Genomic DNA, 55,600 nt, shown 5'->3' on the forward strand with positions numbered 1-55,600 from the left:
TGCAGGGGGGACCCTGTGGGAGAGTAGGACGCCGCCGAACTCCTTTTGATAGTTAAGCCCCGTGCCCTTGTGGCACGGGGCTTTTCTGCGTTCCGACCGTTTAAGGTCGTGGCATGCGCTACGAACTGGTCATCTTCGACAACGACGGTGTGCTCGTGGACAGCGAGCCGATCTCCAACACCATCCTGGCCGGCTACCTCACCGAGCTCGGCCACCCCACCTCGTACGAGGAGTCCCTCCGGGACTACATGGGGTCCGCCGTGCACCGGGTGCACGACCTCATCGAGGAGCGGGGCGGGGAGAAGCTGCCCGCGGACTTCGACGACACGCTCCACGCGCGGATCTTCGCCGCGTTCGAGCGGGAGCTGGTGCCCGTTCCCGGCGTGGAGGAGGTGCTGGGAGAGCTCGTCGCCGACGGGATCCCGTACTGCGTGGCCTCCTCCAGCAGCCACGAGCGGATCCGGGTGAGCCACCGCAGCACAGGGCTCGACCAGTGGTTCGAGGAGGAATGGATCTTCTCGGCCGAGGACGTGGGCCGGGGCAAGCCGGCGCCGGACCTGTTCCTCCTCGCCGCCGAACGGATGGGGGTCGCTCCCGAACGGTGCGTCGTCATCGAGGACAGCCCGCTCGGCGTGGAGGCGGCCAGGGCCGCCGGCATGGACGTGTACGGGTTCACGTCGATGATGCCGGCGGACCGGCTGGCCGGGGTGACCGGGCATTTCTCCGACATGGGACAGCTGCGGGAATTGCTTGCCTGACGCGTCTACCCATGGGTAGAGAGTGGCTCTACGCTCGCGCCCATGACAGATGCACGTTTGCGGCACGGCAGAGCCTCCCTTGCGTTGAGTTTCTTCGTGCAGGGAGTCACCTTCGCTCTCCTCGTGACCCGGATCCCCGCCATTCAGGACCGGTACGGGATATCCGACGGCCTGCTGCCCGTGTTCCTGGCCGCCGTGCCGATCCTGGCCGGTGTGGGCAGCGTGGTGACCGAGAAGGTGGTCGCGCGGGTGCGCCCGAGGGTCGTCCTGCGGTGGGCACAGCCCGTCGTGCTGCTTGCGCTGCTCGGCGTCGGTGCCGGGAGCGAGGTGTGGGAAGCGGCCCTGGCGCTCGGAGTGTTCGGGCTGTCCGTGGGTGCGCTGGACGCCTCCATGAACATGATGGGGGTCAGTCTCCAGCGGGCGTACGGGCGTTCCATCATGCTCGGCTTCCACGCCGCGTACAGCCTGGGCGGGATCGCCGGGGCGTCCATGGCGTGGGCCGGAGCCCACTGGGACCTCTCGCTGCTGGTCTCGTACCTTCCCGTGGTCGTCGTGCTGCTGCCCGTCGCGTTCGTCGGGAGCCGGTGGTACGTCGAGGGCGGGCAGGAGGACGAGCAGCCGCAGGGTGCGGCGCGGGGTGCGGCCGGGTCGGTCTCGTTCAAGCTGCTGATGCCGCTCTGTCTGGTGATGTGTTTCGCGTACATCGGGGATTCGACGGTCTCGAACTGGAGCGCGAAGTATCTGCAGGATGTGCTGGGGAGTTCGGAGCAGCTGTCGACCGTCCCGTACAACGTGTACATGGTGACGACGCTGCTCGGGCGGGCCGTCGGGGACTTCGGGGTGCGGCGGTTCGGTGCGGTGGCCGTGGTGCGGTCGGGGAGTGTGCTGGCGGCGGCCGGGTTCGGGGTGGTGGCCGTGGCGGGCGGGGCCTGGGTCGGGATGCTGGGGTTCACGATGCTGGGGCTCGGGCTCTGTGTGATCGTGCCGCAGACGTTCGCGGCCGCGGGGCGGATGTTCCCCGGGGCGAGCGACACCGCGATCGCGCGGCTGAACATCTTCAACTACGTGGGGTTCCTCGTGGGCTCGCCCCTGGTGGGGGCGCTCGGGGACGCGTGGAGCTACCGGGGCGCGATGCTCGTGCCGATGGTGCTGGTGCTCGCGACGCTGGTGTACGCCAAGTCGTTCGGCGCGGAGCCCGCCCGATACGGTGGCGGGCATGAGCGGCCGCGCACAGTTGATGTGGGATGACGCAGTAACGGGATACGACTTCGGGGACAGTCATCCCATGGACCCGGTCAGGCTCGCCCTGACGATGGGTCTGGTACGGGCGTTCGGTCTGGACCGGGCGGTGGATGTCGTGGCGGCCAAGGCGGCCGGGGAGTCGACGCTGCGGCTGGTGCACCGGTCGGACTACGTGGCGGCCGTGCGGGCCGCGTCCGCCGATCCGCGGGCCGCTGACCAGAGCTACGGGATCGGGACGACGGACGATCCGGCGTTCGCCGGGATGCACGAGGTGTCGGCGCTGATCGCCGGGCAGTCGGTGGCGGCGGCCGAGGCCGTGTGGCGGGGCGAGACCGGGCACGCCGTGAACTTCTCCGGCGGCCTCCACCACGCGATGCCCGGCGGGGCCGCGGGTTTCTGCATCTACAACGATCCGGCGCTCGCCATCGCCCGGCTGCTGGAGCTGGGGGCGGAGCGGGTCGCGTACGTCGATGTGGACGTGCACCACGGTGACGGGGTGCAGGCGGCGTTCTGGGAGGACCCGAGGGTTCTGACCATCTCGCTGCACGAGCACCCGCGCACCCTTTTCCCGCAGACCGGGTGGCCGGAGGAGACCGGTGGCGGGGCGGGTGAGGGTGGTGCGGTCAATGTGGCGCTGCCGGCGGGTACGGGTGACGCGGGATGGCTGCGGGCGTTCCACGCGGTGGTGCCGGAGCTGCTGGCGGATTTCCGGCCGCAGGTCCTGGTGACGCAGCACGGGGCCGATACGCACTTCGAGGACCCGCTGGCCCATCTCGCGGTGTCGCTGGACGCGCAGCGGTCCGTGATGGCGGCCTGCCACGATCTGGCTCATGAGTACGCGGAGGGCGCGCGCTGGGTGGCGCTCGGCGGGGGCGGTTACGCGGTGGTGGACGTGGTTCCGCGGTCGTGGACGCATCTCGTCGGGATCGCCGCGCATGCGCCGGTGGATCCGGAGTCGGTGATCCCGTCGTCCTGGCGGGACGAGGTCTACGCCAGGACACGGCAGTTGGGGCCGGCCCGGATGACGGACGGGCGCACTCCGTCGTGGAAGGCGTGGGAGGACGGTTACGACCCCGCGGACCGGCTGGACCAGGCGGTGCTCGCGACCCGGCGTGCGGCGTTTCCGCTGCGGGGGCTGCTGACCTGACGGTCCGGGCTTGGCGCGTTCTGGTTGCGCCAACTGTGGGGCGTAATCCGGGTTTTGGCCCCTGGACGGCGGTGGTGGGGCAGCATCGGCAGGGTGTTGAGCACCGGAGCGCTGCGTGCGCATCTGCTGGCGGCCCGGCTGGCCGGGCCCGTGGCCACCTCGCGGGAGACGAGCCTGCGCAGTTATCGGCTGTTCGCGGCCAGGGATCCGCGGGTGACGCTCGGACTCGATCCCGGCCGGGTGTGGGGGGAGCGGGACCTGCTGCGGCTCATGGCCGACAGGTGCGGGGTCTCGGACGACCCGGCCCATGTGTCGGGTCCCGACGTGATCGATCCGGAGCGGACGATGGCGGGGCTGGACGCGTTTGCCGCGCGATTGTCGGACGCGGCGGTCCGGCGGGCGCCGGTGCTGTTCGGGACGGGGCATCCGCATCGGCTGATCGGCTTCTACGCAGCGCTGGCAGACGCGCTGTCGGCAGTCGGCTGTGCCGTACTCACTCCCGCGCAGGGGCGACGTATCGACATAACGACCCGGTTCGGGGTACGCACGTACCACCTCGACTACGTACGGGGAGTCGCGCTGGTGCGCGAACCCGGCGCGCAGGTGCCCGGCGGTGGTACCGGCGCACACACCCACTCACCGCTCCCGCTGAGGGTGGCCCTGGAGGCGGCCGTGGAGGCCCGCGGGCCGTTGCCGGAGCTGGTCGTGGGGGACCACGGCTGGGTCTGCGGGGCAGGTCAGCTGGGCATCGAGGCGATCGGGCTGGCGGATACGGACGATCCGGCGTTGTTCGTCGGGGAGGCGGAGGGCCGGGTGGCGGTCGCCGTTCCGCTCGATGACGGCGTGCGGTCCGCGTACTACCTGCCGCTGACGCGCTATGTGCTCAATCGGGCGTGTCTGTCACAGTAGGCGGCCGATCGTCTCTCCTCTTCCCCACTCGCATCACCCGCCCCTAATCTGGGGAGTGAGCGCACAACGACGAAGAGTCACCGGAGGGGAAGCCGGTGCGCGTCTCGTGCGGAAGGTACAGGTGGGTCATGGCTGCTGACAGCGAGAGGCCTCTCAACGAGGTCAAGTTTCTGACCGTGGCGGAAGTCGCCTCGGTCATGCGAGTGTCGAAGATGACCGTGTACCGCTTGGTGCACAGCGGTCATCTGCCGGCGATCCGGGTGGGCAGGTCCTTCCGGGTGCCGGAGCAAGCGGTTCACGAGTATCTCCGCGAGTCCTTCGTGGGGGTGGGGACGGCCTGACGTTCCCCTCGGATTACGTACCTCACGCGGTGGCGGGTAGGCTAGGCCGACGTAGGTCGTGTGGGCCCAGACGCCCCGCACCAGTGAAGAAGAAGTGAGCGAGGGTAGTCGTGGGCTCTGTTATCAAGAAGCGGCGTAAGCGGATGGCCAAGAAGAAGCACCGCAAGCTGCTCAAGCGCACGCGCGTTCAGCGTCGCAACAAGAAGTAAGCGAACGCAGTTCGTGAAATCCGCAGCCCTTTCGCCGATGAGGCGGGAGGGCTGCGGTGCTGTGCGGGCCCGGTACGCGGCGGTGCGGGCGGCGGGTGCGCACATTCGGGCCAAGACCGGCAGAACGCCGCCGCGCGGACGCCACAGGGCAACATCCACCCGCTACGGTGACGACCGGGGGAGTGCCTTTTCGCGGGCGCCCCTTCCACTCACCTCACGGGAGACCGAGGGAAGGCGCTGATCTTGGGGAAGGTCGTGCTCGTCACGGGAGCGGCCCGGCAGCTGGGCGGCAGGTTCGTGCGGCGCATCCAGCGTGAACCGGACGTGGACCGGGTGATCGCGGTCGACGCGGTCGAGCCCGGGCAGCGGCTGGGCGACGCCGTCTTCGTGCGCGCGGACATCCGCCAGCCCGCCATCGCCAGGGTCCTCGCCGAGCACATGGTCGACACGGTCGTGCACCTGGACGTCAGCGGCAAGGCGCTCGGGACCCAGGGGCGTACCGCGGTCAAGGAGACCAACGTCATCGGCACGATGCAGTTGCTCGGCGCCTGTCAGAAGGCGCCGTCGGTCCGGCGGATGGTGGTCAAGTCCAGTACGGGCGTGTACGGCTCCGCGCCCCGCGATCCGGCGGTCTTCCACGAGACGACCCCGCCCAAGTCGCTGCCCGGCGGCGGCTTCGCGAAGGACGCGGCGGAGGTCGAGGGGTACGTACGGGGCTTCGCGCGCCGCAGGCCGGACGTGGCCGTGTGCGTGCTGAGGTTCGCGAACATCCTGGGGCCCGACCCGGACTCGCCGCTCGCCGACTATCTGGCGCTGCCGGTCCTGCCGACGGTGTTCGGGTACGACCCGAGGCTCCAGTTCGTCCACGAGAACGACGTCCTCGACGTCCTCGGCATCGCCTCGGGCGAGCCGCGGCGCGGGACGCTGAACAGCGGCACGTTCAACATCGCGGGGGACGGGGTGCTGCTGCTCTCGCAGTGCGCGCGGCGGCTGGGCCGGCCGACGATGCCGCTGCTGCTGCCCGCGGTCACGTGGGTCGGGCAGGCCCTGCGTGCCGTCGGTATGGCGGACTTCTCGCCGGAACAGATCCGGCTGCTCACCCATGGCAGGGTGGTCTCCACGGTCCAGATGCGCGAGACGCTGGGCTTCCGGCCGAGGTTCTCCACGGCGGAGACCTTCGCCGAGTTCGCGCGCAGCCGGGGGCCGGGGCTGCTGCCGCCCGCGGCGGTGGGCCGGGCCGTCGACCGGCTGGCAGCGATGCCGTTCGCCGGGGGGACCGGCGGGGTCCCGGGAGGTACCGGGGCCGGCGGCGACACACATCCGACTCCGAGCGTCAGGTAGAGGAGCGCACCGACGATGGCGGATGCCAAGGTCATTCCGTTCGACGACGACCGTTCGCGGTCGGGGGGCATGTCGCGCGCCGCGCGCCGACGGCCCTCGGGACGCGGTACGGGGTCCGTCAGCGCCCTGCCCGGGCAGCCGGCGGCCGCGCTGCCGCCGGAAGGGCAGGAGGAGGCCGTGGGGGCCCCTGAGAGCGTGGCAGGCGGTGGCTGGGACCGGCGGATCGCGGGCGGGCTCGCGTTCCTGCGGCGGCGGGTCACGGGCGAGTACGACGTCGACGAGTTCGGCTACGACGAGGAGCTCACCGACCAGGTCCTGATGTCGATGCTGCGGCCGGTGTACGAGAAGTACTTCCGGGTCGAGGTGAAGGGCATCGAGAACATCCCGTCGGACGGCGGGGCGCTCATCGTGTCCAACCACTCGGGGACGCTGCCGCTGGACGGGCTGATGCTCCAGGTCGCGGTGCACGACAACCATCCGGCGGGGAGGCATCTGCGGCTGCTCGCGGCCGACCTCGTCTTCATGCTGCCCGTCGTGAACGAGCTCGCCCGCAAGGCGGGGCACACACTGGCCTGCGCGGAGGACGCGGAGCGGCTGCTGCGGCAGGGCGAGGTCGTCGGTGTGATGCCGGAGGGGTTCAAGGGCCTCGGGAAGCCGTTCGGCGAGCGGTACAAGCTGCAGCGCTTCGGGCGGGGCGGCTTCGTGTCCACGGCGTTGCGGGCCGGGGTGCCGATCGTGCCCTGCTCGATCGTGGGGGCGGAGGAGATCTACCCGATGATCGGCAACGCGAAGACGCTGGCGCGGCTGCTGGGCTTCCCGTACTTCCCGATCACTCCGACGTTTCCCTGGCTGGGACCGCTGGGGGCCCTGCCGTTGCCGACGAAGTGGACGATCCAGTTCGGTGAGCCGATTCCCACGGACGGGTATCCGATGGAGGCGGCGGAGGATCCGATGCTGATGTTCAATCTGACGGATCAGGTGCGGGAGCAGATTCAGCACTCGCTGTACAAGTTGCTGGTGCAGCGGCGGTCGGTGTTCTTCTGACGTTGCCCGCGGGGTGCCCGGGCGTGGGGCTTGTCCTCCATCGCCGGACGGGCTTGGGGCACCGGGGCGGACGTCTTGTCCTCAAGCGCCGGACGGGCTTGGTGGGGCCGGACGGGCTGTTGGGGTTGTGCTTGATGCCCGTGCTGATGCGGCCCGTCCGGCGGGCGGGTCAGTTCCTGTCGTCCTGCGCGTCGATTCCGAGGCCGCCGATCAGGCCGGGGATCAGGGGCGGCAGGGTGACGTCCGGTGACGGGGTCGTGCTCGGTGTGTCCTGTGACGGGGTGGTGGCTTCGGGGGACGGCGGGTCGAAGAGGCCGTCCGTGCCGCCGCCGATCAGGCCGTCCGCGGGGCTGCTGCCCGAGCCCGACGGACGGGGCGAGGAGCTCGTGCCCGTGCTGCTGTCCTGGGTGCCGGAGGGCGATGAGGGCGACGGGGCGTGCGAACGGTAGGACGGTGCCGAGCCGTTGCCGGCGGCGCCGGACTCCTTGGACCCGCTGTCCGTCTCCGGGGGGAGGGGGAGCAGGGACTGGAGTGGTTCGACCTCTTCGTCCATGGCCGCGAAGACCGAGCTCACCTGGTCGCCGATGTCCGTCAGCTGTACGGGGAGACGGTCGCGGAGGTTGACCCAGGTGTCGCGGTGGGATCGGGAGAAGGTGTCGAGTGCCTGGATGGGGCCGATCGCGCCGTCGCGTTCGTAGGCGGCGTGGAGCAGGCGGTGGCCCTCCGTGGCGTCGTGGGTCATGCCGTTGAGCGTGCGCCTGACCTCGCCGAGCTGCTCGTGGTCCAGGTCGCCGGAGCGGGCGCGTTCCATCAGCCTGCGGGCTTCGCTGAGCCGGGTCGAGGCCTGGTCCAGGTAGACCTCGCCGCGGTCGGCGTCGCCGTTGGCCAGGCCGAGGTGGATGTCCTCCATGCCGCGCTTCAGCCCGTAGAGGGAGTCACCGGGCAGGGCGTCGGAACTGGCAGCGGCCACTCCGCCGAAGGCTCCCGCTGCCACACCGACGGTGAGCCCGCCGGCCGCGAGGCCCTTCGTCCAGCGGGATCTGGGACGCAGTTTCCGGAGTGGCGAGGCCCGGTGGGCCCCCTTGCCCCGTTGTTCGGGCACCGTAGGGTCCGCGGACGCGCCGCCCTCGGCGAACATGGCCTCCATGGCGGCGACGAGCTGGGCTCGCTGCACCACTTTGACCTCGGGATCCAACTCCGGCTTCGGTAGCTCACCGAGGCCGTTCGCCAGGGCCAACAGCGTTCCGGGGGCGGCTTGTTCGGCCGGGTCCTCGGGCTGTACGGCCGCCGCACCGCGGAGCGACTGCTCCTCCAGGGCCTGGGCGAAGGCGTTCGCCCGCCGGTGTGCCGAAACATTTGCGATCACTGGCGGCACCTCCTCTCGTCATGACGGTCGACTCCCCTGTGGGTTCGGAAGGTTGCACACCTTGAGCACATCCACTCGATTGAGTGAGTGTCTGCGGACATGGGGTGACGACAGGGAGCCTGCAACCGGCACAACGAGCGGCGCGGCATTGGGGTTACGCACGAAAGATGATCGGACCAGTGCGTGATGAACATATCGCCGAGAGTGGCCCTGGGGTGGGTCAGCGGGCATCGTCCGGAAGGAGCCGGGCAAGGGTGCGGACGGCGCGGTACTGCAGGGTCTTGATCGCGCCCTCGTTCTTGCCCATCACCCGGGCGGTCTCGGCGACCGAGAGGCCTTGCAGGAAGCGCAGGGTCACGCATTCCTGCTGCTGGGGGTTGAGTCGCCGGACGGCCTGAAGCAGTGCGGCGTTGGAGAGGGACTCCAGGACGGAGTCCTCCGGGCTGCGCTCGACCTCGTTGGCGTCGAGCATCTCGCCCGTGGTCACCTCCAGCCGGAAGCGACTGGATTTGAAGTGGTCGGCGACCAGGTTGCGAGCGATGGTGACCAGCCAGGCGCCGAAATCGCGGCCCTGCCAGGTGAAGGTGGAGATGCGCCGCAGGGCCCGGAGGAAGGTCTCACTCGTGAGGTCCTCCGCCGTCGCCTTGCCGCCCACCCGGTAGTAGATGTAGCGGTACACGGTGTCGCTGTACTGGTCATAGAGGCGGCCGAAGGCGTCAGCCTCACCGGCCTGTGCGCGCTCGACGAGATCCATCATGCGCGCGCTGTCGCTGTCGGCGGTCGGCCGACGAACGGTGGACGTGGTCGTTGCGCCGCGGTTGCTGCGTCTTCCGACCGCCGCGCCGCGTTCGGCCAGGGCGTAGCAGGGGCCGGCAGGTGCAGGGGTGGCAAAGGCGGGTACGGCGTACGCGGTGGGGACGAAGCCGCGCAAGCGGTCGCCGACCGTTGCGCGCAGCGTAGCCAGGCCCGAGGCGTCAACCCCGACGTGTGGGTACACGGGACTCCCAGAGGCAGAGCTTCCATCACGTGCAGTGCGAAACCGTCACTCGTCGTAGTGAGTGATGGGTTCCGGAATGCGTCTGAGGAGAATAACGCTTCGTACAGGCAGTGCTACACCCAGTTGCTCAAATCATCGATTACGTCGCTTCTGTAGCGACTATGCGATGCATCAAGTAGCACATCGTGACCGGTTATTGATCGGATTACTTCGAGATCTGTCACAGGCCGCGACGGGTTGTGGCCGAGTCCGGGTAACCCGACTGGCCGGAGCGGTCGGTGGGTATGGGGTCCCGATTGGCGGCCGGGGCCGGGCGTGGCCCGGCCCCGGCAGGCCGCAGGTCAGCGGCGGCGGCAGTGGTGCGGGGCCGCGGGTCAGTGGCGGCGGCGGTGCAGGGCGACGGCCGCGGCCGTGCCGCCGGCGAGGGCGCCCACGCCGGCCGCGGCCGGGATGCCGACCTTGGCGGCCTTGCGGCCGGTCCGGTAGTCGCGCAGCCGCCAGTCCCGGGCGCGTGCGTGCTTGCGGAGCTTGGTGTCCGGGTTGATCGCGTACGGGTGCCCGACCAGGGACAGCATCGGGATGTCGTTGTGCGAGTCGCTGTACGCCGCGCAGCGGGCCAGGTCCAGGCCCTCGGCCGCGGCCAGGGCGCGTACCGCCTCGGCCTTCGCGGGGCCGTGCAGGGGTTCGCCGACCAGGCGTCCGGTGTAGACGCCGTCGACCGATTCGGCGACGGTGCCCAGCGCGCCGGTCAGGCCGAGCCGGCGGGCGATGATCGTGGCGGTCTCCACCGGGGCGGCGGTGACCAGCCAGACCTTCTGGCCGGCGTCGAGGTGGGCCTGGGCGAGCGCGCGGGTGCCGGGCCAGATGCGGTCGGCCATGTACTCGTCGTAGATCTCCTCGCCGATCGACATCAGCTCGGAGACGCGATGACCCTTGACGATGGACAGGGCGCTGTCGCGGGCGTCCTGCATGTGTTCGGGATCCTCGACGCCGGCCAGCCTGAACCAGGCCTGCTGCCAGGCGAACCGGGTGAGCTCGCGGCGCTCGAAGAACTTCCGCTTGTAGAGGCCGCGGCCGAAGTGGAAGATCGCGGCGCCCTGCATCACGGTGTTGTCGAGGTCGAAGAAGGCGGCGGCCCGGTCGTCGCCGACGACGGGGAATTCGGGTTCCCCGTCCGGCGTGGCGTCGTCCTCGGCGCCGGCGGACTGCTCGGCGGCGAGCGAGGACTTCCGTGCTGCCTCCGCCGCCGCTTCGCCTGCCAGCACGCTGCGTGCTGTCGCGGAACGCCTACGCGGTGTGAGCCATCCAAGAGCGGCCATGCCGTGAGCATAACCAGTCACCCCGCCCCTTCCCGACCTGCCGGGATGCGGCGGCGTGAACTCTCGGAGACCGACGCGTTAAACGGGCGATTCCCGGGCGTACCGGTTCACGGGCGGAAGGGGCCCGGGGGCGGCGCAGAATGAGAGGTATGAGTGCCCTGCTGCGTCGTACGAAGAAGAAGCCCGCCGACCGCGTGGTGACCCTGGTCGGGAAGCCGGGGTGTCACCTCTGTGACGACGCCAGGGAGGTGGTGCGCGCGGTCTGCGAGGAGACCGGCGCGTCCTGGGAGGAGAAGGACATCACCCGGGACGAGGAGCTCTACAAGGAGTACTGGGAGCAGATTCCCGTGGTGCTCGTAGATAACGAACAGCACACGTTCTGGCGGGTGGACCCGGTAAGACTGCGCAGCGCGCTGCTTTCCTGAGCGAAACCTGGTTACCATCATGGGCGTTTTGAGTGGTCTCGGGGGCGTGGCTGTGAGGAGTGTGTTCCGCTTTGCCCCCTTCGGGCCTGCAACGGGCTGATGCGATCCGTGGTTCCTGGATCGCGCGACGAGTGCGCGTGACCCCGGTCACTTTGACCGGACAAAACGGACACTATCTTTGTGCACGCGTTCACAAAGACATAGCCTGCATTCGACGGGGCGGTCTTGGGACATACGGCCGCCTGCAGCCCCGCTCATCCCGCAGGAGCACCGTGGCAACTGGCCGAAATCACCGACCGGCGACCCGTAGCCGAGGAATTCCCGAGGCCACCGTCGCCCGACTTCCGCTGTATCTCCGTGCGCTGACCGCGCTCTCCGAGCGCTCGGTCCCCACGGTCTCCTCCGAGGAGCTCGCCGCGGCGGCGGGGGTCAACTCCGCGAAGCTGCGCAAGGACTTCAGCTACCTCGGTTCGTACGGGACCCGCGGCGTCGGCTACGACGTCGAGTACCTCGTCTACCAGATCTCGCGCGAGCTCGGCCTCACCCAGGACTGGCCGGTCGCCATCGTCGGCATCGGCAACCTCGGCGCGGCCCTCGCCAACTACGGCGGCTTCGCCTCCCGGGGCTTCCGGGTCGCCGCGCTGATCGACGCCGATCCCGCGATGGCCGGAACGCCGGTCGCCGGGATCCCCGTCCAGCACGCCGACGACCTGGACCGCATCATCAGCGAGAACGGCGTCTCGATCGGCGTCATCACGACCCCGCCCGGCGCCGCCCAGCAGGTCTGCGACCGGCTCGTCGCCGCGGGCGTCACCTCCATCCTGAACTTCGCCCCGACCGTGCTCTCGGTGCCCGACGGCGTCGACGTGCGCAAGGTCGACCTCTCCATCGAGCTGCAGATCCTCGCCTTCCACGAGCAGCGCAAGGCCGGCGAGGAGGCCGCTTCCGCCGACAGCGGACCCGACCCGGCCGCGCCGCCCGTGCGCGCCGCGACCAGCAGCCGGAAGGGACCCGACGGGGACATGCCCGCCGTGATGCCGGCATGAGTCTCCTTGTCGTAGGGCTGAGCCACCGCAGCGCCCCCGTCTCCGTGCTGGAGCGGGCCTCGCTGTCCGCCGACAGCCAGGCCAAGCTGCTGCAGGACACCCTCGCCGCGGAGCCCGCGGCCGAGGCCGCCGTCCTCGCCACCTGCAACCGCATCGAGCTGTACGCCGACGTGGACAAGTTCCACGCGGGCGTCGCCGAGCTGTCCACGCTGCTCGCCCAGCACAGCGGCGTCGGCCTGGACGAACTCACTCCGTATCTCTATGTGCACTACGAGGACCGGGCCGTCCACCACCTGCTCTCGGTGGCCTGCGGACTGGACTCGATGGTCGTGGGCGAGGGCCAGATCCTCGGCCAGATCAAGGACGCGCTGGCGCTGGGACAGGAGCTCCACACCGCCGGCCGGCTGCTGAACGACCTCTTCCAGCAGGCCCTGCGGGTCGGCAAGCGGGCCCACAGCGAGACCGGGATCGACCGGGCCGGGCAGTCGCTCGTCACCTTCGGCCTGGAACAGCTCGCCGACGGCCGCGATCCGGCGGCCTGGGCGAAGGGCAAGCGCGCCCTGGTGATCGGCGCGGGCTCGATGTCCTCGCTGGCCGCCGCGACCCTGGCCCGAGCCGGTGTCGCCGAGATCGTCGTCGCCAACCGCACCCGCGCCCGCGCCGACCGCCTGGTCGAGATCCTGGGCCAGGCCGACGGGACCGGCGTGGCCGCCCACGCCGTGGACATGGCCGCCGTCTCCGACGAACTGACACGTGCCGACGTCGTCGTCTCCTGCACCGGCGCCACCGGGCTCGTCCTGAGCGCCGAGGCCGTCGCCGGAGCGCTCGGGCTGGACCCGGCCCCCGCGCACGAGGCGCCCGCCGCGTCCGCGCCCGTCGAGCCGGACGCGCAGCACGCCGCGTGGGTGGAGAACGGCTCCGCCACCGCGACCGCGCAGGCCCGCGCCGTCCGCCGGATCCCGGCCCAGTCCACCGGCCCCGTCCGGCTCGCCCTGCTGGACCTCGCCATGCCGCGCGACATCGACGGCGGCGCCGCCCGCCTCGACGGTGTGCGCCTCGTCGACATCGAGTCGCTCGCGGAGGCGTCCGCGGACGCCCCGATGGCCGTCGATGTGGACCAGGTGCGCAGCATCGTCGCCGACGAGGTCGCCGCCTTCGGCGCCGCCCAGCGCGCCGCCCATGTCGCTCCCACCGTCGTCGCCCTGCGCACGATGGCAGCCGGAGTGGTCGCGGGCGAGATCGCACGCCTGGAGGGCCGCCTCCCCGACCTGGACGAGAAGCAGCGCGCCGAGATCTCGCAGACCGTGCGCCGCGTCGTCGACAAGCTCCTGCACGCGCCCACCGTGCGGGTCAAGCAGCTCGCCAGCGAGCCCGGCGGCGCCGGGTACGCCGATGCGCTGCGGGAACTCTTCGACCTCGACCCGCAGACGGTCGCCGCCGTCTCCCGGGCAGACCTGAACGACCCGAATCGAGGGCGGTCATGACCGACAACTCACCCCTGGGCGCGGGGTCAACCCAGCCGCTGCGGCTGGGGACCCGGCGCAGCAAGCTCGCCATGGCGCAGTCCGGCCTGGTGGCCGACGCGGTCAGCGAGGTGACCGGGCGCGCCGTCGAACTCGTCGAGATCACCACGTACGGGGACACCTCCCGCGAGCACCTCGCGCAGATCGGCGGCACCGGCGTCTTCGTCGCCGCGCTGCGCGACGCGCTCCTGCGCGGCGAGGTGGACTTCGCCGTCCACTCGCTCAAGGACCTGCCGACCGCACAGCCCGAGGGCCTCGTACTGGCCGCCGTGCCGGTGCGCGAGGACCCGCGTGACGCCCTGGTGGCGCGCGACGGGCTGACCTTCGAGCAGCTGCCTTCCGGCGCCCGCGTCGGCACCGGCTCGCCGCGCCGCATGGCGCAGCTCAACGCGTACGCCCGCAGTCACGGCCTCGACATCGAGACCGTGCCGATCCGCGGCAACGTCGATACGCGTATCGGATTCGTACGAAGCGGTGAACTCGACGCGGTGGTACTCGCCGCGGCCGGGCTCAGCCGCCTCGGACGGAGCGGTGAGGTGACCGACTTCCTGTCGGTCGACACCGTTCTGCCCGCTCCCGGCCAGGGAGCACTGGCGATCGAGTGCGCTGCCGGCAGCGCCGACCTCGCCGCCGCGCTCGCCGAGCTCGACGACCCGTACACCCGGGCCGCCGTGACCGCCGAGCGTTCCCTGCTCGCCGCCCTGGAGGCCGGCTGCTCCGCACCTGTGGGTGCGCTGGCCGACCTCCTGGCCGACGGCCAGGCTGTCAACGAACTGCGCCTGCGCGGTGTCGTCGGTTCCACCGACGGTTCCTCGCTGGTACAGATGTCCACCACCGGTCCCGTCCCCACGTCGCATGACGACGCGGCGGCCCTCGGTCGCGAACTCGCGGCCGAGATGCTCGCCAAGGGTGCGGCCGGTCTTATGGGGGAGCGAGCACTTTGAGCCCCACCGGCCACGCCGCATCCGATTTCCCGGTCCTGTCCGCAGGGCACGTCACCTTCCTCGGCGCCGGTCCCGGCGACCCGGGACTGCTGACTCTGCGCGCCGTCGAGGCGCTTGCGAGCGCGGACGTTCTTGTCGCCGAGCCAGACGTTCTCGGCGTCGTCCGCTGCCATGCGCGGGCAGGCGTAAGCACGCCTGAGCTGACGGTTGTTGACGCGCAGTCAACAGCCGCCGGTGTTCCCGTTCTCAGGGATGCGGTCAATCTTGTCATGGAGGCCGCGAAGGGCGGCAGGCGGGTCGTCCGTGCCGTTTCGGGCGACCCCGGTCTCGACGGCAGCGCGGGCGGCGAGATGCTGGCCTGCGCCGCCGCGGGCATTCCGTTCGAGGTCGTGCCGGGCGTCGCCAACGCCGTGGGCGTGCCCGCGTACGCCGGGGTGCCGCTGCGCGACGCGCAGGGCGCGGACGTCCGCTTCATCGACGCCCGTACCGCCTCGGACCGCTGCTGGAGCGAGGTCGGCGCGAGCGACTCCACGTGTGTGATCTCGACGCAGCTCGACGCGGTGGCCGCGGCCGCCGGCGAGCTGGTCTCGGCGGGCCGCAAGCCCGACACCCCGCTGACCGTGACGGTCGCCGGCACGACGACGCGCCAGCGCACCTGGACGGCGACGCTCGGCACGATCGCCCAGGTCTTCAAGCAGGGCAAGATCCTGCCGTCGCCGGACGGGCACCAGCCCGTCATAGCCGTGGTCGGGGAGCGCAGCTCCGCCGCCCAGCGCGACCAGCTCGCGTGGTTCGAGTCCAAGCCGATGTTCGGCTGGAAGGTGCTCGTGCCGCGCACGAAGGAGCAGGCGGCGTCGCTCTCCGACCAGCTGCGTTCCTACGGTGCCGTGCCGCACGAGGTCCCGACGATCGCCGTCGAGCCGCCGCGGACGCCGCAGCAGATGGAGCGGGCGGTCAAGGGCCTGGTCACGGGCCGCTACGAGTGGATCGCGTTCACCTCGGTCAACGCCGTGAAGGCGGTCCGGGAGAAGTTCGAGGAGTACGGGCTCGACGCCCGTGCCTTCGCCGGGATCAAGGTCGCGGCCGTCGGCGAGCAGACCGCCGCCGCGCTCGTGGACTTCGGTGTGAAGCCGGACCTGGTGCCTTCGGGCGAGCAGTCCGCCGCGGGTCTGCTGGAGGACTGGCCGCCGTACGACCCGGTCTTCGACCCGATCGACCGTGTCTTCCTGCCGCGTGCCGACATCGCCACCGAGACGCTGGTGGCCGGTCTCATCGAGCTCGGCTGGGAGGTCGACGACGTCACCGCGTACCGCACGGTCCGCGCCTCGCCGCCGCCCGCCGACACGCGTGAGGCCATCAAGGGCGGCGGGTTCGACGCGGTGCTGTTCACCTCGTCCTCGACGGTGCGCAACCTCGTCGGCATCGCGGGCAAGCCGCACAACGTGACGATCATCGCGTGTATCGGCCCGGCCACGGCGAAGACCGCCGAGGAGCACGGCCTGCGCGTCGACGTCCTCTCCCCGGAGCCCTCGGTGCACAAGCTGGCCGAGGCCCTCGCCGAGTTCGGTGCCCAGCGCCGGGACGCGGCGAAGGAGGCCGGTGACCCGGTGACGCGGCCGAGCGAGCGCCGTCCGGGTGCGCGTCGGAGGCGTACGACGACCTGACCGGGCATGACGTGTGCGGGGCCCGGCTGCTTCTTCCCGAAGCGGCCGGGCCCCGGCCGTTTTCCCGGCACGGGTGTCGGTAAGAGCGTGATGTGTACGGGTCTAGTCTCGAAGGATGACTGTGTACGGAAACTTCCCCGGCTCTCGCCCCCGACGGCTGCGGACGACCCCCGTGATGCGGCGGATGGTCGCCGAGACACGGCTCGATGCGGCGAACCTGATCCTGCCCGCGTTCGTGCGCGAGGGCATCGACGCCCCGGTCGCCATCTCGGCCATGCCCGGCGTGCAGCAGCACACCCTGGACACCCTGCGGAAGGCCGCGGTCGACGCGGTCGCGGCGGGCGTCTCCGGGATCATGCTGTTCGGCGTGCCGCTGGACGAGAAGAAGGACGCCCGCGGCACGGCCGGCACCGACCCGGACGGCATCCTCCAGCTCGGTCTGCGCGCGGTGCGCGAGGAGGTCGGTGACGACCTCGTCGTCATGTCCGACCTCTGCCTGGACGAGACCACCGACCACGGCCACTGCGGTGTGCTGACCGAGGACGGCCGCGTCGACAACGACGCGACGCTGGAGCGGTACGCGGAGATGGCCCAGGTCCAGGCCGACGCGGGCGCCCATGTGGTCGGCCCCAGCGGCATGATGGACGGCCAGGTCGGCGTGATCCGCGACGCGCTGGACCAGACCGGGTACGAGGACGTGTCGATCCTCGCGTACACGGCGAAGTACTCCTCCGCCTTCTACGGCCCCTTCCGCGAGGCCGTCGGCTCCTCGCTCAAGGGCGACCGCAAGACGTACCAGCAGGACCCGGCCAACCTCCGCGAGTCGATGCGCGAGCTGGCGCTCGACCTCGCCGAAGGCGCGGACATGGTCATGGTCAAGCCGGCCGGACCGTACCTCGACGTCCTGGCGAAGGTCGCCGACTCGGTGGACGTGCCGGTCGCCGCGTACCAGATCAGTGGCGAGTACGCGATGATCGAGGCCGCCGCGGAGAAGGGCTGGATCGACCGGGACGCGGCGATCATGGAGAGCCTGACCGGCATTCGCCGGGCGGGCGCGCAGATGATCCTGACGTACTGGGCGACGGAGGTCGCGCAGAAGCTGCGCCGTTCCTGACGGGTTCGTCGGGGCCCGGCGGGGGGCGCTCAGGAACCGATGTGCGCGGCGAAGGCCGTCCAGGTGGCGGGGGCGAGGGTGAGCGTGGGGCCCTCGGGGTTCTTGGAGTCGCGGACGTGGACGGCGGCGGGGTGGGCGGCGATCTCGACGCAGGCGCCGCCCTGCTCGCTGCTGTAGCTTGACTTCCGCCAGTCGTAGGCGACTTCGAGGCACTCCCCGCCGTCGCTGCCGCTGTAGCTGGACTTGAACCACTCACGTGCGGTGCTCATAACTCTCCTAGCAGCCGGTCCAACAGGCCTTTTGTGTCCTCGATGTTGAGGGCCTGCGTTCGCAGCATCGCATACCGCTGCGCAAGGATGCTGATCTCATCGGGATCGGCAATGAGCTGGCTGCCACGTTGGCTTTCCGTATAGGCGATGCGTTGATAGTCCGGTGTTTCCAGCAGGATGAACGGGCCGTCGAGAGCAGCGTGAGTGGTCCGGGCCAGGGGCATGACCTGGAGTGTGATGCCTGGCGTGCCGGCGTAGACCCGCAGGTGCTGCAGCGTCTCGCGATACGACTCGTTTCCGCCGAGGCGGTCTCTGACGATGGCCTCGGAGATGACGAAACTGGTGGTGGGCGGCACGTCGCGGTGCAGGATTTCCTGCCGGTCCAGACGCTTGGCGACATGGGCGTCGATTTCCGCCCTGCTGAATGTGGGCACTCGGCTGCCGAACACGGCCCGTGCGTAGCGCTCGGTCTGGAGCAGACCCGGCAGGACCTGATTGGCGAAGAAGCAAAGGGCGAGCGCCTCCCGCTCCAGGTCCATGTACTCCTCCGCCCACGCCGGGATCAGGTCCACCTCCGGCATGTTCTCCACCGCCGTCGCCAGCGCCCCCTTCGTCTCCAGCAGGGTGTCCATGCGGCGGGCCAGCGGCAGTTGGAGGGCGCGTCTGCCCTGCTCGATGGAGGCGATGGTCTCCGGCTGGGTGCACGTCCGCTCGGCCAGTTGACGCTGGGTCATCCCGGCGGCGGTGCGGAACCGGGCGACCAGCGCGCCCACGAGCCTCATCGCCGACGCGTTCTTGCGCTGCCGCTTCCTGGGTTGCATACGGTCCCCACTTCCCGCCCGCGTCCGTACTTCACGCGCGCGCGACCCGTACAAGAAATCTGTACGGGCGCGCGCACTGCGACAGCCTAGTCACCGAGTGTGACGCTCGTTCCATGAACGAGACGATGCAACTCCCGCTGCTGCGCCAGCGGTTCTTCCGGCGGGAGCGCCGGTCGGTCCGGGAGGCCCGGGAGTTCGTACGGAGTGCCCTGGCCGACTGGGGGCTGGGCGAGGAGCGGGCGGACGAGGTGCTGGTGTGTGTGAGCGAGCTGGCCACCAACGCGCTGGTGCACGGGGTGCCGCCCGGGCGTGGGTACAAGCTGATGCTGTGGCTGCGGGACGAGGGCCGGGTCCGGGTCGAGGTGCACGACAGCGGCGACGGGGAGCCCGGGGTGCGGGAGCCCGACGGGGAGTCGGGGCGGGGGCTGGTGATCGTGGCGGCGCTGGCGGACCGGTGGGGAGTGGGCGAGCGGTCACCGGGGAAGATCGTGTGGTGCGAATTCGGCTGAGCGATCGGGCGGCGGCGCAGGCGCTTCGCTCCGTACGATCGACGCCATGAGAGCTTCCGGAACCTTCACCGTCACCTCCTTCGTCCCGGCCGACCTGAAGCCCGAACCCGAGGTGGCCACCGCACTCCCCGTCGGCGTCGCGACCATCGTGAAGAGCTTCGAGGGCGGGATCACGGGGCGTTCGACGACCCTGTTCACCGCCGCCTTCGACCAGGCCGCCGGAGCCGGTACCTACGTGGCGATGGAGTCCTTCGAAGGCGCGGTCGACGGCCGCGAGGGCACGTTCAACTTCGTGCATTCGGCCTCGACCAGCGGCGACGACCGCAGCAACGAGTTCTTCGCGATCGCCCCGTCCAGCGGAACCGGCGCGCTGGCCGGGATCCGCGGGGGCGGCGGGCTGGCCGTCGACGGGGACGGCACCCATCGGATCTGGTTCGACTTCGACTTCGACGCCGGCCCCGCAGCAGACGCTCAGTAGGTGAGCGCGTCCGCCATCTCGGTCTGCCAGTAGGTGACGAAGCCGTTGTCGTCCCAGGAGGTGCCGGACGGGAGCGTCAGGCTGACCGGGGTGCCCGTCGAGCCCTCGCCGCTCCTGGCGGAGAAGTAGACCTGAAGGCGCGTGGCTTCGCGCGGGGCCGGGCCGGCGCCGGGCTCTCCGGTCAGACCGATGGCGGCGTACGCGGACCCGCCCGGGTCGAGCGTCACGACGGCCTGGGGCTTGCTGTCGTCCAGGACCGGGAAGGCGGCCTGCGCGTCGTCGAAGCGGAGCGCCGGCGCGTAGTACGCGTAGCAGGGGCGGTCACCGGTGTTGGTGAGCGTCAGCAGCAGGTGGTTGAGGGGGCGGCTCACCGTGGTGACGGTGGTCCGGGTGTTCCCGCCGGTGCAGGTGGTGGGGGTGCGGTCGGGCTTCGTGGTGCTGCCGCTGCCTGTCCGCTTCGTGGAGCCGGTGGTGTTCTTCGCGTCGCTCCGGGCGGGAGGAGCGGCGGTGTCCTTCGAAGTGCCGCCCGTGTCGGGGGACTTCTGCTCCGGAGCGGCGGGCGCTGCCGGGGGCGGGGACTGCTTGGCGGCCTGGTGGGCGGCCGGAGCGGCCGATCCCGCCTCGGCGCTTTCGCTGCTGCCGTTCTCACTGCCGCACGCGGTGAGGGAGAGGGCGGCCAGGAGGGCGGTAGCGGCCAGGACGGTGGTGCGGATGCGGTTGCTGCGCATGGTGGTGCTCCCCGTGAAGTCGTGTGGTCGTGACGTGCGGTGATGGTGGATCAGTAGGTGAGGGCGTCGTCCATGCTCATCTGCCAGTAGGAGACGGTCAGGCTGCTGTCCACGTGGACGCTCTTGGAGAGCGGCACGCTGACCGAGGAGCCGGTGTTGTCGGAGTTGCCGTCGCGGTTCTGGAAGCTGACGCTCAGGTCCTTGGTCGAGTAGCCGTTCGAGCCGCTGCCGTCGGCCGCCGAGGTCATGACGCCGGCGTACGCGGACTCGCCCGGGTTGATGGTCACCACGGCCTGCGGCTTGCTGTCCTCGAAGGTGTTCGGCACGGACTGGGCCTCGCCGAACTTCAGGTACGGGTAGTAGTAGGCGTTGCAGGCCTTCGAACCGGTGTTGGTCATCGTGAGCAGCATGTGGTTGACGGGGCGGCTGATCTCGGTGATCGACAGCTTGGTGTTTCCTCCGGTGCAGGTCACCGTGGCCGCGTTGCCGTCGCCGCTCCCGCCGTTGCCGCTCCCGCCGTCGCCGTTGCCGTCCTTCGGCTTCGTGGTGGACGTGCCGCCGCCGGAGCCCGAACCGGTGGCGTCCTTGCCCTGGTCGGCGTCCGGGGCCGCCGTGTCCTGGTCGCCGGAGGCGCCGGAGTCCTTCGCCGGGGTCCGGGCGGACGAGCTCGGCGAAGCGGAAGCGAGGGCGTCGTACGGCTCGGGGTCGTCGCTCTGGCAGGCCGTCAGGGACAGGGAGGCGATCAGTGCGGCGGCGCCGAGGGCGGAGGTGCGGGCGGCGCGGCGGAAGGTGAGGGTACGCATGAGATGTATTCCGTTCGTCGAGTGGTGCGGAGTGTGGGGCGCCGCTTTGGCGCGCCGGGGCCTGGCCGGTGTACTGGACAATGACGTGCGGTCAGAGGTGCCACAGGAGTGCGATGACGGTCGCGACCGAGGCGATCAGAACTCCTGTGGCCACTGCGTCGGTCAGGCTGAGTTGAGGACGAGTACGCACGGCGGCTCCCGGAGACGGGCAGGTGGGTGGGTGTTACGAGTCGCGCTGCTCGCCCTTGCCGGGGTGCCGCTGCGGTGTGTTCCACCATCGTGTCCGGCCCGCGGATCCGGTGGCAACGGATCCCGGCCGGTACGGGACGCTGGAACGGAAACATGGCCTCTGACCTGCGACGACATCACCTGCCTGGGACGCCGTTCCGGGAGGGAATCAGAGGGGAACGGTCAGGGTGGGCACGGAGATCCAGGACTTCGCGGCATTGCTCAGGGGGCTGAAGGAGCGCTCGGGGCTGAGCTATGGAGCGCTGGCCCAGAAGCTGCACATGAGCACCTCCACGATTCATCGGTACTGCAACGGCGAGGCGGTCCCGCACGACTACGCGCCGGTCGAGCGCTTCGCGCGCGTGTGCCGTGCGACGGCGGACGAGTTGGTGGCGCTGCATCGGCAGTGGATCCTCGCCGACGAGGCGAAGCGGCGGGGATCCGCCCGGAAGACGGAGGCCGCCGGGGCGGCCGGGCCGGTGGCGGTGACGGGCCCGGACCTCGCGGCCCTGCCGCCGGAGCCGATGAGTCGTAAGGAGCCGGAGCCGGAGCCGGCGAACCGGCCCGAGCGGGAGCCGGAACCGGAACCTGTGCCGGAGACGGCCGCCGAGGACGTGACGCCGGATGCGCGCCCCGCCGCCCGTGCCGGGCGTCCCGGTCCGGGCCGGTTCGCCTCCAAGCGGCTGCGGGTCCTCCTCGCGACCACCGCGGTCGTGGCGCTCACCGTGCCCACGGCTCTGGCGATCAACCACTACTCGGGCGAGCGCACCCGCGAGGAGGGCATGGACACGCCCCGCAGCAGCGCACCGGTCACGCCGAGCCGTAGCGGCAGCCCGTCTCCGTCGCCGAGTCCTTCGAAGCCCTCGCCCTCCGCGACCAGCGGCTCCGCGTCACCCTCCGCCACGGCCGCGAAGTCCGCCACCCCCCGGGGCGCGGACGGGGACAAGGGGAAGGGGACCGGGTTCCAGGGGGTGCCGGTGACCGCCACTCTCAGTGCGTACAACTGGGACTGGCCGTGTGGTCAGTACTTCCTGCTCGACCGCGACCCCAAGGGCATGCCGCCGGTGCCCGACGCGGCGGACAGGGCCAGGCGCAACTGGGCGGCGCAGCTGGGCGGGGTGGACGCGGGGAAGATGCTGATCGAGCTGACCCTGCAGGGAGCGTCGCAGCAGGCGGTCGTCCTGAAGGCGCTCCATGTCCGGGTGGTGAAGCAGGAGGCCGCGACCGACTGGCCCGCGTACTCGATGGGGGAGGGCTGCGGGAGCGGTATCGCGCCGCAGACGTTCAACATCGACCTGGACGACGGCCAGCCCGTGTCGCGACCGGTCGCCGGCGAGGACGCGGGCAAGGTCGTTCCGGCGAAGAACTTCCCGTACCGGGTGAGCTCCACCGACGTGGAGGTGTTCCACCTTGACGCGCACACCGAGGACCACGATGTGACCTGGTACCTGGAGCTGGAGTGGTCCAGCGGGGACCGGAGCGGGATGGTGCGCATCGACGACAACGGCAAGCCGTTCCGTACGGCCGGTATGAGGAACCGGCCCGTGTACGAGTACCGGTCGGATACGGCCGAGTGGGAGGACATCTCGGATTCGCTGGAGGGGCAGGGCGGCTGACGGCGGCGGGACGCCGTCGGCTGCCCTGCGGAATGTACGGGACCTGCTGACCGGTCAGGGCGTCACGATGGCGAAGGCGGGGTCGGTCGGGTCCAGTACGTCCATCAGCCGGTGCAGGACCGTGAGGTCGCCGTCGTGCTCGATGTCCTCGGCCCGGCCCCCGGCGAGCAGGGCCATCAGCCGGTCCTTGGTCAGGGTCAGGCTCAGGTCCGGGCGCGTCGTGCGGCCGTCCGTCACGGCGTGCGTCAGGACGCCGTTGTGCAGGGCCACCCGGTAGGTGCGGTCCAGGTCGGTGAAGTGCCACAGCGTGGTGAAGTCCTCGTCCCACGCCTTGGGGCCGTTGACCCGGATGGCCAGGGAGTCGAATACCTGGTCGACGGAGAGCGCGCCCGCCATGCTTCCGGCGCTGATCGGCGTGGCCGAGACGCCTCCGCGCAGTTCCTGGGCGCCCATCAGGTAGTTGTTGCGCCAGGTACCGCACTCGGCGCCGTGGCCGAGGCGCTCGAAGGTCTGCGCGAGGAGTTCCTTCGCGTCCGCGCTGTCCGGCGAGGCGAACACCGCGTGCTTGAGGATCTGCGCGGCGAAGCGCAGGTCGCCCTCGTCCATGTACTGGCGCGCCTTGGCCAGGACGGCGTCCGGGCCGCCCATGCAGTCCACGTACCGTCGGGCGCTCGCCGTGGGCGGGTGTTCCCAGAGCGAGGAGGGGTGGCCGTCGTACCAGCCCATGTACCGCTGGTAGATCGCCTTCACGTTGTGGCTCACCGAGCCGTAGTAGCCGCGCGCGTGCCAGGCCCGGGCCAGGGCGGGCGGCAGTTCGATCGTCTCGGCGATCTCGATGCCGGTGTGTCCCTGGTTGGCCAGCCGCAGCGTCTGGTCGTGCAGGTAGCCGTACAGGTCGCGTTGTTCGGACAGGAAGCGGGTCAGTCGTTCGGTGCCCCAGGTCGGCCAGTGGTGCGAGGCGAACAGGACGTCCGACTCGCCTGCGTACACGTCGATGGCCTCGGTGAGGTAGCGCGACCAGATCCGGGCGTCGCGCACCACCGCGCCGCGCAGGGTCAGGATGTTGTGCAGGGTGTGGGTGGCGTTCTCCGCCATGCACAGGGCCCGGCGCTCGGGGAGGTGGAAGTTCATCTCCGAGGGCGCCTCGGTGTCCGGCGTCAGCTGGAACCGGAACAGCACCCCGTCCAGCGTCTCCTCCTGACCGGTCCGGCTCACCTCCACCGTGGCGGGCCGCAGGCTCGGTGTGCCCTTCGACGCGGTGAAGCCCAGGCCGACGCCGATGAGCCCCGCCGGGCCCGGTTCCAGCTCGGCGCCCGTGTGGTAGATGCCGCGTCGCAGCATCGCGGTGCCCGCATAGACGTTCTCCGCGACCGAGTGCTCCATGAACTCCGCGGGCGCCACGACCGGGACGTCCGACCCCGGCTCGGTGACGCCCAGGATGCCGCCGAAGTGGTCGATGTGGGAGTGCGTGAAGATGACGCCGGTCACCGGGCGTTCGCCGCGCTGCGAGCGGTAGAGCGCCAGCCCCGCGGCCGCGCATTCGGCGGACACCAGCGGGTCCACCACGATCACGCCGGTGGCGCCCTCGATCAGGGTCATGTTGGAGAGGTCGAAGCCGCGGATCTGGTACACCGCGTCGGTGACCTCGAACAGGCCGGCCCGTGCGCAGAGCCGGGACTGCCGCCACAGGCTCCGGTTGGCGGTGTCCGGGCAGTCGCCGTCCAGGAAGTCCGTGGCGCCGAAGTCCCACACCACCCGGCCGTCCGCCGCTGTCACGGTGGAGGTGGCCGGTGGCGCGACCAGGCCCCGGTCCGCATCCTCGAAGTCCGTGGTGTCCGTGAAGTCGAGCGCGTCGAGGCTGTCGGAACGGGTCATCGGCGGTCTCCCCAGCATCCGGGCGAACCCCACCGGCCGGGGCCCGCGACCGTTACCCAACCTGCCGCAGAACCCGAACGGCGGCACGGCGGACTCGGCCGAACAAGGGCCTGCTCCGCACCGGGCCGAGCCGGTTCTCAGGCCGCAGGTGCCGGTGCGGCCGCCGGTGCGAGGGTGACCTCGGCGCCGTCGACGCGGGTGCCCCAGCCGGTCCGCATGCAGGTCAGCAGGCCGTAGAAGCGCACGGCGCGCAGCACGGTCCAGGACCACAGGAGGGCGAGCGGGGTCAGCGCCCAGGTGGCCAGCTGGGAGCGCAGGCTCTGGTCCGAGCGGGCCAGGGTGAGATAGCGGAGCGTCTGGGCGGAGACGATGACGAGGGGGACGAAGTAGAGGCCGGCGGGCGGGTGCGTACCGGTGCGGAAGTGGTGCACGCTCAGCGAGACCAGGAGCGCCGTGGACGTCACCTGCTGGAACCACCGCAGGAGCTGCGCGAGGTAGGCGGGGTGGACCGGCGGGAGGTAGCGCATGCGCCACAGCGCGCGGATGGTCGATCCGCGCATCCACCGCAGGTACTGGCGCAGGTGGTGGCTGACGGTCTCCGGCATGGCGCTGAAGACCACGGCGGTGGGCTGCTGCACGACCTTCCCGCGCATCAGGCCGTAGAGGGTGAGCAAGGAGTCGTCGGAGAAGGTGACGGGTCGGCCGAGGAACGTTTCGCCGAGGTAGGAGGAGACGTTGTCGCGCAGGAGCTCCGCCCGGTACGCCGCCAGGGAGCCGGAGGCCACCATGACGCCGCCGAGCGGTGAGAGCGCGGACCGGTCGACGAGCTGCGAGGTCACGTACCAGAGGTCCGTCATCCTGCTGAGCAGCCCGTTGCGGTTGTTGTGGGCGACGACGACACCGGCCACGACCTGCACCCGGGGGTCCTCCAGCGGCTGGAGGACCTCGCGGACGGCGTCCGGTGCGAGGTGGGCGTCGGAGTCGATGGTGAGGAAGATGTCGGCTCCGGGACACTGTGCGGCCGCCCTGACCTGGGCGTGCCGCTTGCCCGCGTGGGGGACGCGCTGCCAGGTGGTGGTGATGCCCGCCTCGCGCGCGGCGTCGCACCACCACGTTCTCGTACGGTCGTAGTCGACGTCGGAACCGTCGTCGGCGATGTGGACGGAGTCGGGCCGCCGGTCCTGGGCCAGCAGGGACCGCAGGGCGGAGCGCAGATATCCGTCGTCCTCGTTGTAGACCGGCATGAGCACGGCCACGTGCAGAGCGTCCAGCGTCTTCTGGGCGTCGGCGGAGGCGCGGTAGGGGCGTTCGAGGCAGTAGAGGGTGGTCTGGGTGGCCAGGATCAGTGCGACGGGGGCCCAGGCCCACTCGGCGTGCGGCACGATGAAGCCGTTGACGTGGGCGTACGCCCGCATGCCGTACGCGGTCAGCCCGACGGCGAGTACCGCCAGCGCCGCAACCGCCGCGAGGACCTGAACCGTGCGACGGCGGCGCGCGACAAGAGGTGCCGGAGCATCAGGTGTCACGCCCCTTCACCGCGCCGGAACGCCACTCGCACGCACAGCGCCCCGGCGACGACCGCGACCAGGGCCAGGGCCGCGATCCACCAGCCGGCCATGGTGAGGCCGCCGATGACGAGGAATCCGGTGCCGGTCTGCGCCAGCTGGTTGCTGTACATGTGCGGGGAGCTCCTTCGGGGAGTGGAGGACGGACGGGCTTGCCGCCTCACCGTCACATGGGGCGGGATGGGGCGCACTCGGTGTGATCTGCGTGGGGGACGGGCAGTGGCGGCCGGGCTTCGAGGCCCGAGCGTCGAGATCCGAGCTTCGAGGCCCGGGCTTCGAGATCCGAGCGTCGAGATCCGAGCGTCGAGATCCGAGCTTCGAGATCCGAGGGTCGAGCTACGGGAGGGGCTGTTCACTCGTTCGAGGGATCGCGGGGGAGGCTCGGCCCGGAGCTTGAGACCCGAGACGCGAGCGTCGAGATGCGAGCCGCGAGATTCGAGCGCCTTCTTTTAACCGGCCACTGAAAACAGGGGGGTTGGTCAAACCTCCCCTACCGCCCTGACCCGTAACGGCGAGCAAGTATGACTAATGGTGACGGCTTGCGACGGAGCGTGGCGAGTGTTTACGGTGCGAGAACGCATCGACCCCGACCGGTGTAATCAGCACCGAGCCGGGGTCTGACCCCAAGATCGGAAAAGGCGATCCCGTGGCTGCCCAGAATTTTAGTCCCGCCCTGCCCGCGCCCGCAGTGGCGGCCCCGTACCCGATGGCCCAGCCCGGCTACGGCAAGCGTTCCGCCTCCGGCCAACTTCCCGCGCGGCCCGACGACTTCGCTCTGCTGCCTCTGCGCGAGCGGTACATCGCCGGGTTCATCGAGCATCTGCCGGAGGGCGCGTCGATGAGCGTGAAGTGCCTCGCCAAGCAGATCCCGCTCTACGGCCAGCAGGCCATCGCCTCCGCCCTGACCGCCCTGTCCGTCGCCGGGCACCTGCGGCGCGTCCGCTGCGCGATCGGCGTCGGCGACGAGGTCCGGTGGGTGTTCCGCACCTACTGGTCCCGCACCGCCCGCGACAGCGAGTGGTGGGCGAACTGCCTCACACCGGGAGTGCCCCAGTCGGTGCGGGCGCCCATGCCTGTGCCCGTGCCCGTGCCCATGCCTGTGCCTGTGCCCGTGCCGGCCTCGGCTCCCGTTCCTGTCCCCGCCCCCGTTCCTGCCGCCGCGCCGTGTGTCGTGCCCCCGCAGCGCCCGGCGGCGCCGCCCGCACCGAAGGGCTCGTCGCGCGCCTACCGGGTCCTCGCCGAACTCGGACGCATCGACACACGCCTCCCGCTCTCCGCCGAGGACTGCTCGGTCCTGGAGGACCTGGCCGAGCAGTGGTTCGCCCGCGGAGTGAACGCCGACTACCTGACCGGCGCGCTCACCGCAGGCCTGCCCGCCCAGGTCGACTCGCCCGTCGGCTTCGTCCGCCGCCGTCTGCTCGACAAACTCCCGCCCGCGATGCCCTCCGCACCCACCCCGCCCCCGGCCGGAACCCCCGCCCCGCGCGTGATGATGGAATGCACCGACTGCGGCGCCCCCGGCCCCGCCGCGGCCCTCCCCGACGGCCTCTGCCGCGACTGCCGTCAGCAGGCCGCGCCCGCCGCGCCCGCGCCCGAACCGCCCGCCGAACGCGACGTCACCGCACTCGTCGCCGGACTCCGCGACCTCCTCAAAGCGCCGTGAGGGCCCGTCGGACGCCGGCGGGGCTCAGTCCCACCAGAAGGACCACGTCCGCTGGTTGAGCACGGCCTTCTCCGCGTAGGTGTCCAGGCTGTTCAGCGTGGACTGCTGGATGTTGTCCGGGCAGAACGCGAAGTGTTCGGCGGCCAGTGCCTCGGACTCGGCGATGGTGGTCGGGGGGCGGCTCACCGAGACGATCATCGTGTCGAAGCCGAGCACCACGACCCGCGCTCCGAACCGGTCCTCCCAGGAACGCAGCACCGCGCAGAGCCGTGCCACGTCGTTCTCGTGGTTGAGCGGACCCGACCAGCCGATCGCCGCGGCTATGTCCGCGCTGCGGCGCGCGGGCACGAGGGCCGCCCGCAGTCCGGTCATCGGGCTGCCCGAGTCGGTCAGGAAGTCCGCGAGGCCCGCCGCCGACGTGTCGGGGTCCTCGGTCGCCGCCTCGGCCGGTACGGGGGCGAGGCCCGGCCAGTCGGCCGACGACTCGTCGAGGGCCAACTCCTCGGTGGCGTACGCCTCCCAGGCCTCGCTCAGGACCTCCTCGGCGTCGTGGTCGCCGGGATACGAGGTCCTGACCGGGCCGAGATCCCAGGCCTCGGGCCAGGCGTCGCGCATGCCGCCGTCGATCAGTACGGGCAGCAGGCCGACGGGCCTCCCGGTGGTCCGCAGCGCGGCCCAACTGCCGGGGGACGCGGGCGCGTCCGCGTACCAGAGCAGGGGCTCGTGCCACACCTCGTCGATCGTGGCGTCCACGAAGGTGCCGGGCGGCAGGTGAAGTCCTGCGTCGGCCGGGGAGCTGAGTGGGTTCGGGAGCGTCGCCATGAGGGAACTCTAGGCGCCGTCTCTGACAGTCGGCTCCGTCCTTACGGGAGCGGGGGCAAAGGCTTCCGTCGCCCCGGACGTGTCCTCGTGGAGGATCGCGTCCCGCGTCGTGCGCGCGGTCTCGGCGGCGGTGTCGTGGTCCAGCCCGGGCTTGTTCATGACGACGGCCCCGAGGCTGCCCCGGTCGGCCCAACTGCACGCCGTGTGAGCGCCCGCGTCCTCCAGGTCGGTGGCGTACGAGACGCAACGCAGCCGTCCGCCGCGGGCTCCGGGGGGCGCGTCCCAGATGGCGTCGATGGTCGATTCGGACTCGGCAAGCCCCTGTTCGTAGCCCTTGACCAGGTCCGACGGTGCGTCGCGCAGATCGCCGAGTCCTCCGTAGACGAACGCGAAGGGCTGGTCGTCGTTGTCCGCCAGCTGCTGGGCGGTTCCGTAGGCGTACGAGAACGAGCCGCCGAAGGCCTCCGTCCACAGCGCGAGCGTGCCCTCATCGATGCCGTCCACGGCGGTGAGCAGAGGGGCGCCGAGGAGCGTGGGCGGTGGAGCGGCCGTGTAGCGCGGGTAGTCGGTGTTCTCCGGGGCCGACGGCCAGAGCAGTGGGGAGGCGGCCGCGCAGACGATGACGGTGAGGACCCCCAGGCTCACGGCGACTTGACGGGAGCCGAAGGCGGGTGGCGGCGGCAGGGGGCTCTCCGGCGGGTTCGCCGCATCCGGGGGCGCCAGGAGACGGTCCACGCCGCGTGTGTGGGCACCACGCTCCAGGGAGCGCAGGGCCATGCCCGGTACGTAGAGCAGGAAGGCGACCACGCTCATCCAGCTCGACAGGTGGAACGCGGCCCTGGTGATCGTGAGCGTCGCCGCGATCGCCGTCACGGTGAGCAGGGTCGCGAGCGGTGCCCGTACGTGGGCCAGGAACAGCCGGCGGCCCGGGCGGGCGAGGGCCGTCAGCGTTTCCGCGCGGACCGCCAGGCGCTCGTCGTACGGGTACTCCGCGGCCTGTTCCTCGGCGAGCCGGGCCGCTTCGGCGAGGTCCGGGGTGTCGGCGAGGGCGGCGCGGACGTCATGGCGCTGGATGTGTGCGGCGGTCGACTTCGGCAGGGCGCCGGAGCCCGGCAGCACCATGGTCTCGCCCCGGGCGTGCCGGTCCACGTGCGCGGCCTGCGGTGAGCCGGGGGCCAGTTCGGTGATCCGGGCCGCCAGCACGGGGCCGCGGGCGTGGCGGCCGGGGCGGTCGAGTGCGTCGGATGCCAGGCAGAGCTCGGCGTAGGCCGTGAGCAGGTCCAGGTCGTCCGGGAAGGCGTCCAGGCCCCGGCGGTAGACGCGTTCGGCCTCGTCGTCGTGGTCGTCCTCGTTCTCCGCGACGTGGGCCCGGCCCAGCAGGGTGTAGAGCGCCGGGTCGGGGCCGTACCGCTCCAGTGCGGCGGTCGCCCGCGCACGGGCGTCGGCGGGTCTCCCGGCGCCTAGGGCGGCCCGGATCGCCTCCGCGGCGGCTGCCGTCTCCGCTTCCGCGGCAGCTGCCGGTGGCGCTTCGGGCGACTTGTCGTGTTCGGTTTCCTGCATGAGATCCCCACCCCTGGTGACGCGGCCGACGTGCGGTCGGCCGCGTCACTATCGCCCGGCGGGGGAACGCCGGTCAATGAGGGTTTTCAGCGTTGCCTCTCCAGGTCGGAGAGGTCCCGGCGATGAGCCGGAAACGGCGGGGAGGCATACGGCGGAAGGAGAGAATGAGGCCATGACGATGTGTGAGAAGTGCGGTACGCGCAAGCGCGGCCTGCCCCGTTCCTGCTCCCGGTGCCGTTCCAGGCCGGACCGGACAGAAGCTGTTGCGGACGCCGCCGACATAGCCGTGGCGGGAGGGCTGCTCAACTGGATCTGGCGCGGAATCACGGCACTTGTGCGGCTGGTGCTGCGTACGGTCAACTGACCGGACCCGGCGGAGGCCGTGTCGCGGCGGGGCGCACGTTCCCGGACAGGGAACAGCGTCTGATGGCGGTGCATCCGGCATCCGGTATCGGGCATCCGGTATCGGGCATCGGGCATCCGGACAGGCTTGTCGGAGTCCTAGCGGTCCGGGCGGCCGCCGCGGCGCAGTGCGCGGGTGCACCAGCCGATGATCGCGGCGTTGACCGCTGCCCCGACGGCGATGGCGGTGAAGTACCCGAAGCCGTTGGCCGGCAGCATGAGGAACGCGAGGCTGGCGGGTGCGGTGGCGAGGAACGGGATGACGCCGGCCATGGACGCGTCCGTGGTTTCGCCGGCGTCCACCACCAGGGCCCACACGAGCAGGGCGGCGCAGACGCCGAGGTAGACGAGGGCGGCGACGCCGACGTGGTCGAGCAGTCGGCGGGGGACGGATCGGCGGGAAGAGGAAGCGGAACCGGCGCCGGTCATGGGATGGGACTCCGTGGGTGCGTGCGGATGGTCGGCCGCGGTGGTCAGAGGCGGGTGGCGGGCGGGTTCGGGCGGGCGAGGCCCAGGTCGTACGCGAGGATCGTCGCCTGTACGCGGTCGCGCAGGCCGAGCTTGCGGAGCAGCGCGTTCACGTGGGACTTCACGGTGCCCACGGTGATGCCGAGGTGCTCGGCGATCTCCGAGTTGGTGAGTCCGGCCGCGACCAGGGTGAGGACGCCCCGCTGGCTGCTGGTCAGGCTGTCCAGTTCGGGGGCGCTCCCGGCTGCGGCCGCGGCGGGTGGTCCGGAGGCGTAGTGGCCGATGAGGCGGCGGGTCGCGGACGGGGCGAGTACGCTCTCGCCGGCCGCCACCTCACGGATTCCCTGCAGCAGTTGGGAGGGGTGTACGTCCTTGAGGAGGAAGCCCGAGGCGCCGGCGCGCAGTGCTTCGAAGACGTACGCGTCGAGGTCGAAGGTGGTCAGGACGAGGACCCGGGGCGCGCCTTGGCGGCCGGTGATGATGCGGGTGGCGGCGATTCCGTCGAGCACCGGCATGCGTACGTCCATGACGACCACGTCGGGAGCCAGTTCCTCGGCGAGGCGCACCGCGGCGGCGCCGTCGGCGGCCTCGCCGACGACCGTCATGTCCTCCTCGTCATCGATCACGGCGGCGAACCCCGCCCGTACGATGCCCTGGTCGTCGACGACCAGCACGTTGAGGCTCATCGATGTCTCTCCTCGTCGTCCTGCGCGGCGGCGAGTGGCAGCCGGAGGCTGATTGTCCCCTGCGGGCCGGTGGTCAGGGTGCCGCCGAGCGCCACGACCCGCGTGGTCAGCCGTCGGCGTACGGCGGAGTCGGCGGCGCGCGGCACCCCGGTGGCGGTGAGCGTCAACGCAGCTCCGTCCGCGTCGAATTCGAGCATCGCGGGCTCCTCGCCGCCGGCCGTGAGTACCGTCTCGGCGGCGTGGTAGGCGGCCAGGTCGACGGCGGTGGGCAGCCGTTCCGGTACGCGGCCGGTCAGCCGTATCTCGATGTCGCGGCCGTTGACCCGGAGTTGGCGGGCGAGCAGGTCGAGCGCCTGGAGGGTGGGCTGCGGCCGTAGTTCGTGCTCCGCCTGGCCCTCCCGGACGGTGTCGAGCAGGGCGCGCATCGCGGCCAGGGCCTCGCGGGCGCGGCTCGCTGCCGCGTCGAGCCGGCCTGCCTCCGCCTCGGTGACCAGGTCGGCGGTGCGGGCCAGAACCGTCGTTTCGAGGCCGGCGGCAATGCGGCGGCGCTCGGTCCAGGCGTCGCGGACGGCCTCCTCGGTCCAGGTGGCGAGGCGTTCGTCGTGGGCGCGGAGGCCGGCTTGCCGGCGCCGGGTGCGCAGGCGTCCGGTCAGGTGGGCCGCGGTGGCTGCCAGGGCCGCGCCGGCCGTGGTCGCGGCGATGACCGTCCAGAGGGGAGCGGCCGTGCCTCGGTCCAGAACCGCGGTGGTGGCGGTCGCGGCGTGCACCAGCACGGTGAGGAGAACGGCCGTGACGTGGCCGCCGGGCGCTGAGGGCTGGTCGCAGGCACGGTCATGGGGGACCCCCGTCGCGGCGGGGCCGCCTTTCGCTACGGCTCCGCGTCCCTTTCGGGGCGTCGCCGTCGGGGCCGGTTCCCTCGCGAGGGCCGCGCACGTGGCCAACAGGCTCAGCGCGGGCGGGAGGAGGACCGGGCCGCTGTAGTTCCCGGCGTCCATCGCCACCGGCCACAGCAGTGCGAGCCCCAGCAGCATCCCGTACGCCGTCCGCGGCGCCCTGCGCAGCCACAGCAGGGCCACCGCCTGGCCCGCGGCCAGCAGGGCGAAGAGCGCGCCCGCGGACACCTGCGACGCGCTCGACGTGTCCTCGGCCCTGACGGCCAGCGCCGGGAGCAGCGGTTGCAGGACCAGGCCCGTCGCCGCCACCACCTGCGCCACGCGGTAGGCCCTCGGTACCGACGGTTCCACCGCGGTGGCCGTCCCGCCCGCCAGTACCGCCCGGACCTCCCAACCACCCTGCGCCGTCGGGCCGCTGTGGACCGTGCCGCCCGCCTCCCGTGCCCGGGAGCGCAGGAAGCCCTGCCCGCGGCCGCCGCCCAGGCCCGCGCCGTGCGCCACCGCACCGGCCTGCGGGGGCGTGCTCGTGACCACGACGTCGGTGCGGGTGTCGCCGTACCGGCACAGCACCCTCGTATGCGCGCCGGGGGCATACCGTGCCACGTTGGTCAGCGCCTCACGCACGATGCCGTACGCCGCCTCCGCGACGGCGCCGTCCGGCAGGGGGTCGATCTCGCAGTCCACCCGGTGGTCCAGGCGCCGGAACCCGGCGACCAGGTCGAGCAGCCGCTCCTCCGGTGGCGGCTCATCCTCGCGGGAGGGCGCCGGCGCCCGTACCGCGCCGAGCGCGCGGGTGACCTCGCGGCCGGTCTCGACCGCGAACTCAAGTGCCTGGGCGGCCAGTTCCGGGCGGCGTTCGCGCAACCCGAGGGCCGCGCCCGCCGTGACCACCACGGCCGTCAGATGGTGGGCGCTGACGTCGTGCAGCTCCCGTTCCATCCGGCGCCGTTCGACCGCCGGGAGCCGGTGGCGCTCGGCCTCGGCCCGCTTCAGCCTGTGCTCGGCCGCCCGTCGGGCACGACGGGTCCGCCGTACGAGCAGGCCGGTGCCGCACACGGCGGCGTACAGCACGGCGGTCAGGACGAGGTCGAGCCCGTCGCGGTCGCTGAGCCCGTGCAGCCTGTTGCCCAGCAGAAGCTGGTAGACGGCGAGCGCCACCCCGCACAGCACGGCGGTGAAGGCGTCGCGTTCGCTCGCCACGGTGAACAGGGCCAGTGCGACGCCCGCGGTCCCCAGCACCGCCAGCGCTTCGGCGGGCAGCGGCCCGGAACCCAGCATGCACGCGGCGGTGACCACGACGAGGACGACCACCGGGCGGGTGCGGCGCAGAGCGAGCGCGGCCGTCACCACCGCGGCGACCAGGGCCGCCAGGAGGAGGGAGGCCGTGGTGGGGGCCGGTACGGCCCCGCGCGCCAGTGGCGCCCCGGGCCACACCAGGGCCTGGGCGCAGAGCAGCAGGACCGGGAACAGCCGGTCGTCGGTTCGATTCATGGCGGATCAAGGCTATGGCCCCAGGTGAGCGGCCCGGCTCCGACTGGAGGCGGATCCGGGTCTCTTACCTGGGGTGCAGAGCCTCTACCTGTGGTTCGACGCGCCAATCGTCCCGCAGCGTGAGGACGGAGCCGTGCCGCCGGCCATAGTCTCGATCACATCGAGGAAGCGGTCGGCCACCGCTGCTCGACCACTTCCAAGTCCGGCTTCACCAGCGGGTCTTCCACGGCCGGCCGCGGTCTTCCGCGTATCCGGACCGGCATTGCGAACTCCAACGAACAACGAACTCAAGGGGATCACCCATGTCCAAGCGCATTCTCCTCCCGTCGCTCATCGGCGCCGTCGTCCTCGGTGCGGTGGCCGCCGGCGGCCTCGCCCTGGCCGCGGGCCCCACGGAGCCGACCCTGGAGCACGGTTCGGCCCGCTACACGGCTCCGTCCGACGCCGGTGCGGGCTCGCTCGCCTTCACCGTGGACGTGAGCGACGACTCCGGCATCCGGGGCCTCAAGGTCCTTGCCTGGCCCGCGAGTTCGAAGCTCGACCCGACCGAGGCGGAGCTTCGCGCGGCGGAAGGCGTCAAATGCCGGAGCACCTCGGACGAGACCAGCCGCTGCACCTACACACTGAAGGTCACCAAGCGGGATGCGGCCGACCTGGTCAAGGGCACCTGGTACATCTCGGCGCTGGCGACGGCCAAGGACGGGGAGACGGCGTTCGTGTCCCGCGCCGCCACGTTCCACGTCACAGGCTGACGCGCCGGCCGGACGGTCGTCGAGCCGGGCGATCCGCCGCAGGCGCGGCTCCTGGGGGACAGCTGGTCTCCGCCGGGAGCCGGGCCCTCCTCACCTGGAGCGGCGATGCCGCAATGGCTCGACGACTCCCGGGAGGAGGGCCCGCGGGCCGGGCCGGTGGCGTCAGCCGCCGACGTACCAGCTGAACCCGCCGGAGGCGGCCGCGATCACCAGTACGACGACGATCAGCAGGTCGATGACGCCGAGCACCAGCCCGGCCTTGGCCATGCCCGTGCCGCCCTTCGCGGACAGCTGGCGCAGGCCCACGGCACCGAGCACGATGGCCACCGGTCCGAGGACGACGCCGAAGAAGAGCAGGCCGATGATGCCGCAGATCAGGCTGGCCACCGCGAAGCCGTTCGTTCCGGACCGGGCAGCGGGGGCGGAGTACGAACTGTTGTCAGGCGTCATTGCACTCTCCCGTTGAATGGTCGGTTCGGTGCTGGAGTTCCCTTGTTCCCCTGATGATGCGGCGCATGCCGCGGAGGGATATCCGTGCGGTAATTCAGACGCGGTCAGCGCGCCATTACGGCAAGAATGATCTTTCCTTCGCGGCCGAGCGGGCGGATGGTCACCCGATGGGCGAGCCGCAGGATCATCGGCCAGCCGAAGCCGCCCGTCCGGCCGGTCATGTCAGGGACGCGGGACTGCGGATGTGCGGGGCTCGGGTCGGCGACCCGGACGTGCAGCGTTCCGCTGTCGGCCTTGAAGGACAGGGCTGTGACGGCTCCGGCGTGCTGGATCGCGTTCGTGACCAGCTCCGACGAGAGCAGCAGCAGATTCTGGACGGTGCGGGCCGACGGCGCGGGATGCAGCTGCGCGGCGAACTCGGCGGCTGCCGCGCGTGCTTCCGCCGCTCGGTGAGGTGGCGCCGGACACCGCGTGATCTCCCTCCCGGCGGAGGAGAGCCCGGTGGGGGAAAGAGGGGTCGTGCATTGCTCCGTCATTGTTCTCACCCCGTGATTCATGCGTGAAGGCGGGTTCTCGCTGCGTGTACCCCGCGATAGTGCGGTGTACCCCCGGAATTCTCCGTGCGAGGTGGGCGGGGGAGGGTGCGGATGCGTGTTCTGCGGATTTCCGGGCAGGACTTCCTGACACATCTGATCCGCTGCGAAGGGAATGCATCATGAACGAGTCCGCCGAACGCGCGCCGGGCTCGACCGCGGTCGTCGTCGAGCCCGTGCCCGACCTCCAGCTCCAGCTGCTGATCCAGCTCCTCGACCGGGAGATGCGGTCCGGCCTGCCGCTCACGCTCACGCTTCCGGCCGGTGTGCTGCACGGTGATGTGATCGGCCACGAGGCGTGGAAGGCCGAATGGGCCAGAAGTCTGCGCCAGGTCGAGGGTGAGGGCGCCAACCTCATCGCGGAGTTCCCCGAGACGGTGGATCAGGGGATCAACGAGCTGCGGTCCGACGAGGACGTGCGGCAGCTGCCCCGCTGGATCCATCTGCGGGACGCGACGCTCGTCCTCGGAGGTTCGGCCCCGATCGGGCTGCCGTTGTGGCGCGGCCGGCTGGCGGATGTGTCCGGGTGGGCGCTGGGGCGGCCCGAGTAGCCGGGGACGGACGGAGAAGCCGACGGGGCCCGGCACACCGAAGTGTGCCGGGCCCCGTCTTCGCCGGTGCTCAGAGCCGCTCGGGGGTCCTGATGCCGAGCAGCGCCATGCCCTTGTGCAGGGTGCGGGCGGTGAGGTCGCAGAGGAAGAGGCGGTTCTCCACGACCTCGGACGGGTTCTCGTCGCTCAGGACGTGGCACTGGTCGTAGAACGTCGTGTAGAGCGAGGCGAGCTGGTAGAGGTACGCGGCCAGCTTGTGCGGCTCGTAGCCCGCCGCCACCTCGGACAGCACCTCGCCGAACTGGTCCAGGTGCAGGCCGAGCGCCCGCTCGGCCGGGGCCAGTTCCAGCTCCGGGTGCGCGACCGGCTTCGCGTCGCCGGCCTTGCGCAGGATCGACCGGATCCGGGCGTAGGCGTACTGGAGGTACACCGACGTGTCGCCGTGCAGCGACACCATCTGGTCCAGGTCGAACTTGTAGTCCCGTACGGCGGAGGTCGACAGGTCCGCGTACTTCACGGCGCCGATGCCGACGTAGCGGCCGTTCTCGACGATCTCCTCCTCGGAGAGGCCGATCTTCCCGGCCTTCTCCCGGACGACGGCCGTCGCCCGCTCGACCGCCTCGTCGAGCAGGTCCTCCAGCCGGACCGTGACGCCCTCACGGGTCTTGAACGGCTTGCCGTCCTTGCCGAGCACGGTGCCGAAGGCCAGCTGGTGCGTCGTGACGCCGTCCTTCAGCCAGCCGGCCCGGCGGGCCGTCTCGAAGACCATCCGGAAGTGCAGGGACTGCCGCACGTCCACCACGTACAGCAGGGTGGTCGCGTCGAGGTTCTGCACCCGGTCGCGGACCGCGGAGAGGTCGGTGGCCGCGTAGCCGTAGCCGCCGTTCGTCTTCTTGACGATCAGCGGGGTCGGGTTGCCGTCCGGGCCCTTCACGTCGTCGAAGAAGACGCAGAGCGCACCCTCGGAGCGGACGGCGACGCCCGTCTCCTCCAGGATGCGGCAGGTCTCCTCCAGCATGTCGTTGTAACCGGACTCGCCGACGATGTCGGGGTCGTTGATCTTCATGTCGAGCTTGTCGAAGACCGAGTAGAAGTAGACCTTCGACTCGTCGACGAACCGCTGCCACAGGGCGAGGGTCTCCGGCTCGCCGGCCTGGAGCGCGACCACCCGGTCCCGTGAGCGGTTCTTGAACTCCTCGTCGGAGTCGAAGAGGGCCCTCGACGCCTTGTAGAGCCGGTTCAGCGACGACATGGCGGCCTCGCCGTCGGCCTTCTTGTCGTCCTCGTGGTCCAGCTCGTCGGGGTGCTCGATCAGGTACTGGATGAGCATGCCGAACTGGGTGCCCCAGTCGCCGATGTGGTGCCGCGGGACGACGGACTCGCCGGTGAACTCCAGGATCTGCACCATCGCGTCGCCGATCACGGCGGACCGCAGGTGGCCGACGTGCATCTCCTTGGCCACGTTCGGCTGGGCGTAGTCGATGACCGTGGTGCCGGCGGAGGCGTTGTACGGCACGCCGAGCCGGCCCTCGTCGTCCGCGGCCCGGGCGGCGAGGGTCTCGGTGATCGCCTTGTCCGAGAGCGTGATGTTCAGGAAGCCGGGTCCGGAGACCTCGATGTCCTTGATCAGGTCGCTCGCCGGGAGGGCGCCGGTGACCTGGGCGGCCAGCTCGCGCGGGTTGCCCTTGAGCTTCTTGGCGAGCGCCAGGATGCCGTTGGCCTGGAAGTCGGCCCGGTCGCTTCGGCGCAGCAGCGGGTCCGCGGTACCGGCATCCGGCAGGGCTGCCGTCAGGGCGTCCGCCAGCTGCTGCTGGAGCGTGGAAGCGAGGGAATTGACCGAGGCCATGAGCTGGCTGCCGTTTCCGTAGGGGTACAAGGGATGGGCCCAAGTATCCCACGGGCCGCAAACGGGTTTTTCGCGTCCGGCCGCGCGGCTCGTAAAGCCGTTTTCGCGCTGTGGGCGGTACCTGGGAGAATGGTCCACGCCCCTATGAGTCCTACAAGAGAGAAGGACGTGCCGACCGTGGCTCAGAGTCAGAGCAGCACCGAGACCGACTGGGTCTCCCGCTTCGCGGACGAGGTCATCGCCGAATCGGAGCGTCGTGCGCCTGGCAAACCGGTCGTCGTCGCGTCCGGCCTCTCCCCGTCGGGCCCGATCCACCTGGGCAACCTGCGTGAGGTCATGACCCCGCACCTGGTCGCCGACGAGATCCGCCGTCGCGGGTACACCGTCCGGCACCTGATCTCGTGGGACGACTACGACCGCTACCGCAAGGTGCCGAACGGGGTCGAGGGTGTCGACGCGTCCTGGGCCGAGCACATCGGCAAGCCGCTGACCTCGGTGCCCGCCCCGGCCGGTTCCGCGTATCCGAACTGGGCCGAGCACTTCAAGGCCGCCATGGCGGGGGCCCTGGACGAGCTGGGTGTCGAGTACGACGGGATCAGCCAGACGGAGCAGTACCTGGCGGGGACGTACCGCGAGCAGATCCTGCACGCGATGCGCCACCGCGCGGACATCGACGCCGTCCTGGACCGCTACCGGACCAAGAAGGACCCGGCGGCCGGTGGTGCCAAGGGCGGGAAGAAGCCGCAGCAGCAGAAGAAGGTCGACGAGGCCGAGCTGGAGGCCGAGGCGGGTTCCGGCGCGGCGAGCGAGGACGACGGCAGCGGCGGCTCGGCCGGCTACTTCCCGTACAAGCCCTACTGCGGCAACTGCGAGAAGGACCTGACGGCGGTCACGTCGTACGACGACGAGAGCACCGAGCTGAACTACACCTGCACGGCCTGCGGCTTCGCCGAGACGGTGCGGCTCAAGGAGTTCAACCGCGGCAAGCTGGTCTGGAAGGTCGACTGGCCGATGCGCTGGGCGTTCGAGGGCGTGATCTTCGAGCCGAGCGGGGTGGACCACTCCTCGCCCGGGTCCTCGTTCGTCGTCGGCGGCCAGATCGTCCGCGAGATCTTCGACGGGGTGCAGCCGATCGGACCGATGTACGCGTTCGTCGGCATCTCCGGCATGGCGAAGATGTCCTCCTCCAAGGGCGGTGTGCCGGTCCCGGCCGACGCGCTGAAGATCATGGAGGCGCCGCTGCTGCGCTGGCTGTACGCGCGCCGCAGGCCCAACCAGTCCTTCAAGATCGCCTTCGACCAGGAGATCCAGCGGCTCTACGACGAGTGGGACTCGCTGGGGCGCAAGGTCGCCGACGGCTCCGTGCTCCCGGCGGACGCCGCCGCGTACGCCCGGGCCATCGGGACGGCCGCCGGTGAGCTGCCGAGCACGCCGCGTCCGCTGCCGTACCGGACCCTCGCCTCGGTCGCCGACATCACGGCCGGTGCCGAGGACCAGACGCTGCGCATCCTCAGCGAGCTGGACCCCGAGAACCCGCTGACGTCGCTGGACGAGGCCAGGCCGCGGCTCGACCGGGCCGAGAACTGGATCACCACCCAGGTCCCGGCCGAGGCCCGCACCGTCGTCCGCGGTGAGCCGGACAAGGAACTGCTCGGTTCGCTGGACGAGCAGGGACGCGAGTCGCTGCGGCTGCTCCTGGAGGGGCTGGACTCGCACTGGTCGCTGGACGGGCTGACCACGCTCGTCTACGGCGTGCCGAAGGTGATGGAGGGGCTGGAGGCCGATGCCAAGCCGACGCCGGAGCTGAAGGCGGCGCAGCGGTCGTTCTTCGCGCTGCTGTACCGGCTGCTGGTCAGCCGGGACACCGGCCCGCGACTGCCCACGCTGCTGCTCGCCGTGGGGGCGGACCGGGTGCGGACGCTGCTCGGCGCGTAGCACGTCCGGCACGCACAGGGCGAAGGGCCGTCACCCGGGGATCCGGGTGACGGCCCTTCGTTTTCCCCCGCGCGGGGGAGGTCGCGGGGGGTGCGCCTCACGGGGGTGAGGCACGTGTGGGGGTGTTTCGTGGGGCGGTGCGGCGGGGTTCGGGGGTGCGTCGGCGCGGTGGCGGCGGTTCGTGGGGCGCGGCGGCGCGGTGGCGGGTTCGTGGGGCGCGGTGGCGGGTTCAGCCCGTGGGGGCCAGGGCGGTCTGCGGGTCGGAGAACGTGTCGCGCGGGATCCGGGGGACGGTGGCCTTGGCGAGGCCCGTCAGGGTCCGGCCGGGGCCGATCTCCATCAGGCGGTCGCAGGCCAGGTCCGTGGTGAGGGTGTGCAGCGTGTCCGCCCAGCGGACCGGCGCCGTGAGCTGGTGGCGGAGCAGTTCGGCCCAGTGCGGCCCGCCGCGGCGGGCGCGGGCGTCCACGTTGGAGACGACCGCGGAGTGGCCCGGCATGAACCGTGCCGTGGCCAGGGCCGCGGCGAAGGGCTCGACCGCTTCGGCCATCAGCGGGGTGTGGAAGGCGCCGCCGACCGTCAGGGCCACCACTTTGGCCGCCCCGGCCCGTTCCGCCGCCCGGGAGCAGCGTTCCACGTCGGCCGCGTGGCCCGCGATCACCGTCTGCTGCGGTGAGTTGAGGTTCGCCACCCATACCTGGCCGCCGTCCGCGTGGGTCTCGTCGACCAGGCGCTGTGCCTGTGCGGCGTCCAGGCCGAGGATCGCAGCCATCGCTCCTTCCGTCCGTGCGCAGGCCGTCTGCATGGCCGCTCCGCGCGCCACGATCAGGCGGACCGCGTCCTGCGGGTCGAGGATTCCGGCGGCGACGAGGGCGGAGTACTCGCCCAGGCTGTGTCCGGCGCAGGCGCCGGGGAAGGCGGCCAGCGGGTGCTGGTGGCGCAGCTCCGTCAGCGCCACCATGGCCAGCGTGAAGGTGGTCAGCTGGGCGTTGTCGGTACGCCGCAGCGTCTCCGTGCCGGCGTCCAGCAGCAGTGCCTCCATGTCGCGGCCGGCCGCCTCGGAGACCTCCGCCACCACGGACCAGCCGGGGGTACGGTGCCAGGGCAGGCCCATGCCGGGACGCTGCGCTCCCTGGCCGGGGAACATGAGCGCCAGTCGGGTGCTCGCCATCGTCTTCCGTCTCCTTCCTGCGGCCGGGGGTGATGTGTCGCTGAGCGGTGGAGAACGTGTCCGCCGTCCGCTGACACGCGTTCCCCGCCACTGGCGTCAGTGACTTCTTCCATTCCCGGATGCCGCGGTCCGGATCGCATTGTTGCGATCCGTTGCTTTCTCCGGTGATGAAACCACCTCAACCACCCTGTTCGGACGGTGCGTTGCACTTGAGTGGTGGCTGAATGCGCCTTTGGGAGGGGGGGTGTTCCTTTGTGTTTCTCCGGTCCGGTTCCGCGTGTTGAACCGGATATCAGGCGACGGCCTGGCCGAGCAGGGCCAGATGTGCGCAGTGCTGCGTGACCATGAAGAAGCGGTACGGGCGGCGGCGCAGATGGCGGTCGTCGGTGGCGCGGCCCGCGAGCGTCACGGCGGCCAGGGCCAGAGCGCCCGCCAGGACCACGCAGGCGGTGGGCAGTTGCCCGGGCGCCCAGCGCAGGGCTCCGGCGGTGAAGGAGGTGCCCACGGCGACGGCGCCCGCCGAGACGAGGACGCGGGTGCGTCGTTCGCCCAGGGTGACGGCCCAGGTCCGGCGGCCGGCCGCGGTGTCGCCCTCGATGTCGGAGAAGTCCTTGGCGACGGCGCCGACGAGCGCCATCCACAGGGACATGGCGAGGGCCGTGAGGAACAGTGCGGGTGAGCTGGGGGACACGCCGAGGGCCAGGGGGCCGGCGGCGTAGGTGAGCAGCCCGGAGAGGAACACGACGGCCATAGCGGCGGGTGTGCTGTTCTTCCAGACGGTGCGGGGCGCGGAGTAGGCGTGTCCGAGCAGCAGCATGGCCGCGCACAGCAGCAGCGGGCCGGGCCCGGCGCACGCCGCGGACATCAGCGACGCGACGGCCGCACCGCGGGCGACGAGCAGAGCGGTGTGACGGGGCAGCCGGCCGCTCGCTATCGGGCGGGCCGAGCCGTTGACCCGGTCCTCGTGGTAATCCGTGCAGCCGTTGTAGAGATAGGTGTAGAAGATGGCGCCGAACCATGCGAGTGAGCCGAACACCGCCTGGATGACGGACCGGGCGCCGAGCGCCGGATCCGCCGCGAGCGCCAGCGCGATACCGGCGAAATAGCGGAGCTGGAAGGCGATCAGAACGGCGGGTCGGGATTCTTCGATGCAGAGTCTCAGAATTCTTTGATTCCGGTACTTCGGACCACTGGGTGCAGTCACAGGCAGTGGCCGTATCGTCGCCATAGGCATGCCCAGGAGCCTAGGCACGGGCAGGGGTACCTGACTGTTCTGCAAATGAGCCATGGCTACCACTAAAGAGGCATGGAGTACCGGCGGGTCGGATTCCGAATTCCTCCCGGGCCGGATCCCGGTGCCGGAGCCGGAACGGGAGCGGGGCCGGGGCGGCTGTCGCGGAGTCGGCTGTGCCGGAGTCCTGTGCCTCCGTTCCGGTGCGCCGTTCACCCGTGCGTCTGCCCTGTCGCCGTTGCGGTACACCCGTCCGCCGTGCGGTTCCCGCGTTCCGTCCGTCGTTCCGCCGCCCGTGCCCCCGTTCTGGTACGCCGGTCCGCCGCCGAAGTGGACCCCCCGCCCGTCTCCCGCCCGCGCTTCGCTGGTGAGCAGGCGGGCGCCGTCGTATCCGGCACCCCGCTTCCCGTTGAGGGCCGTTGGCAGCCCTGGTCCGTTTCCGACCCCGGGAAGCCTTCATGCATACCCTCCTGTCTCCGTCCCTGCCCCTTCCGACTCACTTCCCTCCCTCCCCGGGCACCTCCGTGCTCGCGCCGGGGGAGATCCATGTCTGGTCCGTTCCGCTGGACCATGTGCCGCCCGAGCGTGCGGACCTCGTCCTCGATCCCGGCGAACGCGCCCGGGCGGCGCGGATCCGTCATCCCCGCGCGCGGTGGCGCTACCGCCGGGCGCATCTCGCGCTGCGCACCGTGCTCGGCGGCTACCTCGGCGTCGCTCCCGGTCTGCCCCGTTTCACCCGGCGCTGCCCCGAGCCGGAGGTGTGCGGCGACTGCGGCCGCGGACGGCCCGTGCTCGTGGACGGGCCGTGGCCCGATCTCGGCTTCAGCCTGTCCCATTCCGGAGCCGCGGCCCTGGTGGGGGTGGCCGGCGCGCCGGGCGCGGTCGGCGTGGACGTCGAGCGGCTGCGCACGACCTTCGACTGGGGCCGGGTGCCCGCGGTGGGGACGCAGGACCGGATTGCTGGATTCCGCACCTGGACCGCGGTCGAGGCGGTGGGCAAGGCGGCGGGAACCGGGCTTCGTATACCGGTTTCGGTCGGCGCTCCCGAGGCGGACGGACTGCGGCGCGCGCACCGGTCAGGTGATTCCGCCGACTGGTACGTTCACGATGTGGACTGCCTCGACGGATATGTGGGTTGTGTTGCCACAGCGATTCCGGGGGCTTCCGTAAGCGTTTTCTCCTGGCCGTCGTACGACTTGTCTCAGAACGTGGGACGGGTGGAGCCGTGTTGACATTCCGTAACCGTACGATGATGATCCGACAGTCGGTTTCTGATGAGGGTGGGGGCTCTTTTGATGCATTCCGGTTTTGTTGAATCCGACACGGCCGAACAACTTCTGGGCCGGACGCGCGAATTACTGTCCGACTACCGGGGCCGGCTCGAAAAGATCAAAAGCCCCCTGGTCGCCACCGAAGAGACCTGGCACACCTGCGCCCTGCAGGCCGAACGCATCATCCGGGACTGCGCGGACAGCCTGCGCAGCGGCCGGGCCGATGTGCGCGACCGGCTGATCCAGCAGGTCGAGGGCCTGGGGGTGGAGCGGGCGACCCAGGGCATCGACGCCGTCCACTCCATCCGTGCCGGGATGATCCTCTTCGACATCGTCTTCGACGCGCTCGGCAAGGCGATGGTGGACTCGCCCGCCTCCTTCGACGGCTTCCAGGCCGGTGTGCGTACGTTGCAGCAGGGGATCGGCAGACGGCTGGAGGCCGGCGCGATCGGCCACGACACCTATCTGCTGAACACGGTGCGGGAGGTCAACGCGGCCAGCCAGCGGCAGCTCGCCCGCGAGATCCACGACCACCTCGGCAACCACGTCAGCCTCGCCCTGCGCCGTATCGAACTGCACGAACTGACCTGGGAATCCAGCCCCGACGAGGTCGCCGCGCGGATCGGTGCCGTCAAGGACACCCTCACCGAGGCCCTCGGGATCATCCGCGACCTGGTGACCCAGCTGCGCCGTGCCGACCGCGAGGGCACGCTGGAGTCCGCGTTCACCGCGTTCCTGGAATCGATGGAGATCACGCCCTCCAAGGTGCGGATCCAGGTCAACGGCAGTGAGGAGTGGGCGCCGCAGGACGTGCTCGACGAGGTGTTCCTCGTGGTGCGGGAGTGCCTGCGCAACTCCCTGGCCCATGCCGAGGCCGAGCACGTGCTCGCGGCGGTGGACATCGCGCCGTACAAGCTGCAGGCGCTGATCGAGGACGACGGATGCGGCTTCGACGTCTCGGAGGTCGCCACGGCGGGCCGGGCCAACGGCATCGCGTCGTGCACCGAGCGGGTCGAACTGCTCGGCGGCACCATCCTGTTCGCCAGTGCGCCCGAGGGTACCCGGGTCACGCTCACGATCCCGCTGATGGACCTCCCAGGTGATTCCGTTGAACACGCGACCTGAACTGATCCGCATCCTGGCGGCCGACGACCACACGCTGCTGCGTACCGCACTGGCCGAACTGCTCAACGCCGAGGACGACTTGCAGGTCGTCGCCCAGGCGAGCAGCGGGCGGGGCCTCGTCGAGCTGGTGGAGCGGCACCAGCCGCATGTGCTGCTGCTCGACGTGGAGATGCCGGACCACCACCCCAGGGCGGCGGTACGAGGGCTGCTGGAACGTTTCCCCAGCCTGCGGATCATCATCCTCACCATGTACGACGACCAGCCGCTCGTCCATGAGCTGCTCCAGCTGGGCGCCCGGGGCTATCTGCACAAGAGCGTCTCCCGGGCGGCCCTGCTGAGCGCGGTACGCAACGCCGCGCGGGAGGACGACCAGATCACCATCCTGGTGCCGCGCTCGGGCTACACGGCGGGCGGTGACCAGGCGCACGACCAGGAGGCCGGTCCGGTGTCGCCGCGCGAGCGCGAGGTGCTGACGTGTGTCGCGGAGGCCATGAGCAACCGGCAGATCGCGGCCAGGCTCGGCATCACCGAAGGCACCGTCAAGCGCCACCTGCGCAACATCTTCGACAAGCTGGACGCGGTGTCGCGCATCGACGCGGTGAACAAGGCGCTGGCCCAGAAACTGATCGCGGCGCCCCGGGGCCGCTCGATGCGCTGAGCCGTCCGTCAGCGGCGCCTCAGTGGCCCGTCAGCGGCCCCCCGGCGGCCTCAGGCCCGGCGGGCTTCCTCGTACGCCGCGCCGATGGCCGCCACGGCCTCGGCGATGCCCGTGAGGGGCAGGGAGCCGTAGCCCAGGAGCAGGCCCGGCTCGCCGGGCGGACCGCCGAAGCGGAACGCCGCGCCGCTGCGCACGAGGACCGAGCGGCGCAGGGCGCCGTGCACCACGGCCGCCTCGTCCGTGCCGGGAGGCAGGACGGCGTAGCTGTGCAGGCCGGCCGCGCAGCCGATGATGCGGGCCTCCGGCAGGGACTCGTGGACGGCCGCGGCCAGTGCCTCGCGGCGGGAGCGGTAGCGGGAGCGGACCCGGCGCAGGTGCCGGTCCAGCAGGCCGCTGCGCATCAGTTCGGCGAAGGCCAGCTGGGTGAGGGTGTCGGAGCCCTGGTCCTGGCGTGAGCGGACCCGCTCCATCAGCGGGTACAGCTTCGGGGGTATCGCCAGCCAGCCCAGTCGCAGGCCGGGGACCAGGACCTTGCTCGTGGTGCCCGCGTAGACCACCCGCTCCGGGTCGCCCTCCTGCAGCGCGGTGGGCCTGATCCCGCGGTCGAACCAGAACTCGCCGTCGTAGTCGTCCTCGATGATCCAGCCGTCCCGGGCCCGTGCCCAGGCCAGGAGCTGCTCGCGGCGCTCCGGCGACATCATGACCCCGGTGGGGAACTGGTGCGCGGGGGTGACCAGGACCGCGCGGGCGCCCGAGCGTTCCAGGGCCTCGACGACCAGGCCCTCCTCGTCGACGGGGACCGGCAAAGGGGTCAGCCCGGTGTCCAGGATGAACCGGCGCTGGCCGCTGTGTCCTGGCTCCTCGATGGCCAGTTCATGGATGCCGAGGCGCTGGAGCGAGTCGGAGAGCAGGGCCAGGCCCTGGGCGAATCCCGCGGTGACCATCACCTGGCCCGGCTCGGTGTGCACCGAGCGCACGCGGCCCAGATAGCCGGAGAGTTCGTTGCGCAGTTCGGCGATGCCGGAGACCGGGGGGTAGTCCATGCCTTCGCGGCCGACGTCTCTCAGCACTTTCGTATAGGAGTTGAGCCACTCCTGGCGCGGGAAGTTCGACAGGTTCGCTATGCCGACCCGCAGATCCCAGCGCGCGCTCGTCGCCGGGCGGGAGTCCAGCAGGGAGGTGTCGCCGACGCTGTCGGGCATCTTCCGGGCGACATGGGTGCCCGATCCGCGGACCGCGTCGAGATAGCCCTCGGCGATCAGCTGCTCATAGGCCTCGACCACGACGCTGCGCGAAAGGCCCAGGTCCAGGGCGAGTTGACGGCTCGACGGCAGGCGTGCGCCGGGGTGCAGCACCCGGTCCTCGACCCTGGTCTTGATGGCGTTCTGGAGCTGCGCGGTGAGCGGTACCGCCGAGTCCCGGTCCACTTGCACCGACAGGTGCCAGGCCATCTGGTCTGCTCCGTCTCCCCCGCAGTGGTCTGGGTGGTCCCCCTCGCCCACTGGCCTACTTGATCACGCCAACGGCCTTTATTTATAGCACTCAGAGGGAGAACCCCATGGCTGAAATGACTGGCGTACTCGCTCCCGTGATCCATGGGCGGGACGGCGCACGTGTCTTCGACGAGAAGATCGAACGCCGCACCCTGCGGGTGGGAATCGTCGGCCTCGGATACACCGGTCTGCCGCTCGGTCTCGGATTCGCCACGGCGGGTCTTTCGGTGCTCGGTATGGACACCGACGCCGAGCGGGTCGACCGGGTGGCGCGCGGAAGTTCGTATCTGCCCGATGTGAGCGACGGTGAACTGGCCGCGGTCGCAGCCCGGTTGAAGGCGACCACCGAGGCCGGGGAGCTGGCCGGCTCGGACGTCCTGATCGTGTGCGTGCCGACCCCGGTCACCGGCGACCAGCAGGCCAACCTGGACTACGTGCAGGCCGCGATGGACTCGGTGGCGCCGCTGCTGCGCCGCGGGACGCTGCTGATCCTGCAGTCCACGGTCCCGCCGGGCACCACGGCGGCCGCCGCGGCCGCCCTGGCCCGCACCACGGGGCTGGAGCCGGGTACCGACTTCCACGTGGCGATGGCCCCGGAGCGGGTCGACCCCGCCAACACGAGCGGCTGGAACCTGTCGAACACCCCGAAGGTGGTGGGCGGCCTGACCGAGGAGTGCACCCGCCGCGCGGCGGCCCTGTTCGGGCTGGTCTGCGAGACGGTGGTCCCGGTCTCCCGGACGGAGGTCGCCGAGCTGTCGAAGGTCTTCGAGAACACCTTCCGGCTGGTCAACATCAGCCTCACGCTCGAACTCTCCGACCTGTGCCGCCAGCTGGACATACCGGTGCGTGAGGTCATCGACGCCGCCTCCACCAAGCCCTACGGATTCCTCGCGCACTACCCGGGCCCCGGCGTCGGCGGCGAGTGCATCCCGGTCGACCCGCTGTTCCTGCGGGAGGCCGCGGACCGGGCCGGCACCGGGATGAAGCTGGTGGCCGCCGCGTTCGAGCGCGTGGAGCAGCGGCCCTGGCAGGTCGTGGAGCGGCTCGCGGAGCTCGTCGAGGCCCGCGGCTCGTCGCTGACCGGCGCCAAGGTGCTGGTGGTCGGCGTCAGTTACAAGTCGGGCGTCGCCGATCTGCGCAACGCGCCCGCCCTGGACGTCATCCGAGGACTGCGGGCCGTCGGCGCCGTCGTCTCGTACCACGATCCGCTGGTCCCGGGCCTCGTCGTCGACGGGGAGCCGGTCACCGCGGCGAACTGGGCGGCGGTGGAGCTGGCGCAGCTGGACGCGGCGGTGATGGTCACCCCGGTACCCGGCCTGGAGCAGGACCTGCTGTGGGGCATCCCGCCGGTCGTGCTCGACACCCACAACAAGCTCGTGGCGGCCAGCAATGTGGCGGTGCTGTGATGGCGGCCGCCCTGCTCGCCGGCCGTGCGCTCCCCACCGTCACCCGGGACGCGGTCGCCGGTCGTACGGTGTCGTCCGAGGCGGCCCGGGCGGCGGTGGCGGAGCTGCTGGACGAGACCACGGACGAGGTGGACGCCGCCGCCTTCCTGACCGCGGTCGCGGTGGGCGGGGCGAGCCCGGTCCTGGTGGCGGCGGCGGTGGAGGCAGTGCTGGCGGTGGCCAGGCCGGTCGCCTGGACGGGCCCGGCGGTCGATGTGGTCGGCACCGGTGGTGACGGCAGCGGCTCGGTCAACATCTCGACGCTGGCCGGTCTGGTCGCCGCCTCGGCCGGGGCGACCGTGGCCAAGGCCGGTAACCGGGCGGCGACTTCGCAGTGCGGGAGCGCCGACCTGCTGGAGGCCCTCGGGGTCGAGCTCGACCCCGGGGAGCGCATCCCGGAGCTGCTGGCCGAGCACCGGTTCGCGTTCCTCTTCGCGCCCGCGCTCCATCCGGCGCTGCGCAGGCTCGCCCCGGTCCGCCGCAGGCTCGGCTTCCGGACCCTGTTCAACCTGTCCGGCCCGCTCGCCAACCCGGTCCCGCTGACGGGCCGGCTCATCGGCACCGCGACCCGGCAGGACCAGGAGGTCCTGGCGCAGGCCGCCCTGCTCCTCGGCCACCGGCGGACCTGGGTCATCCAGGGCTTCGACGGCATGGACGAACTGACCACGGCGGGCCCCGCACGGGTGCTCCAGGTGGAGGGCGGTGAGCTCACGGAGTTCACCGTCGATCCGGCCGGGCTCCCGCTGAGCCCGGCGGGCCGCGCGGAGCTGGCGGGCGGCGACGCGGCACGCAACGCGGTCCTCGCCCGCCGGGTCCTGGACGGGACGGCACCCGCCCCGTTGCTGGACACCGTGCTGCTGAACGCGGCGGCCGTGCTCCGGCTGGCCGGTCATGCCACGGACCTGGCATCCGGCATCGCCCTCGCCCGGAACGCCGTGCGGCAGGGAGCCCCGGCCGCCCTGGCCGCCCGGCTCGCCCGGACCCCGCTCGCCGCGACCACCACCCCGATCACCCCGGCATCCGCGACCACCACCCCGGTCGCCGCGACCACCCCGATCACCCCGGAGAACAGCTGATGGCCACCCACCTCGACGACATCGTCGCCGCCAAACGTGCCGCCTGGAGCGGTCCGGCGGCAGCCGACGCCGCAGCCCGCGGCCGCAGGACCGCCGCCGTGCCCGGCCGGCTGGCCGCCGCGCTCGGCGGGGACGAGGTCTCGGTCATCGCCGAGATCAAGCCCAGGTCCCCGTCCAAGGGGCAACTGCTCGACCCCGCCCTGGCCGTTCCCACCGCCCGGAGCTACGTCGCGGGAGGCGCCTCGGCCATCTCCGTACTCGGTGACACGCCCTACTTCGGCGGCTCGCCCGAGCTGGTCCGTACCGTCGCCGAGCACCCCGACGTCACCGTCCCCGTCCTGTTCAAGGACTTCCTGGTCGACGTCCGCCAGGTGACGCTGGCCCACGACACCGGCGCCGACGGCGTCCTGATCATCGCCCGTGCCGTCGACGACGCGCTGCTGACCGACCTGGTGCACACCGCGCACGGTCTCGGCCTCGACGCGCTGGTGGAGACCTTCACCCAGGACGAGGTGGACCGGGCGCTGACCGCCGGTGCCCGCATCGTCGGCATCAACAACCGGGATCTGCAGACCTTCTCGGTCGACCTGGACAACTCGGCCAGGCTGCGACGCGACATCCCGCGCGGCGTGCTGACCGTCAGCGAGAGCGGCCTCGCCGGCCGCCCCGACATCGAACGCATCGCCGCGCACGGCTTCGACGCCGCGCTCATCGGCGAGTCCCTGCTCAGCAGCAACGACCCCGCCGCCCAGCTGCGGTCCTACACCGGGGTCCAGATTCTGGAGGTGGCCTCGTGAACGGCCGATTCGGCGAGTACGGCGGACAGTTCGTCGCGGAGACCCTGGTGGGACCGCTTCAGGAACTGGAGGAGGAGTACCAGAAGGCGCTCCTGGACCCGGAGTTCACCGCGGAGCTCGACAAGCTGCTCAAGATGTTCGTCGGCCGGCCGACGCCGATCACCGAACTGCACCGGCTCGGGGCCACGGAGAACGGCGTCAAGCTCTGGCTCAAGCGCGAGGACCTCACCCACACCGGCGCACACAAGATCAACAACTCGATCGGGCAGGCGCTGCTCGCCCGCCGTCTCGGCAAGAAGCAGATCATCGCCGAGACCGGTGCCGGCCAGCACGGGGTCGCTGTGGCCGCGGCCTGCGCCTACCTCGGTCTGGACGCCACCGTCTACATGGGCCGGGTCGACGCCGAGCGGCAGGCCCCCAACGTGCAGCGGATGGAGCTGCTCGGGGCCCGCGTCGAGCTGGTCGACCTGGGCACGGCGACGCTGAAGGACGCCATCAACGCCGCGATCCGCGAGTGGATCGCCCGCCCCGACACCACCCACTACCTGCTCGGCTCGGTCGTCGGCCCGCACCCCTTCCCCACCATCGTGCGCAACTTCCAGTCGGTCATCGGCCGCGAGGCCCGCGCCCAGTTCCTGGAGGCGAACGACAAGCTGCCCGACGCGGTCGTGGCCTGTGTCGGCGGCGGCTCCAACGCGGCCGGGATGTTCAGCGCCTTCCTCGACGACCCGGTCCGTCTCGTCGGCGTGCAGGCGGCCGGCGAGGGCAAGGGCGGGCAGGGCGGGCACGCGGCCCCGCTGCTCTACGGCGACCCGGGCGTCCTCCAGGGCACCCGCACCTATCTGCTCCAGGACGACGACGGACAGATCCAGCTCACCCACTCCATCGCCCCCGGCCTGGACTACGCGGGCGTCGGCCCCGAGCACGCGCACTACAAGGACACCGGCAAGGTCGAATACCTCTCCGCCTCCGACAACGAGGCCCTGGACGCGTTCGTCGCGCTCAGCTCCCAGGAGGGCATCCTCCCGGCCCTGGAGTCCGCGCACGCGGTGGCCGGCGCCCTGAAGGTGGCCCGCCAGTGCGCCCCCGGCTCCACCGTCCTCGTCAACCTCTCCGGCCGCGGCGACAAGGACCTCACCTCCGCCATGGCCGCCCTCAAGCAGCGTGAGGAGAACGCCCGATGAAGCGCATCGAACAGACCTTCACCGACAACCGGACCAAGGACGAGACCACCCTCGTCGCCTACATCACCTCCGGCTACCCGCTGCTCGGCGAGACCGTCGGACTGATCTCCGCCGCGGTGGAGGCCGGCGCCGACGTGATCGAGCTCGGTGTCCCGTTCTCCGACCCGCTGGGCGACGGTCCGGTCATCCAGGCGACCGGCCAGGCCGCCCTGGACACCGGTACCACCGCCGCCGCCACCCTCGACGTGGTCGCCGAGGCGCGTGCCGCCGGGGTCGAGGCGCCGATCGTGCTGATGGGCTACTGCAACCCGTTCCTGCGCTACGGCCTCACCCAGCTGTACGACGACGCCAGGTCGGCCGGAGTCGACGGGTTCGTCGTGCCCGACCTGCCGGTCAGCGAGGGCGCCGAGTGGCTGGCGCACGCCGAGGCCAACGAGCTGGGCCAGACCTTCTTCACCGCTCCCGGGAGCTCGGCGGAGCGCATCGCGGCCTCCGCCGCCGCCTCCCGCGGCTTCCTGTACGTCCTCGCCGCCAACGGCGTCACCGGAGTCCGCAAGGACCTGGACCCGGGTCTGGACGCCTATCTGGAGCGGGTGCGCGCGGCGGGCGACACCCCGATGGCCGTCGGCTTCGGGATCTCCCGCCCGGAGCACGTGGCGTCGCTGCACGGCAAGACGGACGGCGTGATCGTGGGCAGCGCGCTGCTCCAGGCCATCGGCGCCGCCCGGGACGCGGCGGGCCGCCGCCAGGCCGTCACGGGACTGATCTCCTCCCTCAAGGCGGCCACACGATGAGTGACGCCGCCGCCATCCCGTTCTTCAGCGGGGCCGCCTCCGCCCGCCGGGACCGTGCCGCGCTGGAGGCCATGGTCCGCCAGGTCGCCGCCTCCGGCCGCTTCACCTCCGGCCCGGTCACCGCCGAACTGGAGGCCGCGATCGCCGAGCGCACCGGCGCCCGGCACGCGGTGGCCGTCGCCAACGGGACCGACGCCCTAGTGATCCTCCTCCGGGCGGCGGGCATCGGCCCCGGCGACGAGGTCATCGTCCCCGCGTACACCTTCTTCGCCACCGCCTCCTGCGTCCTGCACGTGGGCGCCGAGCCGGTGCTCGTCGACGTGCTGCCCGGCAGCTACGCGATGGACCCGGCGCGCGCCGAGGCCGCGATCACCGGGCGGACCAAGGCGATCATGCCCGTGCACCTGTTCTCGCAGATGGCCGACATGGAGGTGCTGAAGGACCTGGCCGACCGGCACGGGCTCCTCCTGCTGGAGGACAGCGCCGAGGGCATCGACATGCGGGCGGGCGGAGTGCACGCCGGCCTGTGGGGCAGCGGCGGGGTGCTCTCCTTCTTCCCCACCAAGACCCTCGGCTCGCTCGGCGACGCCGGCATGCTCCTCACGGACGACGACGACATCGCCGCGTCCGCCCGGCGGCTGCGCCTGCACGGCCAGGGCACGGACGGCGCGTACGACACCGACGGCGCGTACGTCTACCAGGAGATCGGCTACAACAGCCGCTGCGACGAACTGCACGCGGCCTTCCTCCTGCACCGGCTGGAGCGCCTGGGCGAGGAGATCGGGCGGCGCGCCGAGCTCGCCGCCCGCTACGACCGGCTGCTCGCCCCGCTCGCCGGGACGGTGACCACGCCGTGGATGGCGCCCGCCAAGACGCCGGGCAACCAGGTCTATTACGTGTACCTGATCGAGTGCGACCGCCGGGACGAGCTGGCCGCGTACCTGGAGGCCCACGGGGTCGGCACCGAGGCGTACTACCCGCGCCCGCTCACCGAGCAGCCGCTGCTCGCCCCGCTGCCCGGCAGCCGGCACCCCGTCCCGGTGTCGGAGGCGGCCGCGCGACGCGCCCTGGCGCTGCCTCTCTACCCCGACCTCACCGATGAGCAGGCCGACCGCGTCGCCGCTCTCGTCCACGCCTTCTACGGAGCCGCATCGTGACCACCGTCATCCCGTACTTCGACTGGTCCGCCCGCTCGGCCGACTGGGCCGACGACATCGTGGCGGTCTTCCAAGAGGTCGCCGAGAGCGACGAGTTCATCCTGAAGTCCCGGGTCGAGCGGCTGGAGGCGGAGATCGCGGACCGCACCGGCGCCGCGCACGCCGTCGCCGTCGCGAGCGGCACCGGAGCGCTGACCGTGATCCTGGCCGCGCTCGGCCTCGGCGACGGGGACGAGGTCGTCACGCCCGCGTTCTCGTTCGTCTCCACCGCCTCCACCATCGCCCTGCGCGGGGCCCGCCCCGTCTTCGCCGACGTCGAGTACGAGACCGGCCTGCTCGACCCGGCCGCCGCCGAGGCCGCCGTCACCGACCGCACCCGGGCGCTGCTGCCGGCCTACCTCTTCAGCGGGTCCCCGCAGATGGGCGCCTTCGCCGAGATCGCCGCCCGGCACTCGCTGCACCTGGTCGAGGACAGCGCGATCGCTCTCGGCGCCGAGGTGGACGGCAAGCCGGCCGGCCGCCACGGGCACGCCGGGCTCTACTCCTTCTTCCCGGCGAAGCCCGCCGGCGGCATCGGCGACGCCGGGATGATCGTCACGGACGACGACGAGCTCGCCCGTACGGCCCGGATGCTGCGCAACCACGGCCAGCCCGCCGGCAAGCGGTTCTACCACGAGCTGCTCGGCTTCAACTGCCGGATGGACGAGCTGACCGCCGGCTTCCTGCTGCGCAAACTCCCGCACCTGGACCGGCTCCTGGAGCGGCGCCGGGAGATCGCCGCCGTCTACGAGGAGGGCCTGCGCCCGCTCGCCCCGGCACTGCTTCCCCCGCCGGCCGGGTTCGAGGGCCGCTCCGTCTACACGTACGTCGTGCGCGCCGAGCAGCGCGAGGAGCTGCGCGCCCATCTGGCCGGCCAGGGCATCGAGACGGCCGTCTACTACCCGCGCCCCCTGCACCTGCAGCCCGCGTTCGCCCACCTCGGGCACGGGCCCGGTGACTTCCCCGTGGCCGAGCAGCTCTCCCGCGAGGCGCTCGCACTGCCCCTGCACCCGGACATGGCACCGGGCGCGGCCGAGCAGGTCGTGGCAGCCATCAGCCGTTTCTACGCAGCGGGAAGGTGAGGACGGTGTCTGTGCCGAACCTCCTGGGCATCACCGCGGACCGGCTGTGCGGCATCGGGGACGAGGCCGCCCCCGATCTGGCGGGACAGCTGGCCATCCACCACGAACTGGGCATGGACGCCATCGAGTTGCGTACGGTCGACGGGCTCGGCCTGCACGAGCTGCCCCCCGGTGACGCCGCCGACCTGGCCCGGCGCACCATCGTCGCCGGCCTGCGGGTGCCGGTCGTGGACACCCCGTTGGGCTCCTGGTCCACCACCGTCGCCACCGGCATGGACGGCGAGCTCGCGGCGCTGGAGCGCTCCGCCAAGGCGGCGGCCCTGCTCGGCTGCGACCGGCTGCGCGTCATGTCGTACCCCAACGACGGCCGGCCGGAGCGCGAGTGGCGCACCGAGTCGCTGCGCAGGATGCGGACGCTGACCCGCGAGGCCGAGCGCCTGGGTGTGACGCTGCTGCACGAGAACTGCCAGGGCTGGGCCGGACAGAGCGCCGCGCACACCGTGCGCATGCTGGAGGAGGTCGCGAGCCCTCGCCTGCGGCTGCTGTTCGACACGGGCAACGGACTCGCCTACGGCTACGACTCCCTCGACTTCCTGCGCCGGGTGGCGCCTTGGGTGGAGCACGTGCACATCAAGGACGGGATCCGCTCCGGCGGACGGGCCGAGTTCACGATGCCCGGTGAGGGCA

The 55,600-nt window shown here is 71.5% G+C and carries 54 protein-coding genes (1 of these 54 cut by a window edge); 33 read left to right on the forward strand and 21 right to left on the reverse strand.

Features of this window, described 5'->3' with window-relative positions:
- Positions 1-113 precede the first annotated feature (113 nt).
- The 8 genes from ACIQMX_RS32785 to ACIQMX_RS32820 all read left to right on the forward strand — a co-directional run bounded on the left by ACIQMX_RS32785 (position 114) and on the right by ACIQMX_RS32820 (position 6,991).
- On the forward strand, positions 114-758 hold the full coding sequence (locus ACIQMX_RS32785) for an HAD family hydrolase (RefSeq protein WP_363078911.1): 645 nt from the start codon (positions 114-116) through the stop codon (positions 756-758).
- 42 nt (positions 759-800) lie between these two features.
- Positions 801-2,006 (forward strand): MFS transporter, encoded by a 1,206-nt coding sequence (locus tag ACIQMX_RS32790; protein WP_363078910.1) that lies wholly within the window; start codon positions 801-803, stop codon positions 2,004-2,006.
- Positions 1,975-3,147, forward strand: a complete 1,173-nt coding sequence (locus ACIQMX_RS32795) for an acetoin utilization protein AcuC (protein WP_402483619.1) — start codon at positions 1,975-1,977, stop codon at positions 3,145-3,147. The genes ACIQMX_RS32790 and ACIQMX_RS32795 overlap by 32 nt, the downstream gene beginning before the upstream one ends.
- 93 nt (positions 3,148-3,240) lie before the next feature.
- Complete coding sequence (locus ACIQMX_RS32800) at positions 3,241-4,056, forward strand: phosphatase (RefSeq protein ID WP_402483622.1); 816 nt, start codon at positions 3,241-3,243, stop codon at positions 4,054-4,056.
- A gap of 128 nt (positions 4,057-4,184) precedes the next feature.
- Entirely contained in the window at positions 4,185-4,397 is a 213-nt protein-coding gene (locus ACIQMX_RS32805) for a helix-turn-helix domain-containing protein (protein ID WP_123460011.1), read from the forward strand.
- A gap of 110 nt (positions 4,398-4,507) precedes the next feature.
- Positions 4,508-4,606 (forward strand): 30S ribosomal protein bS22, encoded by a 99-nt coding sequence (locus ACIQMX_RS32810; RefSeq protein ID WP_003948845.1) that lies wholly within the window; start codon positions 4,508-4,510, stop codon positions 4,604-4,606.
- A gap of 243 nt (positions 4,607-4,849) precedes the next feature.
- Entirely contained in the window at positions 4,850-5,947 is a 1,098-nt protein-coding gene (locus tag ACIQMX_RS32815; protein ID WP_363078907.1) for an NAD-dependent epimerase/dehydratase family protein, read from the forward strand.
- A 15-nt stretch (positions 5,948-5,962) separates the two neighbouring features.
- Positions 5,963-6,991 carry a lysophospholipid acyltransferase family protein gene (locus ACIQMX_RS32820; protein ID WP_363078906.1) on the forward strand — a complete coding sequence of 343 codons (1,029 nt, stop codon included), beginning with the start codon at positions 5,963-5,965 and terminating at the stop codon, positions 6,989-6,991.
- 169 nt (positions 6,992-7,160) lie between these two features.
- Here the strand turns inward: ACIQMX_RS32820 and ACIQMX_RS32825 are convergent, their stop codons facing one another.
- From ACIQMX_RS32825 to ACIQMX_RS32835, 3 genes are all read right to left on the reverse strand, one after another.
- Complete coding sequence (locus ACIQMX_RS32825; protein ID WP_363078905.1) at positions 7,161-8,357, reverse strand: DUF5667 domain-containing protein; 1,197 nt, start codon at positions 8,355-8,357, stop codon at positions 7,161-7,163.
- A gap of 220 nt (positions 8,358-8,577) precedes the next feature.
- Positions 8,578-9,354 (reverse strand): ECF subfamily RNA polymerase sigma factor, BldN family, encoded by a 777-nt coding sequence (locus tag ACIQMX_RS32830; RefSeq protein ID WP_024490754.1) that lies wholly within the window; start codon positions 9,352-9,354, stop codon positions 8,578-8,580.
- Between the two features lie 374 nt (positions 9,355-9,728).
- On the reverse strand, positions 9,729-10,673 hold the full coding sequence (locus tag ACIQMX_RS32835) for an HAD-IB family hydrolase (protein ID WP_363068807.1): 945 nt from the start codon (positions 10,671-10,673) through the stop codon (positions 9,729-9,731).
- Between the two features lie 149 nt (positions 10,674-10,822).
- On the opposite strand from ACIQMX_RS32835, the gene ACIQMX_RS32840 reads away from it, so the two are divergent.
- The 6 genes from ACIQMX_RS32840 to hemB all read left to right on the forward strand — a co-directional run bounded on the left by ACIQMX_RS32840 (position 10,823) and on the right by hemB (position 17,389).
- Positions 10,823-11,098, forward strand: coding sequence for a glutaredoxin family protein (locus ACIQMX_RS32840; RefSeq protein WP_402483629.1), 276 nt, complete (start codon positions 10,823-10,825; stop codon positions 11,096-11,098).
- 272 nt (positions 11,099-11,370) lie between these two features.
- On the forward strand, positions 11,371-12,144 hold the full coding sequence (locus tag ACIQMX_RS32845; protein WP_219573193.1) for a redox-sensing transcriptional repressor Rex: 774 nt from the start codon (positions 11,371-11,373) through the stop codon (positions 12,142-12,144).
- Positions 12,141-13,628 carry a glutamyl-tRNA reductase gene (locus ACIQMX_RS32850; protein WP_402483632.1) on the forward strand — a complete coding sequence of 496 codons (1,488 nt, stop codon included), beginning with the start codon at positions 12,141-12,143 and terminating at the stop codon, positions 13,626-13,628. Before ACIQMX_RS32845 ends, ACIQMX_RS32850 begins: the two co-directional genes overlap by 4 nt.
- Entirely contained in the window at positions 13,625-14,611 is a 987-nt protein-coding gene (hemC, locus tag ACIQMX_RS32855; RefSeq protein WP_363068814.1) for a hydroxymethylbilane synthase, read from the forward strand. Before ACIQMX_RS32850 ends, hemC begins: the two co-directional genes overlap by 4 nt.
- Positions 14,608-16,275 (forward strand): bifunctional uroporphyrinogen-III C-methyltransferase/uroporphyrinogen-III synthase, encoded by a 1,668-nt coding sequence (locus ACIQMX_RS32860; protein WP_363068816.1) that lies wholly within the window; start codon positions 14,608-14,610, stop codon positions 16,273-16,275. Before hemC ends, ACIQMX_RS32860 begins: the two co-directional genes overlap by 4 nt.
- A 115-nt stretch (positions 16,276-16,390) precedes the next feature.
- The gene (gene hemB / locus ACIQMX_RS32865) at positions 16,391-17,389 is read left to right on the forward strand and encodes a porphobilinogen synthase (RefSeq protein WP_402483636.1); all 999 of its coding nucleotides are present in this window, start codon (positions 16,391-16,393) and stop codon (positions 17,387-17,389) included.
- A gap of 29 nt (positions 17,390-17,418) precedes the next feature.
- Here hemB and ACIQMX_RS32870 read toward each other — a convergent pair whose 3' ends face one another.
- Both ACIQMX_RS32870 and ACIQMX_RS32875 read right to left on the reverse strand, forming a co-directional pair.
- Positions 17,419-17,658: a DUF397 domain-containing protein gene (locus ACIQMX_RS32870; RefSeq protein ID WP_402483639.1), complete on the reverse strand. Its 240-nt coding sequence runs from the start codon at positions 17,656-17,658 to the stop codon at positions 17,419-17,421.
- Positions 17,655-18,479: a Scr1 family TA system antitoxin-like transcriptional regulator gene (locus ACIQMX_RS32875; RefSeq protein WP_402483642.1), complete on the reverse strand. Its 825-nt coding sequence runs from the start codon at positions 18,477-18,479 to the stop codon at positions 17,655-17,657. The genes ACIQMX_RS32870 and ACIQMX_RS32875 overlap by 4 nt, the downstream gene beginning before the upstream one ends.
- A gap of 113 nt (positions 18,480-18,592) precedes the next feature.
- Between ACIQMX_RS32875 and ACIQMX_RS32880 the strand changes: the two genes are divergently transcribed.
- Together ACIQMX_RS32880 and ACIQMX_RS32885 are read left to right on the forward strand one after the other, a co-directional pair.
- Positions 18,593-18,988, forward strand: a complete 396-nt coding sequence (locus ACIQMX_RS32880) for an ATP-binding protein (protein ID WP_363068823.1) — start codon at positions 18,593-18,595, stop codon at positions 18,986-18,988.
- A gap of 46 nt (positions 18,989-19,034) precedes the next feature.
- Positions 19,035-19,466, forward strand: coding sequence for a DUF3224 domain-containing protein (locus ACIQMX_RS32885; protein ID WP_402483646.1), 432 nt, complete (start codon positions 19,035-19,037; stop codon positions 19,464-19,466).
- On the opposite strand, the gene ACIQMX_RS32890 is transcribed toward ACIQMX_RS32885, so the two are convergent.
- On the reverse strand, positions 19,460-20,194 hold the full coding sequence (locus ACIQMX_RS32890) for a DUF4232 domain-containing protein (protein WP_402483649.1): 735 nt from the start codon (positions 20,192-20,194) through the stop codon (positions 19,460-19,462). The two genes, ACIQMX_RS32885 and ACIQMX_RS32890, sit on opposite strands and share 7 nt — an antisense overlap.
- A gap of 50 nt (positions 20,195-20,244) precedes the next feature.
- Positions 20,245-20,997, reverse strand: a complete 753-nt coding sequence (locus ACIQMX_RS32895; RefSeq protein ID WP_402483651.1) for a DUF4232 domain-containing protein — start codon at positions 20,995-20,997, stop codon at positions 20,245-20,247.
- 416 nt (positions 20,998-21,413) lie between these two features.
- Between ACIQMX_RS32895 and ACIQMX_RS32900 the strand changes: the two genes are divergently transcribed.
- Positions 21,414-22,841, forward strand: coding sequence for a helix-turn-helix domain-containing protein (locus ACIQMX_RS32900; protein WP_402483654.1), 1,428 nt, complete (start codon positions 21,414-21,416; stop codon positions 22,839-22,841).
- Between the two features lie 54 nt (positions 22,842-22,895).
- On the opposite strand, the gene ACIQMX_RS32905 is transcribed toward ACIQMX_RS32900, so the two are convergent.
- From ACIQMX_RS32905 to ACIQMX_RS32915, 3 genes are all read right to left on the reverse strand, one after another.
- Positions 22,896-24,716 carry an alkyl/aryl-sulfatase gene (locus ACIQMX_RS32905; protein ID WP_402483657.1) on the reverse strand — a complete coding sequence of 607 codons (1,821 nt, stop codon included), beginning with the start codon at positions 24,714-24,716 and terminating at the stop codon, positions 22,896-22,898.
- Positions 24,717-24,853: 137 nt separating this feature from the next.
- Positions 24,854-26,242 (reverse strand): glycosyltransferase, encoded by a 1,389-nt coding sequence (locus ACIQMX_RS32910; protein ID WP_402483660.1) that lies wholly within the window; start codon positions 26,240-26,242, stop codon positions 24,854-24,856.
- Positions 26,239-26,394 carry a hypothetical protein gene (locus ACIQMX_RS32915; protein ID WP_363068836.1) on the reverse strand — a complete coding sequence of 52 codons (156 nt, stop codon included), beginning with the start codon at positions 26,392-26,394 and terminating at the stop codon, positions 26,239-26,241. Before ACIQMX_RS32915 ends, ACIQMX_RS32910 begins: the two co-directional genes overlap by 4 nt.
- 533 nt (positions 26,395-26,927) lie before the next feature.
- On the opposite strand from ACIQMX_RS32915, the gene ACIQMX_RS32920 reads away from it, so the two are divergent.
- Positions 26,928-27,944, forward strand: coding sequence for a MarR family transcriptional regulator (locus tag ACIQMX_RS32920; RefSeq protein ID WP_402483664.1), 1,017 nt, complete (start codon positions 26,928-26,930; stop codon positions 27,942-27,944).
- A gap of 24 nt (positions 27,945-27,968) precedes the next feature.
- Here ACIQMX_RS32920 and ACIQMX_RS32925 read toward each other — a convergent pair whose 3' ends face one another.
- On the reverse strand, positions 27,969-28,766 hold the full coding sequence (locus ACIQMX_RS32925) for a DUF4253 domain-containing protein (RefSeq protein WP_363068840.1): 798 nt from the start codon (positions 28,764-28,766) through the stop codon (positions 27,969-27,971).
- 9 nt (positions 28,767-28,775) lie between these two features.
- A complete protein-coding gene (locus ACIQMX_RS32930) occupies positions 28,776-30,326 on the reverse strand; it encodes a hypothetical protein (protein ID WP_402483667.1) in 1,551 nt (516 codons plus the stop codon).
- 172 nt (positions 30,327-30,498) lie between these two features.
- Between ACIQMX_RS32930 and ACIQMX_RS32935 the strand changes: the two genes are divergently transcribed.
- Positions 30,499-30,690, forward strand: coding sequence for a hypothetical protein (locus ACIQMX_RS32935; RefSeq protein WP_363068844.1), 192 nt, complete (start codon positions 30,499-30,501; stop codon positions 30,688-30,690).
- A 137-nt stretch (positions 30,691-30,827) separates the two neighbouring features.
- Here the strand turns inward: ACIQMX_RS32935 and ACIQMX_RS32940 are convergent, their stop codons facing one another.
- The 3 genes from ACIQMX_RS32940 to ACIQMX_RS32950 are packed head-to-tail and all read right to left on the reverse strand — an operon-like array spanning position 30,828 to position 34,266.
- A complete protein-coding gene (locus tag ACIQMX_RS32940; protein WP_363068846.1) occupies positions 30,828-31,157 on the reverse strand; it encodes an SCO4225 family membrane protein in 330 nt (109 codons plus the stop codon).
- Positions 31,158-31,201: 44 nt separating this feature from the next.
- Positions 31,202-31,882 (reverse strand): response regulator transcription factor, encoded by a 681-nt coding sequence (locus ACIQMX_RS32945; protein ID WP_363068848.1) that lies wholly within the window; start codon positions 31,880-31,882, stop codon positions 31,202-31,204.
- Positions 31,879-34,266, reverse strand: a complete 2,388-nt coding sequence (locus ACIQMX_RS32950) for a histidine kinase (RefSeq protein ID WP_402483671.1) — start codon at positions 34,264-34,266, stop codon at positions 31,879-31,881. The genes ACIQMX_RS32945 and ACIQMX_RS32950 overlap by 4 nt, the downstream gene beginning before the upstream one ends.
- 302 nt (positions 34,267-34,568) lie before the next feature.
- On the opposite strand from ACIQMX_RS32950, the gene ACIQMX_RS32955 reads away from it, so the two are divergent.
- A complete protein-coding gene (locus tag ACIQMX_RS32955; protein WP_402483673.1) occupies positions 34,569-35,018 on the forward strand; it encodes a DUF5707 domain-containing protein in 450 nt (149 codons plus the stop codon).
- Positions 35,019-35,180: 162 nt separating this feature from the next.
- Here ACIQMX_RS32955 and ACIQMX_RS32960 read toward each other — a convergent pair whose 3' ends face one another.
- Together ACIQMX_RS32960 and ACIQMX_RS32965 are read right to left on the reverse strand one after the other, a co-directional pair.
- The gene (locus tag ACIQMX_RS32960) at positions 35,181-35,468 is read right to left on the reverse strand and encodes a DUF4190 domain-containing protein (RefSeq protein ID WP_363068855.1); all 288 of its coding nucleotides are present in this window, start codon (positions 35,466-35,468) and stop codon (positions 35,181-35,183) included.
- A 104-nt stretch (positions 35,469-35,572) separates the two neighbouring features.
- The gene (locus ACIQMX_RS32965) at positions 35,573-36,013 is read right to left on the reverse strand and encodes an ATP-binding protein (protein ID WP_402483675.1); all 441 of its coding nucleotides are present in this window, start codon (positions 36,011-36,013) and stop codon (positions 35,573-35,575) included.
- Between the two features lie 170 nt (positions 36,014-36,183).
- Here ACIQMX_RS32965 and ACIQMX_RS32970 point away from each other — a divergent pair, with 170 nt between their 5' ends.
- A complete protein-coding gene (locus ACIQMX_RS32970; protein WP_363068859.1) occupies positions 36,184-36,612 on the forward strand; it encodes a hypothetical protein in 429 nt (142 codons plus the stop codon).
- 70 nt (positions 36,613-36,682) lie between these two features.
- Here the strand turns inward: ACIQMX_RS32970 and argS are convergent, their stop codons facing one another.
- Positions 36,683-38,458 carry an arginine--tRNA ligase gene (gene argS, locus ACIQMX_RS32975; protein WP_363068861.1) on the reverse strand — a complete coding sequence of 592 codons (1,776 nt, stop codon included), beginning with the start codon at positions 38,456-38,458 and terminating at the stop codon, positions 36,683-36,685.
- 168 nt (positions 38,459-38,626) lie between these two features.
- Between argS and lysS the strand changes: the two genes are divergently transcribed.
- Positions 38,627-40,393, forward strand: a complete 1,767-nt coding sequence (gene lysS / locus ACIQMX_RS32980) for a lysine--tRNA ligase (protein ID WP_363069196.1) — start codon at positions 38,627-38,629, stop codon at positions 40,391-40,393.
- Positions 40,394-40,622: 229 nt separating this feature from the next.
- Here lysS and ACIQMX_RS32985 read toward each other — a convergent pair whose 3' ends face one another.
- Positions 40,623-41,561 carry an ACP S-malonyltransferase gene (locus tag ACIQMX_RS32985; RefSeq protein WP_402483677.1) on the reverse strand — a complete coding sequence of 313 codons (939 nt, stop codon included), beginning with the start codon at positions 41,559-41,561 and terminating at the stop codon, positions 40,623-40,625.
- 292 nt (positions 41,562-41,853) lie between these two features.
- Positions 41,854-42,765 carry a UbiA family prenyltransferase gene (locus ACIQMX_RS32990; RefSeq protein WP_402483678.1) on the reverse strand — a complete coding sequence of 304 codons (912 nt, stop codon included), beginning with the start codon at positions 42,763-42,765 and terminating at the stop codon, positions 41,854-41,856.
- Between the two features lie 485 nt (positions 42,766-43,250).
- Here ACIQMX_RS32990 and ACIQMX_RS32995 point away from each other — a divergent pair, with 485 nt between their 5' ends.
- The 3 genes from ACIQMX_RS32995 (at position 43,251) to ACIQMX_RS33005 (ending at position 45,846) form a co-directional block, all read left to right on the forward strand.
- Entirely contained in the window at positions 43,251-44,024 is a 774-nt protein-coding gene (locus tag ACIQMX_RS32995; protein WP_402483680.1) for a 4'-phosphopantetheinyl transferase family protein, read from the forward strand.
- 63 nt (positions 44,025-44,087) lie between these two features.
- Positions 44,088-45,188 (forward strand): histidine kinase, encoded by a 1,101-nt coding sequence (locus ACIQMX_RS33000; protein ID WP_363068869.1) that lies wholly within the window; start codon positions 44,088-44,090, stop codon positions 45,186-45,188.
- A complete protein-coding gene (locus ACIQMX_RS33005) occupies positions 45,172-45,846 on the forward strand; it encodes a response regulator transcription factor (RefSeq protein WP_363068871.1) in 675 nt (224 codons plus the stop codon). Before ACIQMX_RS33000 ends, ACIQMX_RS33005 begins: the two co-directional genes overlap by 17 nt.
- 50 nt (positions 45,847-45,896) lie before the next feature.
- Here ACIQMX_RS33005 and ACIQMX_RS33010 read toward each other — a convergent pair whose 3' ends face one another.
- A complete protein-coding gene (locus ACIQMX_RS33010; RefSeq protein ID WP_363068873.1) occupies positions 45,897-47,297 on the reverse strand; it encodes a PLP-dependent aminotransferase family protein in 1,401 nt (466 codons plus the stop codon).
- Positions 47,298-47,404: 107 nt separating this feature from the next.
- On the opposite strand from ACIQMX_RS33010, the gene ACIQMX_RS33015 reads away from it, so the two are divergent.
- The 8 genes in view from ACIQMX_RS33015 to ACIQMX_RS33050 are tightly spaced (at most 5 nt apart) and all read left to right on the forward strand, a layout consistent with a single transcriptional unit that may run on beyond the window.
- Entirely contained in the window at positions 47,405-48,745 is a 1,341-nt protein-coding gene (locus ACIQMX_RS33015; protein ID WP_363068875.1) for a nucleotide sugar dehydrogenase, read from the forward strand.
- Positions 48,745-49,860: an anthranilate phosphoribosyltransferase gene (trpD, locus tag ACIQMX_RS33020; protein WP_402483683.1), complete on the forward strand. Its 1,116-nt coding sequence runs from the start codon at positions 48,745-48,747 to the stop codon at positions 49,858-49,860. Before ACIQMX_RS33015 ends, trpD begins: the two co-directional genes overlap by 1 nt.
- Positions 49,860-50,657: an indole-3-glycerol-phosphate synthase gene (locus ACIQMX_RS33025; protein WP_402483685.1), complete on the forward strand. Its 798-nt coding sequence runs from the start codon at positions 49,860-49,862 to the stop codon at positions 50,655-50,657. The genes trpD and ACIQMX_RS33025 overlap by 1 nt, the downstream gene beginning before the upstream one ends.
- Entirely contained in the window at positions 50,654-51,841 is a 1,188-nt protein-coding gene (gene trpB, locus ACIQMX_RS33030) for a tryptophan synthase subunit beta (protein ID WP_363068881.1), read from the forward strand. Before ACIQMX_RS33025 ends, trpB begins: the two co-directional genes overlap by 4 nt.
- The gene (gene trpA / locus ACIQMX_RS33035; RefSeq protein ID WP_148020082.1) at positions 51,838-52,635 is read left to right on the forward strand and encodes a tryptophan synthase subunit alpha; all 798 of its coding nucleotides are present in this window, start codon (positions 51,838-51,840) and stop codon (positions 52,633-52,635) included. Before trpB ends, trpA begins: the two co-directional genes overlap by 4 nt.
- Complete coding sequence (locus ACIQMX_RS33040; RefSeq protein WP_363068885.1) at positions 52,632-53,792, forward strand: DegT/DnrJ/EryC1/StrS family aminotransferase; 1,161 nt, start codon at positions 52,632-52,634, stop codon at positions 53,790-53,792. Before trpA ends, ACIQMX_RS33040 begins: the two co-directional genes overlap by 4 nt.
- A complete protein-coding gene (locus ACIQMX_RS33045; protein WP_402483687.1) occupies positions 53,789-54,913 on the forward strand; it encodes a DegT/DnrJ/EryC1/StrS family aminotransferase in 1,125 nt (374 codons plus the stop codon). The genes ACIQMX_RS33040 and ACIQMX_RS33045 overlap by 4 nt, the downstream gene beginning before the upstream one ends.
- Before the next feature lie 5 nt (positions 54,914-54,918).
- Positions 54,919-55,600 carry the 5' portion of a sugar phosphate isomerase/epimerase family protein gene (locus ACIQMX_RS33050; RefSeq protein WP_363068889.1) on the forward strand. The gene runs 221 nt beyond the window's last position, so the window shows 682 of its 903 coding nt (coding positions 1-682); it begins with the start codon at positions 54,919-54,921; its stop codon lies beyond the right edge, outside the window.

This window comes from Streptomyces sp. NPDC091416 (assembly GCF_044756845.1).
Classification (GTDB): Bacteria; Actinomycetota; Actinomycetes; order Streptomycetales; family Streptomycetaceae; genus Streptomyces.

Coding starts and splice junctions, on each gene's coding strand:
- ACIQMX_RS32885 (WP_402483646.1), top strand. CDS start 19,035: ATGAGAGCTTCCGGAACCTTCACCGTCACCTCCTTCGTCCCGGCCGAC.
- ACIQMX_RS32820 (WP_363078906.1), top strand. CDS start 5,963: ATGGCGGATGCCAAGGTCATTCCGTTCGACGACGACCGTTCGCGGTCG.
- ACIQMX_RS32995 (WP_402483680.1), top strand. CDS start 43,251: ATGCATACCCTCCTGTCTCCGTCCCTGCCCCTTCCGACTCACTTCCCT.
- ACIQMX_RS33025 (WP_402483685.1), top strand. CDS start 49,860: ATGGCCACCCACCTCGACGACATCGTCGCCGCCAAACGTGCCGCCTGG.
- ACIQMX_RS32805 (WP_123460011.1), top strand. CDS start 4,185: ATGGCTGCTGACAGCGAGAGGCCTCTCAACGAGGTCAAGTTTCTGACC.
- ACIQMX_RS32930 (WP_402483667.1), bottom strand. CDS start 30,326: ATGCAGGAAACCGAACACGACAAGTCGCCCGAAGCGCCACCGGCAGCT.
- ACIQMX_RS32870 (WP_402483639.1), bottom strand. CDS start 17,658: ATGAGCACCGCACGTGAGTGGTTCAAGTCCAGCTACAGCGGCAGCGAC.
- ACIQMX_RS32935 (WP_363068844.1), top strand. CDS start 30,499: ATGACGATGTGTGAGAAGTGCGGTACGCGCAAGCGCGGCCTGCCCCGT.
- argS (WP_363068861.1), bottom strand. CDS start 38,458: ATGGCCTCGGTCAATTCCCTCGCTTCCACGCTCCAGCAGCAGCTGGCG.
- ACIQMX_RS32835 (WP_363068807.1), bottom strand. CDS start 10,673: ATGGCCGCTCTTGGATGGCTCACACCGCGTAGGCGTTCCGCGACAGCA.
- ACIQMX_RS32785 (WP_363078911.1), top strand. CDS start 114: ATGCGCTACGAACTGGTCATCTTCGACAACGACGGTGTGCTCGTGGAC.
- ACIQMX_RS32905 (WP_402483657.1), bottom strand. CDS start 24,716: ATGACCCGTTCCGACAGCCTCGACGCGCTCGACTTCACGGACACCACG.
- ACIQMX_RS32985 (WP_402483677.1), bottom strand. CDS start 41,561: ATGGCGAGCACCCGACTGGCGCTCATGTTCCCCGGCCAGGGAGCGCAG.
- ACIQMX_RS32880 (WP_363068823.1), top strand. CDS start 18,593: ATGAACGAGACGATGCAACTCCCGCTGCTGCGCCAGCGGTTCTTCCGG.
- ACIQMX_RS32945 (WP_363068848.1), bottom strand. CDS start 31,882: ATGAGCCTCAACGTGCTGGTCGTCGACGACCAGGGCATCGTACGGGCG.
- ACIQMX_RS32970 (WP_363068859.1), top strand. CDS start 36,184: ATGAACGAGTCCGCCGAACGCGCGCCGGGCTCGACCGCGGTCGTCGTC.
- ACIQMX_RS32925 (WP_363068840.1), bottom strand. CDS start 28,766: ATGGCGACGCTCCCGAACCCACTCAGCTCCCCGGCCGACGCAGGACTT.
- hemC (WP_363068814.1), top strand. CDS start 13,625: ATGACCGACAACTCACCCCTGGGCGCGGGGTCAACCCAGCCGCTGCGG.
- ACIQMX_RS32790 (WP_363078910.1), top strand. CDS start 801: ATGACAGATGCACGTTTGCGGCACGGCAGAGCCTCCCTTGCGTTGAGT.
- ACIQMX_RS32850 (WP_402483632.1), top strand. CDS start 12,141: ATGAGTCTCCTTGTCGTAGGGCTGAGCCACCGCAGCGCCCCCGTCTCC.
- trpD (WP_402483683.1), top strand. CDS start 48,745: ATGGCGGCCGCCCTGCTCGCCGGCCGTGCGCTCCCCACCGTCACCCGG.
- ACIQMX_RS33010 (WP_363068873.1), bottom strand. CDS start 47,297: ATGGCCTGGCACCTGTCGGTGCAAGTGGACCGGGACTCGGCGGTACCG.
- ACIQMX_RS33015 (WP_363068875.1), top strand. CDS start 47,405: ATGGCTGAAATGACTGGCGTACTCGCTCCCGTGATCCATGGGCGGGAC.
- ACIQMX_RS32940 (WP_363068846.1), bottom strand. CDS start 31,157: ATGACCGGCGCCGGTTCCGCTTCCTCTTCCCGCCGATCCGTCCCCCGC.
- ACIQMX_RS32960 (WP_363068855.1), bottom strand. CDS start 35,468: ATGACGCCTGACAACAGTTCGTACTCCGCCCCCGCTGCCCGGTCCGGA.
- ACIQMX_RS32895 (WP_402483651.1), bottom strand. CDS start 20,997: ATGCGTACCCTCACCTTCCGCCGCGCCGCCCGCACCTCCGCCCTCGGC.
- ACIQMX_RS33040 (WP_363068885.1), top strand. CDS start 52,632: ATGAGTGACGCCGCCGCCATCCCGTTCTTCAGCGGGGCCGCCTCCGCC.
- ACIQMX_RS32950 (WP_402483671.1), bottom strand. CDS start 34,266: ATGAATCGAACCGACGACCGGCTGTTCCCGGTCCTGCTGCTCTGCGCC.
- ACIQMX_RS32795 (WP_402483619.1), top strand. CDS start 1,975: ATGAGCGGCCGCGCACAGTTGATGTGGGATGACGCAGTAACGGGATAC.
- ACIQMX_RS32915 (WP_363068836.1), bottom strand. CDS start 26,394: ATGTACAGCAACCAGCTGGCGCAGACCGGCACCGGATTCCTCGTCATC.
- ACIQMX_RS33000 (WP_363068869.1), top strand. CDS start 44,088: ATGCATTCCGGTTTTGTTGAATCCGACACGGCCGAACAACTTCTGGGC.
- hemB (WP_402483636.1), top strand. CDS start 16,391: ATGACTGTGTACGGAAACTTCCCCGGCTCTCGCCCCCGACGGCTGCGG.
- ACIQMX_RS32890 (WP_402483649.1), bottom strand. CDS start 20,194: ATGCGCAGCAACCGCATCCGCACCACCGTCCTGGCCGCTACCGCCCTC.
- ACIQMX_RS32875 (WP_402483642.1), bottom strand. CDS start 18,479: ATGCAACCCAGGAAGCGGCAGCGCAAGAACGCGTCGGCGATGAGGCTC.
- ACIQMX_RS32955 (WP_402483673.1), top strand. CDS start 34,569: ATGTCCAAGCGCATTCTCCTCCCGTCGCTCATCGGCGCCGTCGTCCTC.
- trpA (WP_148020082.1), top strand. CDS start 51,838: ATGAAGCGCATCGAACAGACCTTCACCGACAACCGGACCAAGGACGAG.
- ACIQMX_RS32840 (WP_402483629.1), top strand. CDS start 10,823: ATGAGTGCCCTGCTGCGTCGTACGAAGAAGAAGCCCGCCGACCGCGTG.